This window comes from Pseudomonas sp. TH34 (assembly GCF_016650865.1).
In the GTDB taxonomy this organism is placed as follows: domain Bacteria; phylum Pseudomonadota; class Gammaproteobacteria; order Pseudomonadales; family Pseudomonadaceae; genus Aquipseudomonas; species Aquipseudomonas yamanorum.
Map to the genome: position 1 here is coordinate 342,366 of NZ_JAEKFB010000001.1, position 56,145 is coordinate 398,510.

The 56,145-nt window shown below is 60.6% G+C and carries 60 protein-coding genes (2 of these 60 running past the window's edge); 12 read left to right on the forward strand and 48 right to left on the reverse strand.

Going from position 1 to position 56,145, the window contains the following annotated elements; all coding sequences use genetic code 11:
- Together JFU58_RS01590 and JFU58_RS01595 are read left to right on the forward strand one after the other, a co-directional pair.
- Positions 1-389, forward strand: partial view of a lysophospholipid acyltransferase family protein gene (locus tag JFU58_RS01590; protein ID WP_201139734.1) — the 3' portion only. It extends 367 nt beyond the left edge of the window; only the last 389 of its 756 coding nucleotides appear in the window; its start codon lies beyond the left edge, outside the window; it ends in the stop codon at positions 387-389.
- A 71-nt stretch (positions 390-460) separates the two neighbouring features.
- On the forward strand, positions 461-1,432 hold the full coding sequence (locus JFU58_RS01595; RefSeq protein ID WP_201139735.1) for a magnesium and cobalt transport protein CorA: 972 nt from the start codon (positions 461-463) through the stop codon (positions 1,430-1,432).
- Positions 1,433-1,596: 164 nt separating this feature from the next.
- Here the strand turns inward: JFU58_RS01595 and JFU58_RS01600 are convergent, their stop codons facing one another.
- The 3 genes from JFU58_RS01600 to JFU58_RS01610 form a co-directional block, all read right to left on the reverse strand.
- On the reverse strand, positions 1,597-2,325 hold the full coding sequence (locus tag JFU58_RS01600) for an amidotransferase (protein WP_169385989.1): 729 nt from the start codon (positions 2,323-2,325) through the stop codon (positions 1,597-1,599).
- A gap of 92 nt (positions 2,326-2,417) precedes the next feature.
- A complete protein-coding gene (locus JFU58_RS01605; RefSeq protein WP_201139736.1) occupies positions 2,418-4,565 on the reverse strand; it encodes a 3-hydroxyacyl-CoA dehydrogenase NAD-binding domain-containing protein in 2,148 nt (715 codons plus the stop codon).
- A 16-nt stretch (positions 4,566-4,581) separates the two neighbouring features.
- A complete protein-coding gene (locus JFU58_RS01610) occupies positions 4,582-5,787 on the reverse strand; it encodes an acetyl-CoA C-acetyltransferase (protein WP_201139737.1) in 1,206 nt (401 codons plus the stop codon).
- Positions 5,788-6,468: 681 nt separating this feature from the next.
- On the opposite strand from JFU58_RS01610, the gene JFU58_RS01615 reads away from it, so the two are divergent.
- Positions 6,469-7,272 (forward strand): c-type cytochrome, encoded by an 804-nt coding sequence (locus JFU58_RS01615; protein WP_177025759.1) that lies wholly within the window; start codon positions 6,469-6,471, stop codon positions 7,270-7,272.
- Between the two features lie 66 nt (positions 7,273-7,338).
- Here JFU58_RS01615 and JFU58_RS01620 read toward each other — a convergent pair whose 3' ends face one another.
- The 14 genes from JFU58_RS01620 to JFU58_RS01685 form a co-directional block, all read right to left on the reverse strand.
- Positions 7,339-8,142 (reverse strand): transglutaminase family protein, encoded by an 804-nt coding sequence (locus JFU58_RS01620; protein ID WP_010165966.1) that lies wholly within the window; start codon positions 8,140-8,142, stop codon positions 7,339-7,341.
- On the reverse strand, positions 8,139-9,089 hold the full coding sequence (locus JFU58_RS01625; protein ID WP_063027996.1) for an alpha-E domain-containing protein: 951 nt from the start codon (positions 9,087-9,089) through the stop codon (positions 8,139-8,141). The genes JFU58_RS01620 and JFU58_RS01625 overlap by 4 nt, the downstream gene beginning before the upstream one ends.
- 3 nt (positions 9,090-9,092) lie before the next feature.
- Positions 9,093-10,502 carry a circularly permuted type 2 ATP-grasp protein gene (locus JFU58_RS01630; protein ID WP_017475776.1) on the reverse strand — a complete coding sequence of 470 codons (1,410 nt, stop codon included), beginning with the start codon at positions 10,500-10,502 and terminating at the stop codon, positions 9,093-9,095.
- Positions 10,503-10,938: 436 nt separating this feature from the next.
- A complete protein-coding gene (locus JFU58_RS01635; protein ID WP_003193463.1) occupies positions 10,939-11,280 on the reverse strand; it encodes a ribonuclease E inhibitor RraB in 342 nt (113 codons plus the stop codon).
- A gap of 213 nt (positions 11,281-11,493) precedes the next feature.
- Positions 11,494-11,754: a hypothetical protein gene (locus JFU58_RS01640; RefSeq protein ID WP_017475778.1), complete on the reverse strand. Its 261-nt coding sequence runs from the start codon at positions 11,752-11,754 to the stop codon at positions 11,494-11,496.
- 79 nt (positions 11,755-11,833) lie between these two features.
- On the reverse strand, positions 11,834-12,439 hold the full coding sequence (locus JFU58_RS01645; protein ID WP_063027992.1) for an START domain-containing protein: 606 nt from the start codon (positions 12,437-12,439) through the stop codon (positions 11,834-11,836).
- A 44-nt stretch (positions 12,440-12,483) separates the two neighbouring features.
- Positions 12,484-12,738 carry a YkgJ family cysteine cluster protein gene (locus tag JFU58_RS01650; protein ID WP_026077765.1) on the reverse strand — a complete coding sequence of 85 codons (255 nt, stop codon included), beginning with the start codon at positions 12,736-12,738 and terminating at the stop codon, positions 12,484-12,486.
- A 162-nt stretch (positions 12,739-12,900) separates the two neighbouring features.
- A complete protein-coding gene (locus JFU58_RS01655) occupies positions 12,901-13,401 on the reverse strand; it encodes a translation initiation factor 2 (RefSeq protein ID WP_201139738.1) in 501 nt (166 codons plus the stop codon).
- 104 nt (positions 13,402-13,505) lie between these two features.
- Positions 13,506-14,945 carry an aminotransferase-like domain-containing protein gene (locus JFU58_RS01660; protein ID WP_008434911.1) on the reverse strand — a complete coding sequence of 480 codons (1,440 nt, stop codon included), beginning with the start codon at positions 14,943-14,945 and terminating at the stop codon, positions 13,506-13,508.
- Positions 14,946-15,257: 312 nt separating this feature from the next.
- A complete protein-coding gene (locus tag JFU58_RS01665) occupies positions 15,258-16,070 on the reverse strand; it encodes an OmpA family protein (protein WP_093207362.1) in 813 nt (270 codons plus the stop codon).
- A complete protein-coding gene (locus JFU58_RS01670; RefSeq protein ID WP_063027986.1) occupies positions 16,067-16,429 on the reverse strand; it encodes a DUF4398 domain-containing protein in 363 nt (120 codons plus the stop codon). The genes JFU58_RS01665 and JFU58_RS01670 overlap by 4 nt, the downstream gene beginning before the upstream one ends.
- Positions 16,430-16,438: 9 nt before the next feature.
- Complete coding sequence (locus JFU58_RS01675; protein ID WP_201139739.1) at positions 16,439-17,254, reverse strand: substrate-binding periplasmic protein; 816 nt, start codon at positions 17,252-17,254, stop codon at positions 16,439-16,441.
- Between the two features lie 83 nt (positions 17,255-17,337).
- Positions 17,338-18,267: an electron transfer flavoprotein subunit alpha/FixB family protein gene (locus JFU58_RS01680; protein WP_201139740.1), complete on the reverse strand. Its 930-nt coding sequence runs from the start codon at positions 18,265-18,267 to the stop codon at positions 17,338-17,340.
- 2 nt (positions 18,268-18,269) lie between these two features.
- Positions 18,270-19,019, reverse strand: coding sequence for an electron transfer flavoprotein subunit beta/FixA family protein (locus tag JFU58_RS01685; RefSeq protein ID WP_004371224.1), 750 nt, complete (start codon positions 19,017-19,019; stop codon positions 18,270-18,272).
- A 553-nt stretch (positions 19,020-19,572) separates the two neighbouring features.
- On the opposite strand from JFU58_RS01685, the gene JFU58_RS01690 reads away from it, so the two are divergent.
- Positions 19,573-21,237, forward strand: coding sequence for an electron transfer flavoprotein-ubiquinone oxidoreductase (locus JFU58_RS01690; RefSeq protein WP_063027982.1), 1,665 nt, complete (start codon positions 19,573-19,575; stop codon positions 21,235-21,237).
- A gap of 193 nt (positions 21,238-21,430) precedes the next feature.
- Here JFU58_RS01690 and JFU58_RS01695 read toward each other — a convergent pair whose 3' ends face one another.
- Positions 21,431-22,321, reverse strand: coding sequence for an AraC family transcriptional regulator (locus JFU58_RS01695; RefSeq protein ID WP_004371227.1), 891 nt, complete (start codon positions 22,319-22,321; stop codon positions 21,431-21,433).
- A 181-nt stretch (positions 22,322-22,502) separates the two neighbouring features.
- Between JFU58_RS01695 and JFU58_RS01700 the strand changes: the two genes are divergently transcribed.
- Positions 22,503-23,555 carry an NAD(P)-dependent alcohol dehydrogenase gene (locus JFU58_RS01700; protein ID WP_093210189.1) on the forward strand — a complete coding sequence of 351 codons (1,053 nt, stop codon included), beginning with the start codon at positions 22,503-22,505 and terminating at the stop codon, positions 23,553-23,555.
- 136 nt (positions 23,556-23,691) lie between these two features.
- On the opposite strand, the gene JFU58_RS01705 is transcribed toward JFU58_RS01700, so the two are convergent.
- The 6 genes from JFU58_RS01705 to JFU58_RS01730 form a co-directional block, all read right to left on the reverse strand.
- A complete protein-coding gene (locus tag JFU58_RS01705; RefSeq protein WP_063027980.1) occupies positions 23,692-24,495 on the reverse strand; it encodes an IclR family transcriptional regulator in 804 nt (267 codons plus the stop codon).
- Positions 24,496-24,680: 185 nt separating this feature from the next.
- Entirely contained in the window at positions 24,681-25,646 is a 966-nt protein-coding gene (gene araH / locus JFU58_RS01710; protein WP_026077769.1) for an L-arabinose ABC transporter permease AraH, read from the reverse strand.
- A gap of 18 nt (positions 25,647-25,664) precedes the next feature.
- Positions 25,665-27,173: an L-arabinose ABC transporter ATP-binding protein AraG gene (araG, locus tag JFU58_RS01715; protein WP_093207359.1), complete on the reverse strand. Its 1,509-nt coding sequence runs from the start codon at positions 27,171-27,173 to the stop codon at positions 25,665-25,667.
- Positions 27,170-28,150 (reverse strand): substrate-binding domain-containing protein, encoded by a 981-nt coding sequence (locus JFU58_RS01720; protein WP_063027976.1) that lies wholly within the window; start codon positions 28,148-28,150, stop codon positions 27,170-27,172. The genes araG and JFU58_RS01720 overlap by 4 nt, the downstream gene beginning before the upstream one ends.
- A gap of 31 nt (positions 28,151-28,181) precedes the next feature.
- On the reverse strand, positions 28,182-29,003 hold the full coding sequence (locus tag JFU58_RS01725) for an SDR family oxidoreductase (RefSeq protein WP_063027974.1): 822 nt from the start codon (positions 29,001-29,003) through the stop codon (positions 28,182-28,184).
- 149 nt (positions 29,004-29,152) lie between these two features.
- Entirely contained in the window at positions 29,153-29,632 is a 480-nt protein-coding gene (locus tag JFU58_RS01730; RefSeq protein WP_004371239.1) for a GNAT family N-acetyltransferase, read from the reverse strand.
- 112 nt (positions 29,633-29,744) lie between these two features.
- Here JFU58_RS01730 and JFU58_RS01735 point away from each other — a divergent pair, with 112 nt between their 5' ends.
- The 5 genes from JFU58_RS01735 (at position 29,745) to JFU58_RS01755 (ending at position 32,869) form a co-directional block, all read left to right on the forward strand.
- Entirely contained in the window at positions 29,745-30,404 is a 660-nt protein-coding gene (locus JFU58_RS01735) for an HD domain-containing protein (RefSeq protein ID WP_063027970.1), read from the forward strand.
- A gap of 86 nt (positions 30,405-30,490) precedes the next feature.
- Entirely contained in the window at positions 30,491-31,684 is a 1,194-nt protein-coding gene (locus JFU58_RS01740) for an MFS transporter (RefSeq protein WP_201139741.1), read from the forward strand.
- 85 nt (positions 31,685-31,769) lie between these two features.
- On the forward strand, positions 31,770-32,117 hold the full coding sequence (locus JFU58_RS01745; RefSeq protein ID WP_063027966.1) for a hypothetical protein: 348 nt from the start codon (positions 31,770-31,772) through the stop codon (positions 32,115-32,117).
- A 48-nt stretch (positions 32,118-32,165) separates the two neighbouring features.
- On the forward strand, positions 32,166-32,432 hold the full coding sequence (locus JFU58_RS01750; protein ID WP_017475797.1) for a hypothetical protein: 267 nt from the start codon (positions 32,166-32,168) through the stop codon (positions 32,430-32,432).
- A 56-nt stretch (positions 32,433-32,488) separates the two neighbouring features.
- Complete coding sequence (locus tag JFU58_RS01755; protein ID WP_201139742.1) at positions 32,489-32,869, forward strand: termination factor Rho; 381 nt, start codon at positions 32,489-32,491, stop codon at positions 32,867-32,869.
- 129 nt (positions 32,870-32,998) lie between these two features.
- Here the strand turns inward: JFU58_RS01755 and JFU58_RS01760 are convergent, their stop codons facing one another.
- From JFU58_RS01760 to JFU58_RS01860, 21 genes are all read right to left on the reverse strand, one after another.
- Positions 32,999-33,727 carry a class I SAM-dependent methyltransferase gene (locus JFU58_RS01760; protein ID WP_201139743.1) on the reverse strand — a complete coding sequence of 243 codons (729 nt, stop codon included), beginning with the start codon at positions 33,725-33,727 and terminating at the stop codon, positions 32,999-33,001.
- Positions 33,728-33,765: 38 nt separating this feature from the next.
- Positions 33,766-34,686 (reverse strand): PfkB family carbohydrate kinase, encoded by a 921-nt coding sequence (locus JFU58_RS01765; RefSeq protein WP_201139744.1) that lies wholly within the window; start codon positions 34,684-34,686, stop codon positions 33,766-33,768.
- Positions 34,679-36,145 carry a purine-cytosine permease family protein gene (locus tag JFU58_RS01770; RefSeq protein ID WP_063027958.1) on the reverse strand — a complete coding sequence of 489 codons (1,467 nt, stop codon included), beginning with the start codon at positions 36,143-36,145 and terminating at the stop codon, positions 34,679-34,681. Before JFU58_RS01770 ends, JFU58_RS01765 begins: the two co-directional genes overlap by 8 nt.
- Positions 36,146-36,342: 197 nt before the next feature.
- Entirely contained in the window at positions 36,343-37,344 is a 1,002-nt protein-coding gene (locus JFU58_RS01775; RefSeq protein WP_063027956.1) for an ADP-ribosylglycohydrolase family protein, read from the reverse strand.
- A complete protein-coding gene (locus tag JFU58_RS01780; protein WP_093207336.1) occupies positions 37,341-38,054 on the reverse strand; it encodes a GntR family transcriptional regulator in 714 nt (237 codons plus the stop codon). Before JFU58_RS01780 ends, JFU58_RS01775 begins: the two co-directional genes overlap by 4 nt.
- Positions 38,055-38,124: 70 nt before the next feature.
- Positions 38,125-38,685 (reverse strand): DUF1285 domain-containing protein, encoded by a 561-nt coding sequence (locus JFU58_RS01785; RefSeq protein ID WP_201139745.1) that lies wholly within the window; start codon positions 38,683-38,685, stop codon positions 38,125-38,127.
- Between the two features lie 17 nt (positions 38,686-38,702).
- Complete coding sequence (locus tag JFU58_RS01790; RefSeq protein WP_063027950.1) at positions 38,703-39,308, reverse strand: DUF4823 domain-containing protein; 606 nt, start codon at positions 39,306-39,308, stop codon at positions 38,703-38,705.
- 75 nt (positions 39,309-39,383) lie between these two features.
- Entirely contained in the window at positions 39,384-40,352 is a 969-nt protein-coding gene (locus JFU58_RS01795; RefSeq protein WP_201139746.1) for a GTP 3',8-cyclase MoaA, read from the reverse strand.
- A 139-nt stretch (positions 40,353-40,491) separates the two neighbouring features.
- Positions 40,492-41,145, reverse strand: a complete 654-nt coding sequence (locus tag JFU58_RS01800; protein WP_004371278.1) for a TetR/AcrR family transcriptional regulator — start codon at positions 41,143-41,145, stop codon at positions 40,492-40,494.
- A 437-nt stretch (positions 41,146-41,582) separates the two neighbouring features.
- A complete protein-coding gene (locus JFU58_RS01805; protein WP_201139747.1) occupies positions 41,583-42,368 on the reverse strand; it encodes a TatD family hydrolase in 786 nt (261 codons plus the stop codon).
- A 63-nt stretch (positions 42,369-42,431) separates the two neighbouring features.
- The gene (locus JFU58_RS01810) at positions 42,432-43,421 is read right to left on the reverse strand and encodes a DNA polymerase III subunit delta' (RefSeq protein WP_093207318.1); all 990 of its coding nucleotides are present in this window, start codon (positions 43,419-43,421) and stop codon (positions 42,432-42,434) included.
- Positions 43,414-44,046, reverse strand: a complete 633-nt coding sequence (gene tmk, locus JFU58_RS01815; RefSeq protein WP_177025747.1) for a dTMP kinase — start codon at positions 44,044-44,046, stop codon at positions 43,414-43,416. The genes JFU58_RS01810 and tmk overlap by 8 nt, the downstream gene beginning before the upstream one ends.
- 19 nt (positions 44,047-44,065) lie before the next feature.
- The gene (mltG, locus tag JFU58_RS01820; RefSeq protein WP_201139748.1) at positions 44,066-45,196 is read right to left on the reverse strand and encodes an endolytic transglycosylase MltG; all 1,131 of its coding nucleotides are present in this window, start codon (positions 45,194-45,196) and stop codon (positions 44,066-44,068) included.
- A gap of 1 nt (position 45,197) precedes the next feature.
- Positions 45,198-46,013: an aminodeoxychorismate lyase gene (gene pabC / locus JFU58_RS01825; RefSeq protein ID WP_201139749.1), complete on the reverse strand. Its 816-nt coding sequence runs from the start codon at positions 46,011-46,013 to the stop codon at positions 45,198-45,200.
- A complete protein-coding gene (gene fabF, locus JFU58_RS01830) occupies positions 46,013-47,257 on the reverse strand; it encodes a beta-ketoacyl-ACP synthase II (RefSeq protein WP_201139750.1) in 1,245 nt (414 codons plus the stop codon). Before fabF ends, pabC begins: the two co-directional genes overlap by 1 nt.
- A gap of 110 nt (positions 47,258-47,367) precedes the next feature.
- Complete coding sequence (gene acpP, locus JFU58_RS01835) at positions 47,368-47,604, reverse strand: acyl carrier protein (RefSeq protein ID WP_010165887.1); 237 nt, start codon at positions 47,602-47,604, stop codon at positions 47,368-47,370.
- A gap of 192 nt (positions 47,605-47,796) precedes the next feature.
- On the reverse strand, positions 47,797-48,540 hold the full coding sequence (gene fabG, locus JFU58_RS01840) for a 3-oxoacyl-ACP reductase FabG (RefSeq protein ID WP_063027938.1): 744 nt from the start codon (positions 48,538-48,540) through the stop codon (positions 47,797-47,799).
- 31 nt (positions 48,541-48,571) lie between these two features.
- A complete protein-coding gene (gene fabD, locus JFU58_RS01845; protein ID WP_063027936.1) occupies positions 48,572-49,510 on the reverse strand; it encodes an ACP S-malonyltransferase in 939 nt (312 codons plus the stop codon).
- Between the two features lie 126 nt (positions 49,511-49,636).
- A complete protein-coding gene (gene plsX / locus JFU58_RS01850; protein ID WP_081253091.1) occupies positions 49,637-50,647 on the reverse strand; it encodes a phosphate acyltransferase PlsX in 1,011 nt (336 codons plus the stop codon).
- 4 nt (positions 50,648-50,651) lie between these two features.
- Positions 50,652-50,834: a 50S ribosomal protein L32 gene (gene rpmF, locus JFU58_RS01855; protein ID WP_004371305.1), complete on the reverse strand. Its 183-nt coding sequence runs from the start codon at positions 50,832-50,834 to the stop codon at positions 50,652-50,654.
- 13 nt (positions 50,835-50,847) lie between these two features.
- Positions 50,848-51,375 carry a YceD family protein gene (locus JFU58_RS01860; RefSeq protein WP_017475815.1) on the reverse strand — a complete coding sequence of 176 codons (528 nt, stop codon included), beginning with the start codon at positions 51,373-51,375 and terminating at the stop codon, positions 50,848-50,850.
- Positions 51,376-51,480: 105 nt separating this feature from the next.
- Between JFU58_RS01860 and JFU58_RS01865 the strand changes: the two genes are divergently transcribed.
- Positions 51,481-52,059: a Maf family protein gene (locus tag JFU58_RS01865; protein WP_177025743.1), complete on the forward strand. Its 579-nt coding sequence runs from the start codon at positions 51,481-51,483 to the stop codon at positions 52,057-52,059.
- 129 nt (positions 52,060-52,188) lie between these two features.
- Here the strand turns inward: JFU58_RS01865 and JFU58_RS01870 are convergent, their stop codons facing one another.
- From JFU58_RS01870 to rluC, 3 genes are read right to left on the reverse strand one after another with little or no spacing between them, the layout of a single operon-like run.
- Entirely contained in the window at positions 52,189-53,181 is a 993-nt protein-coding gene (locus tag JFU58_RS01870) for a S49 family peptidase (protein WP_093207304.1), read from the reverse strand.
- Positions 53,182-53,202: 21 nt separating this feature from the next.
- Positions 53,203-53,865: an HAD-IA family hydrolase gene (locus JFU58_RS01875; protein WP_201139751.1), complete on the reverse strand. Its 663-nt coding sequence runs from the start codon at positions 53,863-53,865 to the stop codon at positions 53,203-53,205.
- Entirely contained in the window at positions 53,852-54,811 is a 960-nt protein-coding gene (rluC, locus tag JFU58_RS01880) for a 23S rRNA pseudouridine(955/2504/2580) synthase RluC (RefSeq protein ID WP_093207295.1), read from the reverse strand. The genes JFU58_RS01875 and rluC overlap by 14 nt, the downstream gene beginning before the upstream one ends.
- Before the next feature lie 747 nt (positions 54,812-55,558).
- Here rluC and rne point away from each other — a divergent pair.
- Positions 55,559-56,145: the beginning of a ribonuclease E gene (rne, locus tag JFU58_RS01885; RefSeq protein WP_201139752.1), read on the forward strand. 2,662 nt of this gene lie beyond the right edge of the window; only the first 587 of its 3,249 coding nucleotides appear in the window; its start codon is at positions 55,559-55,561; the stop codon falls past the right edge of the window.

Genomic DNA, 56,145 nt, shown 5'->3' on the forward strand with positions numbered 1-56,145 from the left:
ACAAGGCGCGGCGCTCGATGCTGACCACCACACAAACCTTGCAGCATGCAGACACCTCGATCTGGGTGTTCCCGGAGGGCACGCGCAACTTCGGCGAAACCCTGCTGCCGTTCAAGAAAGGCGCGTTCCAGATGGCGATCGCCGCAGGCGTGCCGATTGTGCAGGTGTGTGTCAGCACTTACGTGAAGCAGATGAAGCTCAACCGCTGGAACAGTGGCGATATTCTGATTCGCTCGCTGCCGCCGATCCCTACGGCGGGGCTGACGATGGATGACATGCCGCTGTTAATGCAGACCTGCCGTGAGCAAATGCGCGATTGCATCGAGGCGATGGATCGCGAGCTGCAAACTGCGCCTGCAATCACTGGTGAACCCCGCCGAATTTGCTGACTCTGATTGGGCAGGGCAGCTAAGCTGCCTGACAGTTGTCATCTGCCATTCAAGAAGAAGCGATCAGCACTATGGGTAGAGTTGTTGCGGCCGCCGTCTATAGCGCCGGAAAGAAAGTCACCGATATCACCCTCGACGAAGGCGCCGCCTGGGCCGCCAAGCCCGACCACTTTGTGTGGATCGGCCTGGAAGAGCCCAGCGCCCTGGAACTGGCCAACCTGCAACGCCAGTTCAACCTGCACGAACTGGCCATCGAAGACGCCCTGGAAAAACATAGCCGCCCCAAGCTTGAAACCTTCGGCGACGCGCTGTTTATCGTGACCTATTCGCCGGTGCGCGATAACGGCAAGCTGGAGTTTATCGAAACCCATATCTTTGCCGGCAGCGGCTACATCATTACCGCCCGCAACGGCCACTCGGCGTCCTACGGCTACGTGCGCCAGCGTTGTGAGGCGCGGCCACTGTTACTGGAGCATGGGGAAGATTTCGTACTCTATGCGCTGCTGGACTTTGTTACCGAGAACTACCAGCCGGTGAGCGAGGCGATTCATGCCGAGGTCGATGACCTGGAACGCAACGTGTTGTGCAACTCCCTGAGTGAAGCGGATATCCAGAAACTCCACGGCCTGCGCCGCGATGTGCTGCGGCTGAAGCGCTACGTGGCGCCGATGGTGGAGATCAGTCAGGAGTTGCAGAAACTGAGCTTCCCGTTTATCGACAAGAACATGCGCCCGTACTTTCGCGATGTGCAGATTCACGTCACGCGGCAGATGGAAGACCTGACCACCCTGCGGGATATCGCCAGCCAGACCATCGAGATTGGGGTGTTGCTGGAAGCGTCGCGCCAGAGCGTGGTGCAACGCAAGTTTGCCGCGTGGGCAGCGATTCTGGCATTCCCGACGGCGGTGGCCGGGATCTACGGGATGAACTTCCAGAACATGCCGGAGCTGCAATGGCACTACGGCTATTTTGCGGTGCTGGGGTTTATTGCGGTGGGGTGTACGAGTTTGTGGGCCAGTTTCAAGCGTTCAGGCTGGCTGTAACAAACCTGCTCAATTTGCTGGAGATCAAACGTGTGGGAGCTGGCTTGCCTGCGATGCAGGCACCTCGGTTTGTCAGTGACACCAAGGTGATGCTATCGCAGGCAAGCCAGCTCCCACATTAATCTGCTTTGCCTTGAAGACCGTACTTCTTGCCCTGGACGGTTTCAGGCAGCTCCTGCTTCGGGTTTGTGCGCCACAAACCGCATCATCCATTCCGCTACGGTCACACCGTGGTGGTCTCGTTCCAAGCTGGCCACACCATTGGTGTAGACCTTTTCTCCCAGGGTTGTCTGAAGAATCTCCAGCAGCTCGCGGGAATAGTCGTGGATAAATTCCGGGTGGCCCTGGAAGCACAGCACCTGGTCTTCGATGTGGTACGCCGCAAACGGGCAGAATTCGCTGGAAGCGATCACTGTGGCGTTTTCCGGCAAGGTGGTGACCTGGTCCTGGTGGCTGATCAACAGCGTCAATTCTTCCACCACCGGGCTCATCCACGGTGCCTTGGCGTTCAGTTTGTAGTCATGGATGCCCATGCCCCAACCCTTGGTCGCCCGCTCGGTCTTGCCGCCCAACAGCAGCGCCAGCAACTGGTGGCCGAAGCAGATGCCGATCAGTTTGTCGCCGCGGGCATGGCGGTCCAGCAGGTAGGTCTTGAGGGTCTGGATCCAGGGATCGGTGCCGAAAGAGTCGGCCTTGCTGCCCGTCACGAGGTACGCGTCGAACACTTCTTCATCCGCCGGGTATTCGCCCTGCACCACGTTATAGATGACGAATTCGGCGGCAATCGGCTGTTTGGAAAACAGGCGCTTGAACATCTGCCCGTACCCTTGGTACTGATCGATCAGCCCAGGACGCAGGATATCGGTTTCCAGGATGCACACGCGTAACGACATAAAAAATACCTGACACGGCGATGGGAATAATGAACACCCCCAGAGCCTGCCTTGAAATACCCTTCCAAGGCAAGCCCGCTCCCACATTTTGATCACCGAAACGCTTCACCCTGTGCGGCTTTCTCCAACAGCAGCGCCGGTGGTGTGAAGCGCTCACCGTATTGCTCGGCCAGGTAACGGGCACGGGCGATGAAGTCGTTCAGGCCGTACTGGTTGATGAATTGCAGCGCCCCGCCACTCCAGGCGGCAAAACCGATACTGAAGATCGAGCCGACGTTGGCATCCGCCGTCGACATCAACACGCCCTCCTCCACACAGCGCACGGTTTCAATGGCCTGGATGAATAGCAAGCGGTCACGTACGTCCTGGGCCGAGATCCGTTGCTCGGGCTTTTCAAAGCGGCTTTTCAGCTCCGGCCACAGGTGTTTCTGCCCGCCCGCCGGGTAATCGTAGAAGCCGCCTCCAGCGGCCTTGCCCGGGCGTTGGTATTCGTTGAGCAACAGGTCGATCACGGCAAATGCCGGATGCTGGGGTAACGGCTTGCCCTCGGCCTGTAGGTCCTTGGCCGTCTGCTGGCGGATATGGCTCATGAGGCTGAGGGAAACTTCGTCAGAGACTGCCAGCGGTCCCACAGGCATGCCGGCCTTGCGTGCCTCGGTCTCGATCATCGGCGCGGCGACCCCTTCGCCGAGCATGGCGATGCCTTCGTTGGTGAAGGTGCCGAACACACGCGAGGTGAAGAAGCCGCGACTGTCGTTGACCACAATCGGGGTTTTCTTGATTTGCAGGACGAAATCGAAACCTCGGGCCAGGGTTTCGTCGCTGGTGTGGGTACCCTTGATGATTTCCACCAGGGGCATTTTGTCCACCGGGCTGAAGAAGTGCAGGCCGATAAACTTGCCCTGGTCGGGCACCGCCGTGGCCAGGCCGCTGATGGGCAAGGTGGAGGTGTTGGAGGCGATGACTGCGTCGGCCCCCACCACGCTCTGCGCAGCGGCCGAGACCTTGGCCTTGAGTTCCCGGTCTTCGAAGACGGCTTCGATGATCAGGTCGCAGCCGGCGAGGTCGGCATCGGATTCGGTAGGAATAATCCGCGCGAGGATGGTTTCCCGCTGCTCAGTGGTCAATTGCCCACGGCCGACCTTCTTGTCGAGCAACGCTGCCGAGTGGGCCTTGCCCTTCTCCGCCGCCGCCAGGTTGACGTCCTTCAGCACCACCTCAACGCCCGCCGAGGCGCTGACATAAGCAATGCCCGCCCCCATCATCCCGGCGCCAAGCACGCCGACCCTGCGTGTCACGTACGGCGCAAAACCCTGGGGTCGCGAGCTGCCGGCGTTGATTTCATTGAGCTGGAACCAAAAGGTGCCAATCATGTTTTTCGCCACTTGCCCGGTAACCAGCTCGGTGAAGTAGCGGGTTTCGATCAGGTGAGCGGTGTCGAAATCCACCTGGGCACCTTCCACGGCGGCGCAGAGGATTTTCTCCGGGGCCGGGAAGCAGCCGTTGGTTTTGGCGCGCAGGATCGATGGCGCAATGGCGAGCATTTGCGCGACCTTAGGATTGGAAGGCGTGCCGCCAGGGATCTGATAACCCTTGATGTCCCAACGCTGTTTCGCCTCGGGGTTGGCCAGAATCCACGCCCGGGACTTGGCCAGCAGCTCGTCACGATCTGCCGCCAGCTCGTCAATCAACCCGGCTTGCAGCGCCTGTTGCGGCGTAATCTTTTTGCCTTCCAGCAAGTAGGGCAAGGCCTTTTCCAGGCCCAGCATCCGCACCATGCGCACCACGCCGCCGCCACCCGGCAGCAGGCCAAGGGTGACTTCCGGCAAGCCAATCTGTACCGACTTGTGGTCCAGCGCCACGCGGTGCTGGCACGCCAGGCAAATCTCCCAACCACCGCCCAGTGCCGCGCCGTTGATGGCGGCCACCACCGGTTTGCCGAGGGTTTCCAGGGTGCGCAGTTGCGCCTTCAGCACCAGCACGCTGTCGTAGAAGTCCTTGGCGTGGGGCTGGTCGACCTTGATCAGTTCATTGAGGTCACCGCCTGCAAAGAAGGTCTTTTTCGCCGAGGTGATGATCACGCCCGCTATCGAATCCTTTTCGGCGTCCAGGCGGGCGACGGTGGCCGCCATGGCCTCGCGGTACACCCCGTTCATGGTGTTGGCGCTCTGGCCGGGCATGTCGATGGTCAGCACCACGATCTGGTCCTGGCCTTTTTCGTAACGAATGGCATCGGTCATGACTGATTCCTTAGGCTCAGAGGCGTTCGATGATGGTGGCGATACCCATGCCGCCGCCGACACACAGGGTGGCCAGGCCATAACGCTGCTGGCGCACCTCCAGTTCGTCGAGCAAGGTGCCGAGAATCGCGCAGCCGGTAGCGCCCAGCGGGTGGCCCATGGCGATGGAGCCGCCGTTGACGTTGACCCGGGCGGCGTCGATGCCCATGTCCTTGATGAACTTGAGCACCACCGACGCAAATGCCTCGTTAACCTCGAACAGGTCGATGTCTTCAACCCGCAGGCCAGCCTTGGCCAGGGCCTTGCGGGTGGCCGGTGCGGGGCCGGTGAGCATGATGGTGGGGTCAGTGCTGGTGACCGCCGTAGCGACGATGCGCGCCCGGGGTTGCAGGCCGAGTTCGCGGCCTTTGGCTTCAGAGCCGATCAGCATCAACGCCGCGCCGTCGACGATCCCGGAACTGTTGCCCGGTGTGTGCACGTGGTTAATACGCTCGACGTGGCTGTAGACCCGCAAGGCCGTGGCATCAAAGCCCATCTGGCCCATCATTTCGAAGCTGGGCTTGAGCTTGCCCAGGCCTTCGAGGGTGGAGTCGGCCCGGATGAACTCGTCCTGACCCAGCAGCACGATGCCATTCTGGTCCTGCACAGCGATCAGCGACTTGTTGAAGGAACCGTCTGATCTGGCCCGCGCTGCTTTCTGCTGTGAGTGCAAGGCAAAGGCATCGACGTCCTGGCGGGTAAAGCCTTCCAGCGTGGCAATCAGGTCGGCACCGATGCCCTGCGGGGTGAAGTGGCTGTGCATATTGGTTTGCGGGTCGAGTACCCAGGCGCCGCCGTCGCTGCCCATGGGCACGCGGGACATGGACTCGACGCCGCCCACCACCACCAGGTCTTCGAAGCCGGAGCGCACTTTCATCGCGCCGAGGTTCACGGCTTCCAGGCCCGAGGCGCAAAACCGGTTGATCTGCACACCGGCGACGCTGACGTCCCAGTCCGCCACCAACGCGGCGGTCTTGGCGATGTCGGCGCCCTGGTCCCCCACCGGCGTGACACATCCCAGGACGATGTCATCCACTTGCCGGGTATCGAGATCGGTGCGCTGTTGCAGCGCGGTCAGCAACCCGGCCACCAGGTTTACCGGCTTGACGCTGTGCAAGGCGCCATCCGCCTTGCCTTTGCCACGGGGCGTGCGTATCGCATCAAAGATCAAAGCTTGGGTCATGACGTCCTCGAATCACTGGGCTACGGATCGTGCCCTTACCTTAGGCGCCGGGGCGGCGGATTCAATGACCGAACCGCTCATTGACCTTGACGCACACGCTCAGACGAACGGTAGGAGGCTACGGGATTTGGCTGATTAATCGTTTTAGCTGTCTAGCCCTAGGGCTGGCGTCTGGCTGGCAATTGGCCTCATGCCTTTTTAATAAGTTTTCTTCAGGTAATGAGATGAAATGGATCTAAGCCATATAGAACGAGGGCTCTAAGGTTGAATCTGTAGGAGAAGTAAAAGGTTGCCGCCGGGTTTTGCTGGGGCACCTGTAAGAACTGTAAGAAAAGAGTCATGTAGCACCGTCATAGTTGAATCGACCGGCACGCATTTGACGCTCAGGAATAACAACAAAAGGCAGTCAGCCATGTTCAAGCATTCGAAAGTACGTCAGGCGGGACTTATTCTTTTCGCCACCACACTGATTCTGATCTTGCCCAATCTAACCAAGGTTATTGGGTGACGTCTAACGCCCCCCCATTCTGCGCAAACACAGCGCCAGGATCGCAGCCTTTGGCAGCACCTTTCGGGATATTGCGTATAGCGATCCCGTCAGGGGCTGCCGTTTTGCGTGCCGGTTTCAGGTAGTTTTGCGGTATCGTGAACCCGCATCGCCACTCAAACACGGGCCCTTCCTTGAAACAGATCATCGTCCTCCTGAGCTTGCTGCTCGCCTTGCCGGCGTCTGCCGCACAGCTGACCATCGAGTTGGATCACACCCGTAAAACCTGGGAAACCGCCGAGCTGCTCAAGCGCTCGGATGCACAGACGGTGCAGATCGTTGATGACGTTTCCTACAAGCGCAACATGACGTATCGCGCGGTACCGTTGGCAGCGCTGTTGCCGGGCATCACGCCGGAAAATCATCTGCAGGCGGTGGCGCTTGACGGCTTTGCCGCAGAACTGACGGCGGCACCGCTGCTATCAAAAAGCGGCGCGCGGGCCTGGTTGGCGGTAGAAGACCCGGCGCACCCATGGCCGCCGCTGGCGGACGGCAAACCCAGTGCCGGGCCGTTTTATCTGGTTTGGACGGACCCGCAGGCCGGGTCTATCAGCCCTGAGCAATGGCCGTTTCAGATCTCCGGCATCAAGCAGTTGAAGACGGTGGCGGAGCGCTTTCCGGCGTTGTTACCGGACCCGAAACTGGCGGCGAATGATCCGGTGAATCAAGGCTTCGCGCTGTTCCAAAAGAACTGCCTGGCGTGTCATCGCCTCAACGGGGCTGGCGATGCGCAGGTGGGGCCGGACTTGAATATTCCCTACAACCCCACTGAATATTTCGCCGGGGATTTCCTCAAGCGCTACATCCGCGACCCGCAAAGCATGCGGCATTGGCCACAGGCGAAGATGCCGGCGTTTGCCACCAGCGTGCTGCCGGATGCGGACCTGGATTTGCTGGTGGGGTACTTGAAGCATATGGCAGGCAGAAAGCAGCCTTAAGGCTCGGGTAAATCTGTGGCGAGGGAGCTTTCCTGCTACACAAAGCTCCCTCTCTCTCCCGGAATCCTACTGCTGCTGCACCGAAATCACCGGTGTCGGTGCCACAAATACCTTGGCATGCATCTGCTCATGCCCTCCCCCACGGCGCATGCCCCGCACCGGGCAGGCGTCCAGGTAATCCAGGCCCACCGCCAGCTTCAGATGCCGCTCCGGCCGCGCCAGTTGATTGGTCACGTCAAAGCTGTACCAGGCGTCATCCAGCCAGGCTTCGGCCCAGGCGTGGCTGGCCAGGTGCTCGCAGTCTTCGCTGTACAAATACCCCGACACGTACCGCGCAGGAATACCCAGGCTACGGGCACAGGCCAGGAAGGCGTGGGTGTGGTCCTGGCACACCCCGGCACGCCCGGCAAACGCCTTGGCCGCACAGGTGTCGACTTCGGTAGAGCCGGGCGAATAGGTCATGTACTGGTTCAGCGCATGCATCAGATCAATCAACGCACTGCGGTCGCGGCGCTGGTGGCAATGCTTTTCGGCAAAGCTGCGCAAGGCATCGTCCGGCTCGGTCAAGCGGGTGCAGCGCAGGAACGGAAATGCCGACTGGCTTTCATGTTCCGCCTCGCGCAATTCATCGATATCCACCTGGCCACGGGCGCCGATGATGATGGCTTCGTGGGGCTCATCCAGGGTCAGCACGTGCAGGATGTTACCGAACGGGTCCAGTTGCGCCCGCACCGGCCGGGGCAGGTCCAGTTGCCAGCTCAGGACGTGCTGACGCTCGCTGTCGTGGGGCGTGAGACGCAGGTACTGGATGCTGGCACGCACCTGGTCTTCGTAGTGGTAGGTGGTTTCGTGGCTGATGGAAAGTCTCATGCCGCCTCCAGGTAGGAACTGTAAATAGCATCGCCCAGCTCGCGCACGAGCGGGATGAAGTCGGTCAGCCAAGCGTGCAGGCCTTCCTCGAGAATTTCGTCGATCGCGGTAAAGCGCAGGCGTGCATCCATTTCAGCCGCCAGGCGCTGGGCCGGGCGACCGTTGATGCCGGGCAGGCTGCCAAGGATCTGGTCGATCTCTTCACTGCACGCCCGCAGCGAACGCGGCACATCGGCGCGGAGCAGCAACAGTTCGGCGACTTGCCGGGCGCCTGGGGCGTCACGGTAGATCTCGGTGTAGGCCTCGAAAGAGGACAAGGCCCTTAATAGCGCACTCCACTGATAGTAGGCGTGGGCGGTGCCATCGGTGACCGCTTCGGCCTGGTCACCGGCCATTTCATAGCGGGCATCCAGCAGGCGCAGGGTGTTGTCAGCGCGTTCGATAAAGGTGCCGAGGCGGATAAAACGAAAAGCGTCGTTACGCATGATGGTGCCGTAGGTGGCGCCACGGAACAGGTGGGAGCGTTCCTTGACCCACTCGCAGAACCGGCTCATGCCATAACGGCTTAGGCCCTGCTGGGCGATGTCGCGAATTTCCAGCCAGGTGGCGTTGATGTTTTCCCACATGTCGGCGGTGATTCGCCCACGTACGGCGTGGGCACTGGCCCGGGCCGCACCGAGGCAGCTGTAGATGCTGGCGGGGTTGGCCGCATCCAGGGCGAAGAAGTGCAGCAAGCGCTCGGCGTGCAGCTCACCGTGACGCTCGCGGTAATCATCGAGGGTGCCGGTGATCAGCAGCGGCATCGCCAGTTCATGCAAGCCATCGCCGCGCCCGTCCTGGGGCATCAGCGACAGCGAATAACTGACGTCGAGCATCCGTGCGAGGTTTTCCGCACGCTCCAGATACCGTGACATCCAATACAAATCCGAGGCAGTTCTACTCAACATATTTCAATCCTCGACCACCCAGGTGTCTTTGGTGCCGCCGCCCTGGGACGAGTTGACCACCAGCGAACCTTCCCGCAGCGCCACGCGGGTCAGGCCGCCGGGCACCACACGGGTTTCCTTGCCTTGCAGCACGAACGGGCGCAGGTCGATGTGGCGTGGGGCGATGCCGTTTTCGACGAAGGTCGGGCACGTCGACAGGCACAGGGTTGGCTGCGCGATATAGGCGTGGGGCTTGGCCTTGATGCGTGCGCGGAAGGCTTCGATTTCCGCCGCCGAGGCGGCCGGGCCGACCAACATGCCGTAGCCACCGGAGCCCTGGGTTTCCTTCACCACCAGCTCCGGAAGGTTGGCCAGCACGTGGGACAGTTCACTGGGATTACGGCACTGGAACGTCGGAACATTCTTCAGGATCGGTTCCTCATCCAGGTAAAAACGGATCATCTCGGTGACGAAGGGGTACACCGACTTGTCATCCGCCACCCCGGTGCCGATGGCATTCGCCAGCACCACATTGCCCGAGCGGTACGCCGCCAGCAGGCCCGGCACGCCGAGCATGGAGTCCGGGTTGAAGGCCAGCGGGTCGAGGAACGCGTCGTCGAGGCGGCGGTAGATCACATCCACCGCCTTGGGGCCGTCAGTGGTGCGCATGAACACGCGGTCATCGCGAACAAACAGGTCGGCACCTTCCACCAATTCCACGCCCATTTCCCGGGCCAGGAATGCATGTTCGAAGAACGCACTGTTGAAACGTCCCGGGGTGAGTACCACCACGCTGGGGTTATCCAGCGGGCTGGAGCTTTTCAGGGTGTCGAGCAACAGATTGGGGTAATGATCGATGGGCGCGATGCGCTGGGCGGCGAACAGTTCGGGGAACAGACGCATCATCATCTTGCGGTCTTCGAGCATATAGCTGACACCGCTGGGGGTGCGCAGGTTGTCCTCGAGGACGTAGTAAGTACCGTCGCCATCGCGTACGAGGTCGACGCCGGAGATGTGGGAATAGATATCGCGGTGCAGGTCCAGGCCCTGCATCGCCAACTGGTATTGCTCGTTGGCCAGCACTTGCTCGGCAGGGATGATCCCGGCCTTGATGATCCGTTGTTCGTGGTACAGGTCGGCGAGAAACATGTTCAGCGCCTTGACCCGCTGGATGCAGCCGCGCTCGACGATCCGCCACTCACTGGCTGGTATGCTGCGGGGAATCGTGTCGAAGGGAATCAGGCGCTCGGTGCCTTGCTCATCGCCATACAGTGTGAAGGTGATACCGGCCCGGTGAAACAGCAAATCGGCCTCACGGCGGCGCTGGGCCAGCAGCTCGGCAGGCGTCTCGGCCAACCAGCGGGCGAACTCACGGTAATGGGGGCGCACCTGCCCTGCCCCGTCGTACATCTCATCGTAATAAGTGCGGATCATGCCGTACTCCTTGTCACCCGGACGCCAGAACCATCGCAAGGCCCGTGCCAGCGGCATAAACACTTAAGTTTCAATCAGTTGGAGATAGGCACAGGTCTCACTGCACCGTCCCGGTGCAGCAAATGCCCGCTGTCATGGGCGGCGCCTCATTGCAATGCAGGCCATGACTATCACCAGCATAGTCAGAGTTGATTTCACCGCGCGGCAAACCCTGCGGATAATCACCTCCATCGGCTGAACAGGACATGTCCTACAGCCTGAACCTTTGCTTGATGGGTAACGTGATACGGCATGTACCGATCGGTTCCCCTTCGCTCCGATCTTCCCTTTGACCACCCTGCTCGGGTGGTTTTTTTTGCGCCGGATTTTTCCCAAGCCAGAAACAAAAACGGCCGACCCAAAGGTCAGCCGATACGCTGTGTTGTTGCTCATGCCGCTACATGGGTAACCCACGCACCTCCTGTTTCACGCCCCATCCCTCAATGATCCCGCCCAAAGGCTCGACCACTGCCTCAAAGTCCTGCTCGAAGTCTCCTATGCCGTCGTAGGTGGCGAACATGATTTTGCTCAGTTCCAGGTACCAGGCGCCGTCATCCCGCGCGCTGACCTGGGCATTCAGGGATTCCCCACGAAACCGACCCGCAGCCCGGCGCGCACGTTCCTCATCCGGGAAAATGGCGTAGAACTCGATGGGGTGGAAACGTGAGAAGTCAAAGCCGCCCTCTTTCATGCGGCGCAACACGTTGGTGCTGATGTCTTCTTGATAGGCTGTGCTCATGAAACGTCCTCCTCACACCGATGGATAGACTTTCCGTGCTTCCCAAGGCCCGCGCTGCAAGGGCGCAGGTGTTACGGCAATGAAGTCGCCGCTGGGAGACAAGCATGTAGCTGACAAGACCAGACCTTAGCGATTCATTCGCTGATCTCCATTGCAGAGTAGCGCGAAGCTTTCAGCTCCACCAGAGTCTGTTTAAGGGTGTACAGGGAATGTTCAGGCGGCGGGGTCGACCTTGAGGTCTTTAATGCTGTTTTGATCTTTCAGGATCTTCACCGTGGGCTCGGCAACACGCCCCTCGAGATCGTTGAGATCCAATTCCTTCAGCACCGGAGACACGCGAGCGCGAACCAGGCGCGCAGCCTCTTCAAGGGTCGGTTTTTGCTCGCATTCGAATTGCTCGACTACCGACTCACCATGATCATCAGTGAAGGAAACGTTCCACTTTGGCATCAGAGCCTCCTCGATAAAACCCATGGGTGGGCTTACATCTATCTGGACCTTGAGGGCTTGGAAATCGTTCCACTCAAGGCAGGAGGCACCTGATCAACTGCAGTTACTTTTCAGCGTGTTCTTTCAGGGCTTTCAAGGTGTTGAACGGTGCGTCCACCACAAACTTGTTGGCTAACCACGACGGCACGCTGCCACCTGGCTCGGTGTGCACCTGATAGGTCACTTCGGTCAGGTTGTCGCCTTTAGGCACCAGCTTCCAGTAACCGTCAACCTGGGCTACGCGCACATAGCCTTTGACTTCGGGCTGGTAGGTCGGCACTTCCAACAGCTTGCGGGTCACGCTGCCGTCGGCGGCCTTGGTGGTGGTGATTTCCAGGATCGAGTCACGGTCGGTGACCGGGAACGGGGCCTTGAACTGGGTGTAGGTCCAGCTCTTGTCACCTTCTTGCTTAAGCAGTTTTTGCGATTTGCATTCGTGGATCCAGGAACAGGCCCCGGCCACGTCTTCCTGCAACGCCTGGATCTTGGCCAGCGGTGCCTTGATGGTGGTCACACCGCGATAAGCCTTGTATTTGGAGCCGGCAATTTCACTCAACGACACTTTGATGCCGTCTTCATCCTTGGCAGTCTGCCAGTCTTCAGCGTGCGCTGCGGCAGCAAACATCACGGTAAAACCGCACAACACAGCAATTCGTTTCAGTGAACCCATGGTCTTATTCCTTATTGTTGAAGTTCAGTACTTTGAACAGCCCACTAAGCCGCGGTCATCTGTTCCCACCAGCCGATCAACTTGATCGCTTCTGCCTGGCTGTTGCCACACACTTCGATATCCGGCTGGAACGAACTGCACACCGCCGGCCGCTCTGGCTGGCCAAACAACTGGCACAGTTGTTCGACCGAAAGATGCAGGCAGCGTTCGCCCGCCGGTTTGCCGGCAGGCATCCCCGGCAACGGAGAACTGATGGATGGGGCAATGCAGCAAGCGCCACAGCCTTCACGGCATTTCATGACGAACAGATCCTCGACAACTCAGTGTTGATGGCCACGTAAGACTACGCGCTTAAACAGACGTTTTAAATTGGCCTAATAGGGGTTTTTCACCGAAAACAAAAGTGACTGGCCAGTCTGCGACAGAAGGTCAGGGGGACGCGTCACTTTCAGTCGTCGGGTTTATTGCTTGAACTGGAAATCCAGCGCAGCGCCTTCTACCTCGCGGCGTTCTTCGTTGCGCAGTTGCAGCTGCATTTCATTGCTGAGCAGGCGCCCGTTGATCTGGAACGCGCTGTTATCGGTGGGTTTCTCGGCAAACATCGGCGGCAGCAGCGGCACATTCTTCGGCTGCGGCATGGTGCCCAGAGGTTGCAGGTGGCGAACCATGTTCGACGGCAGGCTCAAATCCAGTTCCGCAGGCGGCAATTGAGTCTTGGCCACTTCGTGGGCTGATTTGGACTTGCTGGCAATAGGCGCACGCTTTTTAGCCGGTGCTGCTTTCTTGACGGGTGCTTTCTTCGTCACCGGTGTCTTCTTTACCGCAGCGGCTTTCTTCGCCGGTGCCTTCTGCTGGGTGCTGGCAGCAGCGGCTGTTTCACCGGCGGGAGCCGCCAGGACGGCGCCAGCGTTACACAGGCTTAACACGCAGATCAGCAGCGCAGCAGGAAAGGTATAAGTCATATCGCCAGCAGCATTAACGGCAGAAGGCCATATGCTCGCTTGTTGAGGGCGGTATGACAAGCATGGTAATTAGCCAGCTACCCTACGTGTCCCCTTTCCATGCCTCAGAAACCCGCCGCAGTCTCCTGGCACAACTGGCTCGCCAGCATGCCGAGGGTCATCAGCGCGCGCTCCGCCTCACGGTTCCACGGCGTGCCGCAGTTCAGGCGAATACAGTGGTTGAACTGTTCTGTATTACTGAAGATCAGCCCCGGTGCAATGCTGATGCCTTGCTGCAAGGCACGCACGTGCAGTTCCTGGGTATTGACCCGTCCCGGCAAACTGACCCACAGGATAAAACCGCCGGTCGGCCGGGTCATCTGGGTGCCTTCGGGGAAATACTGTTGCACTGCCAGCTGGAACGCGCTGAGGTTCTTGCGATACTCCTGGCGGATATAGCGCAAGTGCCGGTCGTAACCGCCGTTTTCCAGGTACGCCGCCGTGCCCATCTGGGTCACGCTGCACGCCGAATGGGTGCTGAACATTTGCAGGCGCTGGATTTCCTGCTGGTACTTGCCGGCGATCATCCAGCCGATGCGGATGCCCGGTGACAAGGTTTTGGAAAAACTGGAGCAATAGATGACACGGTCCAGGCGGTCGTAGGCTTTGAGCGCCTTGGTGCGACCCAGTTCGAACATCAGTTCGCCGTAGATATCGTCCTCGACCACCTGGATATCGAAATCCGACGCCAAGCGCAGCAACTGTTTCTGCCGCTCTTCGGGCATGGTGCCGCCCAGCGGATTGCTCAGGCGCGTGGTCAGCACCAGGGCCTTGATCGACCATTGGTTGGCCGCCAGTTGCAGGGCCTCCAGGCTCATGCCGGTGGCCGGGTCGCTGGGAATTTCGATGACCTTCAGACCGAGCAAATCCGCCAGTTGCAACAAGCCGTAATAAGTCGGCGATTCGGCGGCGATCAAGTCGCCGGGACGGGTCAGGACCCGTAGCGACATCTGCAATGCGTCGACACACCCGTGGGTGATCACCACTTCGGACGGATCGACCACCACCCCGGCATCCCGCATACGGATCGCCACCTGGCGCCGCAGCGGTTCAAAACCCGGGCTGAACATGTAGCTGAACGCCCGCGGGCTCTGGAATCGCGTGACCTTGGCCAGTTGCTGGTGCAGTGCACGCACCGGCAAGTAGTCGACACTCGGCACGGCAGCCCCCAGCGGGAACACGCCTTCGCGACGGGATTCGACCAACACCTGTTGAATGATGCTGCTGCGGGTGACCAACCCTGGACGCTCGACCCGGGCAATATCCGGCGTAGGCGCGGTGAGCGCCGGCGTCTGGTGCACGTAATACCCGGACTGCGGCCGCGCGCGAATCAACCCCTGGTCTTCCAGGTTCGCGTAGGCCTGCAACACGGTGGCGTGGCTGACATTGAGCTGGGAGCTCATTTTGCGCACCGAAGGCACGCGCTCGCCCGGTTGATAGACACCGCGGCGGATATCCTCAGCCAGTTGCTGGGCGATACGTTGGTAAAGCAACAGATTGGTCATGACGCAGCACTCGATTTCACGGGTATTTTATTTTTGTGTGAAACATACCGGCACAGTTTAGAAGTGTACGGGGACAGTTGCCACAATAGTCGAGCGTGGGCGGCAGTGATAGAAAAAACTGTAAGGGTGGTGAACTGAATGGCGGGCACAAAAAACCCGATCACTGATCGGGCTTTTATGGGAGCTGTCGAGCACCAAGCCAGGCTGCGATGCAGGAACTGAGGTCTCGCAGGTTCACCGAGGCGATACTATCGCAGCCTCGCTGGGGCTCGACAGCTCCTACAGGATCACCTTTGAGCTTGAGTACCTGGTTTAGCGAGCAGCGCCCAGTTGGCCTTTCTCGTCGGAGAACACTATTTCTACCCGACGGTTCTGCGCCCGGCCACGCTCCGAAGCGTTGACGTCAACCGGGTACTGATCGCCGTAGCCTTCGACCTGAATGCGTTTTTCATCGATACCCAGGTCGCTCAGTACATCGGCCACCGCTTGGGCGCGGTCCCGAGACAGTTTGAGGTTTTCCTGCTCGCCACCGGTATTGTCGGTGTAACCCTCGATACGCACCACGCGCTTGGGGTTCAACTGCAGGAACTGTACGACTTTGAGCACCGTGCGGTTGGCCGAGTTTTGCAGCTCTGCCTCGCCAGTGTCGAACAGCACGTCACCCAGCGTCATCACCAGCCCGCGATCAGGCTGGACGGTGGTCAGACTGGAAATCTGCGCCTCAATCCATTTGCCCTGTTGCTGCACGCTGGCCAGCTTGGCTTCACGCAGGGCCAGCTGCAGACGCTGGCGTTCCAGCTCCAGCTTGACCCCACGCTCCTGATTGAGTGCCTGCTCGGTGTGTTCCCGGGCAATCGCGCTGTAGCGCTGGCTCAGGTAGGCGTAATGCGCCACATCGGCGCCGCTGCCCCAGAAGCTGGAGAAACGGTCGGCCCGGGCCAGGGACTCACCCGCACGTATCACGTCTTTGGGCGCGATACGCAGCACATTCGAGTCTTCCTTGACCTTCTGAAAGTCACTGCTCGCCTGTTGCAAGGCGAGGTTACTGTCGGGATGGGTCGCACAACCACCGAGGGCACTGCCCAGCAACACCACACAGCTCAACCCACGAATCAACGGGCTCATTGGGCGTCTCCCAACTGCAACTGCTTGCGCAGGCGGGTGATACGGGTGTTGAGCACGTTCAGTTGCTCCTGGCTTTTGCGGGTCAGCACCCGCGCTTCCGCCAGGCGGGCGTCCAGCTCGGCTTCTTCAGCCTGCATGCGGGCGTCCTTGTAGGATTCATCGGCCATGTCGGCCTTGGCCTGGGTGAACTTGTCTTCAGCCAGCTTCAGCTCCGGCGAGTCATCGGCGACGGCGCCCACGGCGTTGGCTTGCTCCAGGGCTTGCTGGGTCAGGCGCATTTGTTCATTCGGCGCAGGATCGGCTGCACATCCCGCCAGAGCTACAACGGCGAGGGCCGCGAAAAAAGGTCGAATAGTCACTGAAAATCCCTACTTTGTTGGGGTGCCGACGGGTTGCTGCAACTGCGCTTTCCAGCGCTCGAGATTGCGCTGCAGCGCGGTTTCCGCCAGACCGGACGCGGGCAATTCTGTCATCTTTTTGGCGAGCTGTCCGCGCAACCACGGATCGTTGCAGGCGGAGTTGTGGGAAATCGCCAGGTAGAGTCCCGGCTGGTCGATGGGTATTTCCCGCGCCACCAGGTCGTTGCTCATGCCCAGGGTCTGGGCCATGGCCATGCCGGAATAACGTCCGGCGAGTACGTAGTCCACTTCCCCCAGCAGCAGCTTCTGAAACGCCGGGGTCAAGGTGGGCAGGCGTTGCAGGGTCAGTTGCTCACCGGCGAAGGTTTCAAAGTCACGGCTCAGGCGCGCCCTTTCCGACACCGCGCCCTTGTGGCCATGCAGGTCGCTGGGCTGGTTGTAGGCCAGGGCCGAATCCCTGCGGGTCCAGACCAGGTAATCGGTTTGCACCAATGCCGGGTGGATGTAATCGAGGGCATCCAGAGCGTCGAGGGTCAACGGCGCATCGGCGAGGATGTCCATGCGCCCGCTGCGCACTTCGTCCAGAGCCACGGAGCGCTTGCCGCCGTACAGCAGGTCGATTTTCACCCCGAGGTCCTTGGCCACTTGCTGCAACATGTCGGCGGTGGCGCCGATCAAGTGCGTGGGGTCCTGGGGATCACGCCACAGATAAGGCGGTGCGTCCGGGCTGCCGGTGATCACCAGGCGATCACATTTGCCAGCCGCCAACGACACCGTCGGCAGCAGCGACAGGGCCAGCAGTACAGTCCAGGGACGCAATTCCATGGCAGGGTTCTCCCATTCAAAAATTACCGGGCAAAAAAAAGCCCGGTCAAAAGACCGGGCTCTTTATAAGTGAAGCGACTGGATTAGACCAGCTTCTCCAACTCGGGTACGGCTTCGAACAAGTCTGCCACCAGGCCGTAATCAGCCACCTGGAAGATCGGCGCTTCTTCGTCCTTGTTGATCGCAACGATCACCTTGGAGTCTTTCATACCGGCCAAATGCTGGATCGCGCCGGAGATACCGACGGCGATGTACAGCTGTGGCGCAACGATTTTGCCGGTCTGACCGACCTGCATGTCGTTCGGTACAAAACCTGCGTCGACGGCAGCGCGGGAAGCGCCGACCGCAGCGCCCAGCTTGTCAGCCAGGGCGTACAGGTGCTTGAAGTTGTCGCCGTTCTGCATGCCGCGACCGCCGGAAACCACGATCTTGGCAGCGGTCAGTTCCGGACGATCGGACTTGGCCAGCTCTTCGCCTACGAAGCTGGAAGTGCCAGCGTCGTGAGCAGCAGCCACAGCTTCAATCGCAGCCGATCCACCTTCAGCAGCAACCGGGTCGAAACCGGTGGCACGCACGGTGATGACTTTTACCGAGGCAGTGGACTGCACGGTAGCGATGGCGTTACCGGCATAGATCGGACGCTTGAAGGTGTCGGCGCTTTCAACCGAAACGATCTCGGAGATCTGGTCAACGTCCAGCTGCGCAGCAACGCGCGGCAGGATGTTTTTGCCGTTGGAGGTAGCGGCAGCCAGGATGTGGCTGTAGCCAGCGCCCAGCTCTGCTACCAGCGGGGCAACGTTTTCCGGCAACTGGTGAGCGTAGGCCGCGTTGTCGGCGACCAGTACTTTGCTCACGCCAGCGATTTTTGCAGCGGCTTCAGCCACGGCGCCAACGTTTTGGCCGGCGACCAGCACGTGGATATCACCACCGATTTTGGCGGCGGCGGCAACAGTGTTCAGGGTGGCCGGGGCCACAACCTTGTTGTCGTGTTCTGCGATTACCAAGATAGTCATGGTTAGATTACCTTCGCTTCGTTTTTCAGTTTCTCGACCAGTTCAGCCACCGACTTGACCTTGATGCCCGCGCTGCGTGCAGCCGGCGCTTCGACTTTTACGGTCTTGTTGGTGGAGGCGGTGGAAACGCCCAAAGCATCCGGAGTCAGCACTTCGAGAGGCTTCTTCTTGGCTTTCATGATGTTTGGCAGGGACGCGTAGCGCGGCTCGTTCAAACGCAGGTCGGTGGTGACGATGGCTGGCAGTTTCAGGGAAACTGTTTGCGCGCCGCCATCGATTTCGCGGGTCACGGCAACCTTGTCGCCGCTCACTTCGACTTTCGAGGCGAAGGTGCCCTGGCCGTAACCGGTCAGTGCAGCCAGCATCTGGCCAGTCTGGTTGTTGTCGCTGTCGATGGCTTGTTTGCCGAGGATCACCAGTGATGGCTGTTCCTTGTCGACAACAGCTTTCAACAACTTGGCAACGGCCAGGGAAGTCAGCTCTTCAGCGGATTCGACGAGGATGGCGCGATCGGCACCCAGCGCCAGGGCGGTACGCAGCTGCTCTTGAGCAGTGGTCGGACCGATGGAAACGACGACGATTTCAGTCGCAACGCCTTTCTCTTTCAGGCGTACGGCTTCTTCCACGGCGATTTCGCAGAAAGGGTTCATCGACATCTTGACGTTAGCGAGGTCGACGCCGGAATTGTCCGCCTTGACGCGAACTTTCACGTTGTAATCGACAACGCGTTTGACAGCTACAAGAACCTTCATGGATTCCTCGTTACTCTCCGGTGAAAAGAAAGTCGCCTAGGCGAACCTGGCGGTTGATGCTCATCGGCACACAAGGGCACCTCCAAAAACACCGGCGATCGTCGGCGGGGGACCTTGCTCACGGGAGTGATGACCGTTCGTCAGCGGTGACTGAGAGGTCATTCATTATCGTGGCGTGTAAACTGCGCGCCATCGTGGCTCGCGCGTCACCCTTATTTGCCTTCAGCCTGTCTTTCGAGGTGGCCTTGAAACCCACAGTCTGCCTACGGGATGCGCAAAACCGACCGTATATTGACCGGAACGCCTATTCCGGTCAATACGGCAAAATGGTCAGTTATAAGCCGCGTTGCTTTGATTTACCTAGCTTGCGGGCAATTCAAACAAACGTTTGTATTGGACGCTGAGAGTGGTGTAGATATAATGCGCCACCTAGAGAGAAAGGTGGGTCGTCCCCTGCCCCTTGCATGAGATTTATGCAGGCATTGCCGGACGAATTACCGAACCTCCACCCATTAGAAAAAAAAGCCGTTGAGCCTTGAGTAGGAGATAGCCTGTGGAACGCGAATACATGGAATTCGACGTGGTCATCGTCGGCGCTGGCCCGGCAGGCCTGTCTGCCGCCTGCCGATTGAAGCAGAAGGCCGCCGAAGCCGGTAAGGAAATCAGCGTCTGCGTGGTCGAAAAAGGCTCCGAAGTCGGCGCTCACATCCTGTCCGGTGCCGTGTTTGAACCCCGTGCCCTGAACGAATTGTTCCCGGACTGGAAAGAACTCGGCGCACCGCTCAACACCCCTGTTGTGCGTGATGACATCTATGTACTGCGCTCCAGCGAAGCGGCCACCAAGGTGCCTGACTTCTTTGTGCCCAAGACCATGCACAACGAAGGCAATTACATTATCTCCCTGGGCAACCTGTGCCGCTGGCTCGCCCAGCAGGCCGAGAACCTGGGCGTGGAAGTCTACCCAGGCTTCGCCGCCCAGGAAGCACTGTTCGACGAAAACGGCGTGGTGCGTGGGATCATCACCGGTGACCTCGGCGTCGACCGTGAAGGCCATCCAAAAGAAGGCGTCTACACCCCGGGCATGGAGCTGCGTGGCAAGTACACGCTGTTCGCCGAAGGTTGCCGTGGGCACATCGGCAAGCAGCTGATCCAGCGCTTCAACCTGGACAGCGACGCTGACGCCCAGCACTACGGCATCGGCCTGAAAGAAATCTGGGAAATCGACCCGGCCAAGCATCAACCAGGCCTGGTAGTCCACACCGCCGGTTGGCCGTTGGACATCATGAGCGCCGAGAACACCGGTGGTTCGTTCCTCTATCATCTGGAAAACAACCAGGTGGTCGTGGGCTTGATCGTCGACCTGTCCTACAGCAACACCTTCCTGTCGCCGTTCGACGAGTTCCAGCGCCTCAAGCATCACCCGGTGCTGGCCCAGTACCTGGAAGGCGGCAAGCGCATCAGCTACGGCGCCCGTGCCATCTGCAAAGGCGGCCTGAACTCGCTGCCGAAAATGGTGTTCAAGGGCGGCGCGCTGATCGGTTGCGACCTGGGCACCCTGAACTTCGCCAAGATCAAAGGCAGCCACACCGCCATGAAGTCCGGCATGCTCGCGGCTGACGCCGTGGCCGACCGCCTGTTCGCCGAATCCGAAGGCGGCGACGAACTGACCGCTTACGTCGACAGCTTCAAGAACAGCTGGCTCTACGAAGAACTGTTCGCCAGCCGCAACTTCGGCCCGGCGATGCACAAGTTCGGCCCGATCCTCGGTGCCGGCTTCAACTGGTTCGACCAGAATATCCTCGGCGGCAAAATGCCGTTCACCCTGCACGACACCAAGCCGGACTACGCCTGCCTCAAACTGGCCAAGGACAGCAAGAAAATCGATTACCCGAAACCCGACGGCAAGCTGAGCTTCGATAAGCTGAGCTCGGTGTTCATCTCCGGTACCAACCACGAAGAAGAACAGCCGTGCCACCTGAAGCTGAAAGACCCGAGCATCCCGATCGGCACCAACCTGCCGCTCTACGATGAGCCGGCGCAGCGCTACTGCCCGGCCGGCGTGTATGAAGTGATCACCAAGGAAGACGGCGAGAAGCGCTTCCAGATCAACGCCCAGAACTGCGTGCACTGCAAGACCTGTGACATCAAGGACCCTTCGCAGAACATTACCTGGGTGACACCGGAAGGTGCGGGTGGGCCGACTTACCCGAATATGTAAGGCATTGGCTTGAAAAACGAGGCCCCCGAATGGGGGCCTTTTTTGTGGCCCGGAAAAAGCCCCATCGACTCGGTCAAATGTGGGAGCTGGCTTGCCTGCGATAGCAGTGGGTCAGCAATATATCTGTGGCTGACACACCGCTATCGCAGGCGAGCCAGCTCCCACATTTTTGACCGCGTTGTGCCTGGGAGAGTTATGCCGCTCGCTCATCCCCAGGGCTGCGCTCGAAGTAGCGCTTGTATTCCCGGCTGAACTGCGACGTGCTCTGGTACCCCACGCTATGGGCCGCCTGCGCCACACCCATCCCCTCCACCAACAGCAACTGCTGCGCCTTGAGCAACCGCAACCGCTTGAGGTACTGCACCGGCGACAACAGCGTGCAACGCTTGAAGTGTTCGTGGAACGTCGACGCACTCATGTGCGCATAACCCGCCAGCGTCTCGATATTCAGCGGCTCGGCGTAATGGGCATGCAGGTGATTCAACGAGGTCGCCACCCGGGAAAACTGCCCCTGCTGCTCCACCAGTGCCCGCAGCACATCCGCCTGTGGCCCGCGCAATGCGGTGAACAATAATTCCCGCACCCGCGCCGGGCCCATGATGCGGCTCTCCAGCGGATCGTGCAGGCATTGCAACAGCCGTTCGACGCAGCCACGCATGGCGTCATCCAGTACCACCGAACTCATGGACTCCAACGTCTGCGCCGCCGGCGGTGGCCCGGACTGGATACCCATCGCCATCACCAACTCACCCAGCACCACCCGGTCAATGCCCACCGTCACCCCCAACAGCGGCGCATTGGGCATGGCAAAGGTCTCGCATTCGAACGGCACCGGCATCGCCTGGATCAGGTAATGCCCGGCGCCGTATTCCAGGGTACGCGGGCCCAGGTAGGCGACCTTGCTGCCCTGGGCAACGATCATCAGGCTCGGTTCGTAAATCTGCGGGCCCCGCGCCACATCGCAACTGGCGCGCAACACCTGCACGCCCGGCAGGTTCGTGGGGGAGAAGCCATCACGGGGCGTCAGTGGTTCGATCAGGGCAACCAACGCGGCATTGGCGTCGACATGGCGGGTCAACAACATGGCAAAAACTTCGCGGAAAAGGGGATGAGACCATCATCGCAGGTCTGGCGCCACAGTGATCCAATCCAGGGGCACTCCCGGAGGAATAGGCATGAGACTCGGAGCAATCGCCATGGCCGCCCCAAGCCTCGGCGCGGAGAATGCGCCACCTCACCTGTCACTGCACCTGCGAGGTTTCTCCATGTACACCGCCATCGGTTATGCCGCTCAATCGGCCACCACTCCCCTCGCCCCCATGTCCTTCGAACGCCGTAGCCCACGCGCCGATGACGTGGCGATCGAAATTCTCTTCTGCGGCGTCTGCCACTCCGACATTCACCAGGCACGCAACGAATGGGGCATTGCCGTGTACCCGCTGATGCCGGGCCACGAGATCGTCGGCAAAGTCACCGCCGTCGGCGCCAGCGTCACTGCGCATAAAGTCGGCGACCTGGTGGGTGTTGGCTGCATGGTCGACTCCTGCCGTCACTGCGACGCCTGCCACGCCGACCTCGAGCAATACTGCCTCGAAGGCCCGACCATGACCTACGCCACCCCGGACCGGGTCGACGGCAGCAACACCATGGGCGGCTACTCCGACAGCATCGTGGTCAGCGAACACTTCGTAGTGAAGATCCCGGCCAAGCTCGACCTGGCCAGCGCCGCGCCGATCCTCTGCGCCGGCATCACCACCTACTCACCACTCAAGCACTACGGTGTGAAGGCTGGCGACAAGGTTGGGGTTCTGGGCATGGGCGGATTGGGCCATATGGGCATCAAGTTCGCCAAGGCCATGGGCGCGGAAGTGACATTGTTCACCCGCTCCGCGAGCAAGGCTGAAGAAGGCCGTCGCCAGGGTGCCGATCACGTGATCGTGTCCACCGATGCTGAACAGATGAAAGCCGCTGCCGGGCACTTCGATTTCCTGCTGGACACCATCCCGGTGCAGCACGACTTGAACCCCTACCTCGACGTGCTGCGCTTTGACGGCGTGCACATCCTGGTGGGCCTGATCGAGCCAGTCGACCCGCCCGTCAACGCTGCCAAGCTGGTGCTGGGCCGCAAGGTGCTGGCCGGTTCGTTGATCGGTGGGATTGCCGAAACCCAGGAAGTCCTGGATTTCTGCGCCGAGCACGGCATCACCTGCGACATCGAAATGCTCGACATCCGCCAGATCAACGAAGCCTACACCCGCATGATTGCCGGTGATGTGAAATACCGCTTCGTGATCGACATGGCGACCTTGAAGGTCTGATGATCGTTCCCACGCTCTGCGTGGGAACGCATGCTGTGACGCTCTGCGTCAACGTTGCGCAGGGCTTAAGTCCTGCTGGACGCGGAGCGTCCGAAGCGGCATTCCCACGCGGGAGCGTGGGAACGATCAGGCCTGATCAGGCCTTCGCACCCAACTCCGCTGACAGCCGCGCTGCGACCTGTTTGATCACAGGGATCAGCTCGGCCATTTTCTCCAGCGGCATGTAGGGCACGGTACTGGCGATGCTGATGCCGGCGACGATTCGCCGGCTGGCATCGCGCACCGGTGCCGCGACACAACGGATCGACGGTTCGTTGTCTTCCAGATCAAACGCATAACCGCCCGCCACGTATTCCTGCATGCGCTGTTCAAACTGCGCCCAGGATTGCTCGGGGTGCTGCGGCCACTGCAAGTTTTTCCCGCCCGTGGGCAGGCTGACCTGATACAGGCGCTGCCACTCTTCCACCGTGTCATCCAGCAACAACGCCTTGCCGATCCCGGTGCGCGCCAGCGGCATGCGATGGCCGACGCGCGAGCGCATTTCCGGGCCGTTGCGACCAGGGTTCTTGTGCAGGTACAGCACGTCGTCGTATTCGCGGATTGCCAGATGGATGGTGTCGCCAGTCAGCGCCGACAACTCGTCCAGGTATGGAACCGCCAGGCTTACCAGCGGCAATTCCTCGCGCGCCTGAAACCCCAACTCGATCAACTTGGGCCCCAGAAGATAGCCGACTTGCGGCACCACACGCAGGTACCGCTCTTCCACCAGGCAACTGGCCAGGCGGTGAGTGGTACTGCGGGTGGTGCCGATGCGCTTGGCAATCTCCTTGAGATCCCGCGCGCCGGCGGCCACTGCCTGCACCACGCCCAATCCGCGAAGCAGGGTCTGGGTGCCGGTGGGGGCGGCGTCTTTGACGGGAATGTGGGCGTTTTCCTGCATATCGGGCCTATTGGGAAGTACGAAAACGGCGAGCATTATGGCAAATGCGGACCAGCAAAACAGAGGAGATCAAAATGTGGGAGCGGGCTTGCTCGCGAATGCGGTTTTCCAGTGAGTGCATAGGCTGACTGACACACCGCTTTCGCGAGCAAGCCCGCTCCCACATTGGTCTTGTGGCGCCCTTTTTATCGTTGCTTCATCCTGTCGATGATCACCGCCAACAACAGGATCGAGCCGCGAATCACGTATTGGTAGAAGGTGTCGATGTTCTTCAGGTTCATCGCGTTCTCGATGATCGCCAGAATCAGCACCCCGGCAATCACATGCCGGATCATCCCGATCCCGCCGCTCAGCGACACCCCGCCCAGCACGCACGCCGAGATCACCGTCAACTCGAACCCCTGGCCAATCATCGGTTGCCCCGAGGTCATCCGCGACGCCAGGATCACCCCGGCCAAGGCGCCGATCACGCCGTGCACCGCAAAGATGATGATCTTGGTGCGGTCGACATTTACCCCGGCCAACAGCGCCGCTTCCTGGTTGCCACCGATGGCCATGGTGTTGCGCCCGTAGGTGGTGTAGTTCAGCAGCCAGCCAAAAAACACAAAGCACAGCACGGTGATGATGATCGGTACCGGCACGCCAAACAGCTGGCCGTTACCAAAGACGAAGAAGTTTTCGTCCATCACGCCCACCGCCTTGCCGTTGGAAAAGATATACGCCAGCCCGCGCACGATCTGCATCGTCGCCAGCGTCGTGATCAACGCGTTGATCCGCAGCTTGGCGATCACGATACCGTTGATCAGCCCCACCACCAGGCCCATGGCCAAAGCCGCCGACACGCCGAAGAACACGCTGTCGGTGTCGCGAATCACGATCCCCGCCACCACGCCCGAACAGGCGATCACCGAGCCCACCGACAAGTCGAAGTGCCCCGACGCCAGGCAAAACAGCATGGTGCAGGCCGCAATGCCCACGGTGGAAATCGCCAGTCCCAGGCCGCGCATGTTCAGCGGCGAGAGGAAGTTGTCGATGAAAATGGCACTGAGCACAAAGATGCTCAAAGCCGCCAGCAGCATGACCCAATCATCAAGAAACTTGCGCTGGTTGAACCCCGGCCAGAAGCTTCTTGCGGTTTTTACCTGTGACATACCCACCCCTCGTATTCTTCAGTCCCGCGTACGCGGAAGAGCCAGTTGCAGCAGCCGTGCTTCGTCCGCTTGATCGCGGGTCAATTCGCCGGTCAGGGCGCCTTCGCTCATCACCAGGATGCGGTCGGAGATGCCCATCACTTCCATCAGGTCGCTGGACACCACGATCACCGCAATGCCACTGGCCGCCAGGTTGTGGATGATCTGGTAGATCTCCGACTTGGCACCGATATCAATGCCGCGCGTCGGCTCGTCCAGCAACAACACTTTCATCGGCATCGACAGCCAGCGACCGAGAATCGCCTTCTGCTGATTGCCCCCCGACAGGAACAAAATCGGTTGGTCGGCAGACGGCGTGCGCACGTTCAACGCGCTGATCTGCCGCTGGGCGTTGGTGCGTTCCCAACCGCCCTGGATCAGCCAGCCGAAGCGCGCATGGTCGCGGCGCGCACTGATGTTGATGTTCTCCGCAACACTGGCGCGGGGCACGATGCCTTCCTTCTTGCGGTCCTCGGGGCAGAGCAACACGCCCGCCGCAATCGCATCCCGCGGCGTCTTGAACGTCTGCGCCTGGCCATGCAACAACAGTGCACCCTGGGTACTGCGGGACAGCCCGGCGAGCAGGCGCAACAACTCTGTGCGCCCTGCCCCGACCAGGCCAAACAGCCCAAGAATCTCGCCCTTGCTTACCTGCAGACTCACCGGTTCCTGTAACCCAGGCCCGAGCAACCCTTCGACTCGCAGCGCTTCACCGGAGTGCTCACGCGGCCTGTAGTCGTAGATGTCCTGGATATCCCGCCCGACCATGCAGTTGACCAACTGGTCGACGTTCAACTGCGCCATGTCCTCGAAGGTGCGCACGAAGCGCCCGTCCTTGAACACCGTCACCGCATCGCAAATCCGGAACACTTCTTCCATGCGGTGCGACACGTAGAGGATCACCCGGCCTTCATCCCGCAGCCGGGCGATGATCACCATCAGCCGCTCGATCTCGCGGGCCGAGAGGCTGCTGGTGGGCTCATCGAACGCAATCACATGGGCATTGCGCGACATCGCCTTGGCGATTTCCACCAGTTGCCGCTGGCCGAGGGACAGGCTGCCCAGGCGCATGTTCGGATCGATTTCATCCGCCAGGCCCTTGAGCAATTCCCGCGCCTTGCGCACCATCGCCCCGCGATTGACCACGCCAAAGCGCGACGGCATATGCCCCAGCAGCAGGTTCTCGGCGACGGTCATTTCCGGCACCAGTTGCAGCTCCTGGTGAATCACCGCGATGCCGCTGGCGATGCTGTCGGCCGCCGACTTGAAACTCACGCTGCGTTCGCCCAACTGCAAACTGCCGCTGTTGGGCGGATAAAAACCGCCGAGGATTTTCAGCAAGGTCGACTTGCCCGCGCCGTTCTCGCCCATCAGCGCATGCACCGAATGGGGCCGCGCTTCAAAGCTGATCTGCGCCAGGGCCTTCACCCCGGGAAACTCCTTGCCGATGCCGTTGAAGCGCAGGCTCTCTGCGGCGGCGCTGTTCATTTCCACAGACCGATCTTGCTCAACTCTTCCTTGAAGTTGGCGCGGGTGATCAGGGTCACGTTATCCAGGGCGGTGAACTTGGCCGGCTCGGTGCCTTTGGTCACCCACTCGAACATCGCGGTAGCGGTTTTATAGCCGGACGCATCGGGGCTGAGCAGCATCGAGCCGTAGAAACCGGTGTCGGATTTTTTCAGTTCTTCGATGGCGTCGGTGCCGTTGATGCCCACGCCGATCACATTCGGCGCCTTGAAGCCGGCGCTTTCGGTGGCGCGTACGCCGCCCAGTACAGTGCTGTCGTTCATGCCGCCAATCAGCAGGTTTTTCGCGCCGCTGGGCAGTTTCACCAGGGCCGAGTTGGTGGAGTCCATGGCGCCCGGCACGTCGAGGGTTTTCTGCGCGGTGAACAGAATGTGGTCAACCGGCAGGCCGGCGGCCTTGAGGCCTTCTACCGAACCGTCGGTGCGTTTCTTGCCGGTTTCCAGCTCGTCAAACGTATTGATGACGGCGTAGGTGTCCTTCCAGTCCCAGTTGCGATGCTTGGCTTCGGTGGCCATGGCTTCGCCTTGTTTCTGGCCGATCTTGTAGGCGTCCAGGCCAACGTAAGGCACGTCTTCCATGGGCTTGCCCTTGGCGTCGACGAAGCGGTCGTCCACCGCCAGCACTTTCAGGTTATTGAGCTTGGCCTTGGCCATGATCGCCGGGCCGAGGGACACGTCCGGCGGGCAGATGACGAAGCCCTTGGCGCCGTTGGCAGCGAGGGTATCGATGGCGGATAGGGTTTTCTCGCCATCGGGCACGGCGATCTTGATCACGGTGAAACCATGGTCCTTGCCGGCTTTTTCAGCGAAGGCCCATTCGGTCTGGAACCAAGGCTCTTCCGCCTGCTTGACCAGAAAGCCGATCTTTACTTCTTCGGCAGAGGCCAGGCCGCTGAGTGCCATTGTGAGTGCAAGGGTGCCTAGTGTCTTCTTGAGCATGAACCACCTCTTCTTGTTATTTGGAAACCTGTTAATCGTGGTACATCACCGACCGCCCGCCATCGATCATCAGGCAGGTGGCATTGATAAAGGGCGCCTCATCGGTCGCAAGAAACAGTGCCGTCATCGCCACTTCAATCGGCTGGCCGATGCGCTTGGGCGGGTGCAGGTCAAAGGCGCGCTGACGCTCGGCGTGGGGGTCGGCAAAGCCGTTCCAGTAATCGACGTTGAGTTGGGTTTCGATATAGCCCGGCGCGATGGCATTTACACGGATGCCCTTGGGTGCGTATTCGATGCCCAGTGCGCGGGTCAGCCCCAGCAGGCCGTGCTTGGCCACCGGGTACGGGAAGCAACCGGGAATGATGTGGCTGGAATGGGTGGAGGCGATATTGATGATGTTGCCGATGCCCTGCTCGATCATGTGCGGCAATACGGTGCGGCAGCCGTACCAGGCGCCGTCGAGGTCGATGGCGAAACAGCGGCGCCAGTCTTCGTCGGTCATTTCCAGCGGGTCGCGGAACACGTTGACGCCGGCGCAGTTGACCAGCACATCCACGCGGCCAAAGCGTTCGATGGCCACGTCCACCAGGGCGCGCCATTGATCCTTGGAAGTGATGTCGACGGCTTGCGCGTAGATCTGGGCGCCGCGCGCTCGCCAGTGAGCCGCGACCTTCTCGACCTTCTCACCCTGGATATCACCGATCACCAGGCGCGCCTGCTGGGCCTGGAAGCACGCGACGATGGCCTCGCCTATGCCTTGGGCAGCACCGGTGATGACCACGACTTTGTTCTTCAGTCGCTCGCCGTAAGTCGGCTCGGGCACCGGAGGTAAGGACAACGGTTGTGCCTGCATCGCTTCACCTGTTTTGTTTTTGGTAGTGAGTGCTGATGCGCAAGACTATAAACCCAGAAACCAAAACATCTCAATATATAAATTATCATCCCATATAGTGAGCAAACGTATAAAAAAACCGGCTGTGATAGCCGGCTCTTTATGGGCCTTCAACCTTGGGCGAAATCCCTCAAGGCATCGCCTTCCATGCGGTAGCGCACCCACTCTTCCTGTGGCTGGGCGCCGATGGATTTGTAGAACGCAATGGCCGGCTCGTTCCAGTCCAGCACGCTCCACTCGAAACGCCCACAGCCATTGTCGCAGGCGATTTTCGCCAGATGGCGCAGCAACTTCTTGCCCGCCCCGCCGCCGCGTTGCTCGGGGTTGATGTACAGGTCTTCGAGGTACAGGCAGTTGCTGCCGAGCCAGGTGGAGTAACTGAAAAAGAACACCGCAAAGCCGATCGGCAAACCGTCCCGCAGGCAGATCAGGCCGTGGGCGGTGGCGCCTTCGCTGAACAGGCTGCGCTCGATGTCCACCACGCTGGCGATCACTTCGTGCCGGGCTTTTTCGTAGTCGGCCAGCTCGGTGATGAAGGTCAGGATCTGCGCAGCATCGCTGGGCACGGCGGGGCGAATCTCGATGGTCATGGGCAGGCCTTGTCAGGGAAAGAGAGCACACATACTAAGGCGCTTTAATGACCGATTGCAGTGCAATTTCATTCGCGGCTAACCTGCAGGCTATCGACCTTTGAGAATCCCCATGCCCTTCACGCCCTTGACCGACCTCGCCGCGACGTTATTGCCTCACGCCCTTGAGCCTTCGGAAGACGGCGCCCATGACCTGTCCCATTTGCAACGGGTGTGGCACAACGTGCGGTCGATCCAGGCAGAGGAAGGTGGCGATCTGGAGGTGCTGCTGGCGGCGGTGCTGCTCCATGACTGCGTCGCGGTGGAGAAGAATTCGCCGTTGCGGTCCAAGGCCTCAACATTGGCGGCGGACAAGGCCGGGGAGATTTTGCAGGGGTTGGCGTGGCAGCCCGAGACGATCACAGCGGTGACGCATGCCATCGAGACCCACAGCTTTTCGGCGGGCCTGACGCCGGTAACGCTTGAAGCAAAGATTATGCAGGATGCCGACCGCTTGGATTCCCTGGGCATGATCGGCGTGGCCCGCACGTTTTACATCGCAGGGCGCATGGGCAGCGGGCTGTACGACCCGGCGGACCCAACGGCACAGCGCCGTGAGTACGACGACAAGCGCTTTTGCCTCGACCATTTCCAGACCAAGCTGCTGCATCTGGCGGGCGGATTTCAGACGCCGACGGGGCAACGCATGGCCCTGGCGCGCCATGAGCGGCTGAAGGGATTCATGGACCTGTTCATCGAAGAAATCGGCACACCATACTCCGCTGCGGGCTAACCCAAGCACCGCGAACCACAGAACAATCCCGCGCGCCGTGCATGGTAAAAAGTTGGGCATAAATCCAACAGACGCAAGGCTTCTCCATGCACGCCTCACCTGCGGTTGGTGGAAAACTGTTCGCTCTTTTCTACCTCGCCAGCTACCTGCTTTCCTTGTCCTATGGCTCGACATTCTTGCTGTCGCTGCTGATCCATTCACGCGGCGGCAACGAACACGACGCCGGCAGCGTGATCTCCATGGCAATGCTCAGCACCTTTGTGGCGGTGCTGGTTTCCGGGCATCTGGCGGACCTGCTGGGAGCCGCCAGGTCGATTGCCCTGCTCGGCGTATTGCTGGTGGTGGCATGCCTGGGCTTTGCGCTGACACCGGGATTTGGCGAGGGCTTGATGTTCTTTGGCTTGTCGTTGGGATTGGGCTGGGGCGTGTTCTATACGCTGGGGCCGATCATCGTGGCGATGCTGGTGGAACCGGCGCAGCGGGCCAAATATTTCGCCTTGCTGTCGGGCAGCATGATGACCGGAATCGGCTCCGGGCCGCTGCTGGGGCGGGCGGCAAGTGCGCTGGATTTTTCGTTGACGGCGGCATTTTTTATTGCGGCGCTGGCGAGCCTTACGGGCGTGGTGATTTTCTGGCGTCTGGGTCGCGCCCTCAGTCAGCACGCTGCGCCGGCGTCGAAGATTTCCTGGTCGGCCACGCGCCAGGTGCTGTCATCGAAAGCGCTGTTCGCGATCATCATGGTGGGCCTCGGCGGTTGCGTGTTTGGCGGGTTGTCGAGTTTCCAGACCAGCTACGCGGCGCTGCACGGGCTGGACTATTCGCTGTTCTTCCTAGGCTTCATGAGTGCGGCGATTACCAGCCGCCTGCTGATCGCCGGCATCGTGGTCAAGCGTGATCCGTATTGGGCGGCGTGTGTGCTGTCGGGGTTGATGCTGGTGTCGATTTTCCTGTTCGGCTTCAGGGTCAGCGGCAATTACAGCTACCTGCTGGCAGCCGTCACCCTGGGCGTCGGTTATGGCCTGACGTATTCGGTGATCAATGGTTTGGCCGCCAACGAGGCACCCGCTGGCACCACCTCCCAGGCGTTGCTGTTGTTCAGCCTGGCGTACTTTATCGGAGTGTTCGGTTTCCCGCTGCTGGCGGGCAAGGTCATCGTCGAATACGGCATGCCGACCCTGTTGATGAGTGTGCTGGCCGTGGCGTTGCTCAACTGGCTGATCACAATCGTGCGGCTGATCTGGCGCCGAATCGCGTCACACAAAATCTTACAAGCGACGTAAGACCGTTCGTCGGTATCGAGGCACGAATCGCAAACAGGGGCGGACCAATATCAGGTAAGGACATTAATCATATGGAGACACCATCATGACGACTTCCAAATTTGCCGCCCTCGCCCTCACCGGTTTGCTGTCTGCGGTTTCGCTGAGCAGCTTTGCCGCCTCCACAGGTTCCAGCACCGGCCCGACCGACCCTGTCGGCAGCCCGCCCAACCCGGCCACTCAAGAGTCGAAGGACTCGATGGGCACCGGCATGGACACCAACGGCGGCGCCATCATCGACAACAGCAGAGACCCACGCACCCAGGGCGACGACACCAATCGCAACAGCGGTGCGGTGCCTAACGGCAAAATGGGCCCTGGCGCCACTTCACCTTCGATCAATAAAGGCGATGACTCCAACATCCCTGGTGCGCCAAAACAGCCAGCGCCTTAATCCGCGAGAAAGACGAACACCCAACCATTTCCCAGTGAAGAGGTATGCATGAACGTCGATCACAACCTTGAAAAAGAAGTCCTCACCCGTCTGCTCCACGCTCATCCCAGTGGGTTGGGCAAGGAAGTGCTGGACAACTACCGAGGTGAAAAAGTGGTGGCCAGCGCCTTGGCCACCTTGCAGGACCGCGGGTGGATCAAGGAAGGCCATGTGACCTGCAACGATGCCGGGGAACACGCGCTGAACCTGCCGATCAAGCTCACCGCGTCCGGCGTGGAAGCGGCTCGCAAGCTGGAAAGCGAAGCGGGCCAGTAACGCACTTTGTCTGGCCTGGCCCTTCGCGAAGGGCCAGAACCAGGAGGAGTATCGCAATGCCTCGTGGAAGCAAAGCCAAATACACCACCGAACAGAAGCGCAAGGCCGCTCATATCGAAGCGAGTTATGAGCACCAGGGCTTGTCGAAAGAAGAAGCCGAGGCCCGGGCCTGGGCCACCGTCAACAAGCAGTCTGGCGGCGGCGAAAAGGCCGGCGGTTCAGGCCAGCACAAGGCCCCGGCGAAGAAGTCCCAGGACCGGCATGAGTCGGCCAAGCGGGCTGCGGCCAGTCGTGAAGGGCATCCGCGTAACAGCAGGGTTTCGCTGAGTACACAGACCAAGGAAAGCTTGCTGAAGGAAGCGCGCGCCAAGGACATTTCCGGGCGCTCGACGATGCGTAAAGATGAGTTGATTGAGGCGCTGAAAAAGGCCGGTTAAAGCGGATTAAAATGTGGGAGCGGGCTTGCTCGCGAAGGCGGTGTATCAGTGCCAGATTCATTGGCTGACCCACCGCCTTCGCGAGCAAGCCCGCTCCCACATTTTTTGATCGGGTTTGCAGCCAAGGAATCAGCGGTGGGCGGCCACCAGTAGCATCATTGGGCGCTCAAGCTCTTCTGCCAGTGCGGGGCGGACCTTCAGATCCGCTTCGCTCGGGCCCCACTCGTCGACATGAGTCAGGGTGAACCCTGCCTGGATCAACAGCGTCAGCAACGTGCCTACCGTGCGATGCTGCTTGATCACGCCATCCGCCAACCAGTTGGTTACCCGTGGTCCTTCCAACTGATAGCCGTCCACCGGCCAGCTCTTGCGCCCTTGCTCATCAATCAGCCAGCCCGGTTGCCGAGGCGCCATGAAGATCGGGTGCTCGATGGAAAATACCAACCGGCCACCTGGCACCAACGCTTGATGGATGCGCGCGAACAGGCCTTTCAGATCGACGATGTAATGAAACGCCAATGAGCTGTAGGCCAGGTCGAAAGCGACATCCGGAAGGTCGAGTTTTTCCAGGTCGGCGATGCCGTAAGTAATCGCCGAAGAGGACGTCATCTCCTTTGCTCGCGCCAGCATCTTTTGCGAGACATCCAGCCCCAGCACCTGTTCGGCGCCCTGCTCCTGGGCCCAGCGACTGAACCAGCCGTAGCCGCAACCCAGGTCCACCACTTTCAACCCTGGCATCGGCGGTAGCATGGCTTGCAACGCCGGCCACTCCGGAGCGCCGGCGAGGCCTTCTACCGAGCGGCCCATCTTGCTGTAGCCCTCGAAGAAAACCTCGGTGTCGTAGATGTTCTGGGTCATGACGCTGCTCCGTGCTGAATGGCGACTATTCTGCCGAATCAGCCCGCACTCAACAACGCGTCCACTTCAGCAGTGCCCGGTGACGTGGCCGGGCCCCAGCGCGTGACGGCCAATGCCGCCGCCGCATTCGCGCGACGGGCCGCAACCGCCGGCGCCAGGCCATTGGCCAGGCCGGCGATAAACACCCCGGCGTGAGCATCGCCGGCACCGTTGCTGTCCACCGCCTTGACCTTGAATCCCGGCACATGTTCGGCCTGGCCATTACGGCTGACCCAACAGCCATTCGGCCCATCGCGCACCACCAGCAAGGTGTCGGCGGACAGGTGGTCGTTGAGCTTGAGCAATGCGCCCGCAAGGTCGCTGGCGCCGGTGAAGGCCAGTGCTTCCGGACCGTTGCTGGTCCAGATGTCGATACGCGGCAACAGGGCGACCATCAAGGCCGAGTCCGGTGCCTTCACCAGCGGGCCCGGATCGAACACCACGGTGATCTCCCGCGGCAACGCCAGCAGCCAATCGAGCAACGCCCGGGCCTTGCCCTCCAGGAGCAGGCTGTAGCCGCTGACGTACACATAGTCGTCGGCGTGGGGCACTGCGCTGGCCAGGTCTTGCGCCAGCAGGTCACCTTCGGCGCCGATATGGGAGATGAAAGTACGCTCGGTAGTGGCTTCGGTCAGGGACACACACAGGCCGGTGTCTTTGTCGTCGCTGGCAGCCAGGGCCATTTCAATGCCTTCGGCTTGCATGGCCGCACGTGCCAGATCACCGAAGCGGCCGTTGCCGTGACGGCCCAGATACACGACCGGTAACCCGTTGCGTCGGGCGGCGGCCATCACGTTGAAGCCGCCGCCGGCTTCGAAGCTGGCGGAGTTGGCCAATACATCGCCGCCGGTGGCGGGCAACGTGTCGAGGGACATGACCAGGTCGACGATGACCTGGCCGCTGTGCAGCAATCTAGACATTAGCGCTCTCTACCAAAGCCGGACGACGATCAGCCGCGCCACCCAGTACCGCATAAATCCCGCCGGCCACCAGGAAGGTGACGATCCAACCCAGGCCGTTATGGCCCAGCCACGAATCGGACAGCGGCCCGGCGAACCAGATGTTCTCGGCCGTCGTGCCGATGGTGGTGAAGCTGAAACCCAGCACAATCGCAATCGCCCAGGCGCCAAATGCACGCCATTCAACCCCGCCGCGATACCAGTAGGCACTGCTTGGCGTCACGTCCAGCAGGTCTTTGGGGCTGTAGTAATGGCGATGGATCAGGTCGACCACAAAGATCCCGACCCAGGCGGTGATTGGCACCGCCAGCAACGAGATGAAGGTGATGAACGGACCATAGAAACTGTCGGCGATCAGCATGAAGTAGATCGACCCGGCGAAGATCGCGACGATGTCGACGATCACCGCGTGCACGCGCTTGACCTTCAAGCCGAGGGTCAAGGTGGTGAGGCCAGCCGAGTACACCGACAGGTTGTTGGACAGCAGCAGCCCGCCAAACGCGGTGATCAGGTATGGCACGGCCATCCAGGTCGGCAGCATGTCGCGGATCGCGATGATCGGGTCAGTGGCCGACGCCAGGTCGTTATTGCCCACCGACAGCAGGCCGCCGAGGGTGATCAACAGCACCAGCGGAATCCCCGCACCGAAGGCGGCAGACGCTACCAGGCGCACGGCCTTGACGCTGCGGTGCTGGTAGCGCGACATGTCGGCACCGGCGTTGGCCCAGCCGATGCCGGTACCGGCCGCCATGGTGCCGATGCCGATGATCATCGCGCTCAACGGCGCTGGCGTGGCGTTGAACACCGCGCTCCAGTCGATGGTGGCGCAGAGGAAACCGCCCACCAGGATATTCAGTGCGCCGAACACGTAGGTGGCCCACTTCTGGATCACCAGCAAGGTGGCGTGGCCCAGGCCCGATACGGCGAGGGTCAGCAGCACGAAGATGCCAATGAACAGCAGGGTCAGTACCGGCGCGCTTTTGGCGGCAACCGGCGAGTTGAACAGGATCGAGCACAACGACAGCAGCACGAATGCCGCCGTGGTGGTGTTGACGGTTTCCCAGCCCAGGCGCGACATCAGCGACACCAGGGTCGGGCCGATATTGCCGCGTACGCCGAAGATCGCCCGGGACAGGGTCAAGCTCGGGGCACGGCCACGACGGCCGGCGATGGAGATGATGCCCACTACCGCAAACGAGCCGGCGGCGCCGAGGATTGCGACGATGATCGCCTGCCAGATCGCCAGGCCCCGAAACGCCACAAGGGTCGCGCCCAACGGCAAGCCGAGGATGCTGATGTTGGCCGCAAACCAGACCCAGAACAGTTGCAGCGGATGGCCGTTGCACTCGCCTTCCGGGACCGGCTCGATGCCGCGTGTTTCCAATTGCCCGGCGCTTTGGCCGGAAGAGGACGTACTCATGGTGGGGTGCTCCTGATGCCTGTTTTTTTGTGGTTGTGGCAGGTTGGCAAGTTGAATCTGTGTTCCGGTCGTCCTGACTCGGCGCGATCAATGTGGGAGCTGGCTTGCCTGCGATAGCGAAGTGTCAGCCGATGATGCATTCACTGATCGACCGCTATCGCAGGCAAGCCAGCTCCCACATTTTTGATCTGCGGTGCTCAGCGCAGATCGAGCAGGCCTTGGACCAAGGGTTCCAGTTCCAGGCCGTTAACCTGCTTGACCTGCTCAATCATCGCCTCAGGCCAGCACTGCATCCCCAGGCACGCACCGAGCATTGCGCCGAGAATCGCGGCGATGGTGTCGGTGTCGCCGCCAAGGCTGGCGGCCATGCACAGGGCTTCGAAGGCATTCACTTCACCCACCGCGACTTGCTGTGCGAGGGCAAACGACACCACCACCGATTCCTGGGACGCCACCGAGGTGCCGATCAATTCGTAGAGCAGGTCGGTAAACAGCGCCTTGTCGCCGCTGTCGACGCTCAAGGTGCGCGCCCAACTGATGCGGGTGGCGATGCGCCCACCGGCAATCCAGTGGCCATGGTTTTCCGCCTGCTGGGCGATCTGGGTGCCGATGTTCAGCGCTTCGCCCAGGTCGACACCGTTGATCCCGGCGGAAACTACCGCGGCCACGGCTGCGGCGCTGGAGATGCCCAGGTTGGTGTTGTGTGTGACCTGGCACGCCTGGATCACCGCCTGGATAAACTGCGCAGGGTCATTGACGTCCGCCGCGATGCCCACCGGGGTGATGCGCATGGCGGCGCCATTGGTAGTGCCGTAGCGCCCGGATTCTTCCGGGGTATGGCCCGCCAGGATCATGTCGATCGCCCGTTTGGTGGACGGGCCCAGCAAATCCTGGGATCCCTTGGCGCGCATCACCGCTTCCCAGTCGATCAGGCGCTGGGCCAGTTCGGTGGGTTCAATCTTGCCTTGGCCGTCTACCAGCAACTGGCCGACGAGAATCGCCTGTTCGGTGTCATCGGTGATCGACCCCTTGGGCATGTTCGGTGCGATCGGCTGATCGGCGTCGGCATCTTCCAGGGCGGTGATCGCGCCGAAACGCGCCTTGACCTGCTCGCGGCTCAGGGACTGGGTGGGCATGCCCAACGCATCGCCCAGGGCCAGGCCATAGAAGGCGCCGAGGGCGCGGGTGGTGGCGGTCATGTCGGTGTTCCAAATTGAAGGTGCAGGCGGAAGTGCAGAGGGTCGAGCAGGCTTTCGACGGATTCCATGAACCGGTCCTGCCGGTCGTACGTGGTGCGCAGGGCCTTGAGGAACACCGTGCCCACCGGCCGCCCCAGCAATTGGGCGTCTTCTTCGTTCAACGGCTCGGCACCGATCCATTGGCTGCCGGTGGCGCCGACGTAGCCGTAGGCTGCCAGGGTGATGGTCAGGGAGTTATCGATCAGGCCGACTTGCGGCAGGCTCTCGAGACCACCGGAGGCCGGCATCAGCGAGCGCTCCAGGGACACGAGCGTGCCGTCGGCGGCGCGACGGCGGCGATCGAGGGCGATGAATTGGTCACTGCCGTGACTGCTGAGCAGGTCCGGGCGGGTAACTGCTTCCAGGCGCAGGATTTCGGAGGTGACCACGGCGCCGGTGTCGGCGAGGGCCTGGGCCCAGCCGCTGCGCTGGTCGAGCACCATACCGTCGAAAGTGACGATGGAGCCCACACCGCTCTGAGTGGCGATGTAGCTGCGGCGCTTGAGTTCGGCCAGGGCTTCACGCAGGGTGCCGCGGCTGACGGAAAACTCTTCGGCCAACTGATGCTCGCCTGGCAGCAGGACACCGTCAGCCATCACTCCACCCTCGATACGGCGGATCAGCTCGTCGACGACGCGTTTTTTCTTATCAAATCGGACATGTCTAATCATGTACAAATTGATAACCGAAAGCGCCCGGCTACAGCAAGAGAATTATTTCAGAGGAAGGGAGAAATCAGCCTCAGGGCTCCAGGCCGATGGGGAAAAATACCCCGCCGCTCCAGACGCCAAGCCAGTTCTTACCGTTGATCGGACGGGTCACCGCCAACTCCACCAACTGATAGAACGCATTGCGATGGACCAGGGCTTCGAGGTTGGTGCGCACCCGCAGGTATGGCGAGGGTTCCTGGGTTTCCGGGTCGATCACCACCCGCAGCGGATGCTCGATACCGGCCTCGACCTGCTCATCCACGTTGGTGGTAAAGCGCAGGACCTGGCTTCCGCCCTGCCCTTCGACTTCCAGGGTCACGGCGACGAAGGGCGCGTCATCGACCTTGATCCCGACCTTTTCCACCGGGGTGATCAGGAAGTAATCATCGCCATCGCGGCGGATGATGTTGGAGAACAGCTTGACCATTGGCTTGCGGCCAATCGGCGTGCCCATATAGAACCAGGTGCCATCGCGGGCAATGCGCATGTCGATATCGCCGCAAAAATCCGGGTTCCACAGATGCACCGGTGCGGGCCCCTTGCCCTTGGGCAATTGCGCCAACAGGTCATTGGCCTTGGCCGAATCGCTCATGCTGTACTCCTTGTGTCTTACTGATCGCTCATGCCCAACAGGCTGCGCGCGTAGTGCGCCAGGGGCTTGCCGATCAGATCATCAGGCTTGTTGTCGTGGAACGTCAGTAAACCGCCACGGCTGTGAATCCGCACAGTATCAATCAAATACTGGGTGCTGGTCTCAATCAACATGACCTGAATGGTGCCGGTGTCGATACCCAGGCGATCCACCGCCTCCTGGTCAGACCATTCATCGGCGTTGCCGATCCGGTCATCCGCCTGGGCAAAGCGGCAGTACAGCAGGTAATGCGCACCGGCCGCGCGTGCTTCAGACATTGCCTGTTCCAGGCCTTCGGGTTTGCGGGCGCGGCGGACCATCGGGAAGTATTCGACAAAGCCGTTGAAGGCTTCCTCGGCCACCACGTTAGGCCGTGGATAGGCGCTGCCCGGCGGGGTGAAGGCGCCCTGGGCGATGAAAACGAAGGAGTCCGGCTGTATGCGGACCGAATTGACGCGGCGAGTATCGCTGTGGTCCAGCAGCCCGGCGTCGCTCATCTGATAGCGCGTGCCTTCGGCCATATCACTGACGGTCATGCAGCCACCCAGCGCGAGTGACGCCAGCACCAAAACCAGACTACGCATCCTAATTCTCCAAAGGCCGGTGACGGAAAACCGGCGAATGGGCACGAGATGCAGATTTTGCGCCAGCTTGCGGGACTAGCCGCCGATGATCTTCATGATGGTGGCGCCGCCGGAGAATGCCACTTCCTGCTTGTCGCCCAAGGCCTTGACCAGCAAGCGCTGCAAGGCCGGCAGAGCCTGGTGGCGGGGTTTGTCCAGCAGGTCGCCGACGTAGTGGCGGTTGCTCGACGACAGGCAGCCATGCAGCCAGCCGGTGGACGACAGGCGCAAACGCGAGCAGGTCCGGCAGAACGGCACACTTTCATTGGCGATGACACCGAAGAAGCCTTTGCCGGGCACTTCGTAACGCACGGCAGTGGCGTCCACCGGAGCGTTGGCTTGCAGGTATTCGTGTTGTTCGCCGATCAGGCTGAGCAATTGCTGGAGGCTGACGAATTGCTGCAGGAACGCGTTGGAGTCGGTGGCCAAGTGGCCCATGCGCATCAATTCGATAAAGCGCAGCTCGTAGCCACGCTCCAGGCAGTAGTCGAGCAGCGGCATCACCTGATCAAGGTTCTGGCCGCGCAATGGCACCATGTTGACCTTGATCTTGATTCCGGCGGCGCTGGCCTGGTCCATGCCATCAAGCACAGTCGCCAGGTCGCCACCGCGAGCGATGCTGCGGAAGGCGTCGGCGTCCAGGGTATCGAGGGAGACGTTGATCCGGCGAATGCCTGCCTTCACCAGCAGCGGCAGTTTGCGCCCCAGCAGTTGGCCGTTGGTGGTCAGGCTGATGTCACTGAGGCCCATCTGCCCCACTGCGCCCATGAAGGCTTCCAGCTTGGGACTGACCAACGGTTCACCACCGGTAATGCGCAGGCGTTCAATGCCAGCAGCCTCGATCAGGTACTCGACGCCACGAGCCATTGCCTCGGCCGACAGTTCGTCCTGCGCAGCCACCAGCCGCTTGCCGTTGGGCACGCAGTAGGTACAGGCGTAATTGCAGGCTGAGGTCAGGCTGATCCGCAAATTGCGGAATCGCCTGCCTTGACGATCAACGATCATGGATCACTCCGGCAGAGGATAATTCGGGCACGCCAAAACCTGACTGAAAAATCAAGTTTTAGCAAGGTCCTTGCCTGAGTATATTCCTGGGTTACTGCGCTGGGCAGGAAATCATATCGCCATCACGCTGGCGAATGATTCAAGTGGCCGGCGTTTCAGCGTTCGGCAAATCGGTGCTGTGCTTGCGCTTGTTGCCCATGCGCACGCCGATGTCCATCAGGAATTGGAAGAAGCCTTCCTGGTCTTCCAGCACATTGCTCCAGAATGGCGAGTGGTACAGCGCCACGGCGCCGTGCACCAACGCCCAGGCAGCGCAGTAGTGGAAATACGGCGGCACGTCTTCAAGCTTGCCTTCGCTGATGCGGCCCTTGATCAGCAGGGTCAGGCGCTCGAAGTTCGAGGCGCGGATCTTGTGCAACTCCTCGACCATTTCCGGCACCTGATGGCCTTTCACCACTTTCTCTTCCAGGCGATCAAACAGGCGGTAGCGCTGCGGGTCACGCATGCGGAACTCAAAGTAGGCGCGGGACAGCGCTTCCTTGTCCTTGTCGACATCGGCCGAGTGCAGCAGCTCGTTCAGGTCGCGCTCGTAGTCGAGCATCAGGCGCAGGTAGATCTCGGCCTTGGACTTGAAGTGCTTGTAGATGGTGCCTTTGCCGATACCCACGGCATCCGCAATCATCTCGACGGTGACGCTGTCTTCACCCTGGTCGAGGAACAGCTTGAGTGCGGTGTCGAGAATTTCCTGCTCGCGGCGGCGAAACTCACGGACCTTGCGGGGTTCTTTGTGCATAAGAAAAAGGTCTGCAGAGATGGATATTGGGAGGGTGGCGTGCCCCAAGCGGTGCTTGTCGGAACGTTTTACCCGGTGCGCGGGATTATCCCGACTGAACGGTCGTTGGGCAACGCCTATATGAACAACCTTTGCACTTAACTTACAGCACGCCAACGAATCAGCCGATTTGAGTCAGAAATAAAACGGGGGATTGCCACCTGTGCATCGCACCCCATGAGAACTCAACCGAAGCGCGCGTATTCCAAATCTGTTTAAAAAACGATCAGATGCGGCTGGACTGAATCGGATACTGATCAATACTTGAAATGTCGGCGTGGCATCTCCCCCAAGTGACGCGTCGACCTGGGTACCGACGGACTGCGTGCCCTTGTTTTACTCCTAATGGTCTTAGCCCGGATTCACCCCCCAGAACCCGGGTTTTTTTTGCCTGCGATTTAGTGGCCGACGTGGGCCAGCGGGAACAGACGCTTGAAGTTCTCGGTGGTCTGTTCGGCGAAGCGCTCGTAGGATTCGCCCCGCAGCATCGCCAGGTAATCCGCCACATCACGTACGTATTCCGGCAGGTTGGGTTTGCCGCGATGAGGAATTGGCGCCAGGTACGGCGAATCGGTTTCCACCAGCAGGCGGTCTGCCGGTACCTGGCGCGCGACATCCCGCAGGGCGTCGGCGTTGCGGAAGGTCACGATGCCCGACAAGGAAATGTAGAAGCCGAGGTCGAGGGCGGCCTTGGCCATGTCCCAGTCTTCCGTGAAGCAATGCAGCACACCGGCCTGGGGCAGCGCGGCCTCGCGCAGCAGGGTCAGGGTGTCGGCACGGGCGCCACGGGTGTGGACGATCACGGGTTTGCCAGTCTGCTGGGAGGCTTGCAGGTGCAGACGGAACGACGCCTGCTGCAACTCGGCGGCTTCCGGTTCGTAGTGGTAATCCAGGCCGGTCTCGCCGATGGCCACCACGCGTGGGTGATTGAGTTCGCCGAGCAGCCAGTCGAGGGCCGGGGCTTCGCCAGGCTTCAGGTCCAGCGGGTGAATGCCCACCGAGCAATCGACGTCGGCATAACGATCGGCCAGGGCTTTGACGTCGGCGGCGTTTTCCGCACTGACGCCGATGCACAGGAAGTGCCCTACCCCGCGCTGGCGCGCGGCTTCGAGAGCGGCGTCAAGGGAGCCGTCGTGCTGGGCCAGGTCGAGGCGATCAAGGTGGCAATGGGAATCTACGAGCATAGGGATCTACAACTTGAGTCACGGAAAGTGTCTGGCCAACGATACACCCGTCGGCCGTTGAAATTAACGGCGGCCGAGCAAGCCGACCCATTGCACCAGCAAGGCCTCAAGCAACAGCACGCGGTTGAGGTTGGCCTTGCCCAGGACCTTCTGGCGCTGGGCGAGGATCCAGTCCTGAATGTTCAAGACCTTGTCCTGGGCACTCTTCTGCGCGAGGTATTGCACCACCTTGCGCATGTCCGCCAGGCCCAGGCCGTTTTCGTCCTGGGTCAGCTGGTAGCGCAGGATCAGGCTCGACCAGTCGCAGAACCAGTCGAACAACAGCAACAAGGGAATGTCTTTCCATGCGCTTTCGGCCAGTTGCGTTGCAGACAGTTCCTGCTTGAGCAACTTCTTCACGCCATCCACCACCAACGCACGCTGTTCACGTACGCCTTGGGCCTGGAGTTTGACCGCCGCCAGGGGCGAGCCGGCCGCCAGGGTCAGCAACTCGACGCGCTCGGCCTCGCCACACTCCGGCAGTGCCTGGGCCAGCCATTGCAGGCTCATGGCTTCGCTCGGCAACGGGCAGGCCTGTTGCACACAGCGGCTGCGGATGGTCGGCAGCAGGCGGCTGGACTGGTGGCTCACCAGCAGTAGCACGGTATCGCCGGACGGTTCTTCCAGGCTCTTGAGCAAGGCGTTGGCCGCGTTGATGTTCATCGATTCCACTGGCTCGATCAGCACCACTTTGCGCCCGCCCATCTGCGCGGTCTGCACCACGAAGCTGACCAGATCACGCACCTGGTCGACCTTGATCGCCTTATCGGCTTCTTCAGGCTCCAGCAGGTAGTTATCCGGATGGCTGCCAGCCTTGAGCAGCATGCAGGATTTACATTCTCCGCACGCCTCAAGGCCGTTGGGCCGCTGGCACAACAAGCTGGCCATCAGCCGCTCGGCCAGGGCGCGCTTGCCGATGCCCACCGGGCCGTGGAGCAAGTAGGCGTGGGCGTGCTGGGCACGGCCAGCCAGTTGCTGCCAGAGGCTGTCCTGCCACGGATAGGTTTCAGCCACGGACACGCTCCACAAGCTTCGGCAACAGGGCGTCGATGCACTGCTGAACCTGAGTCAGCGGTTGCGCGGCGTCCAGCAGGTAATAACGGGCGGGGTCGGCTTCGGCTCGCTTGAGAAACTCGCTGCGCACAGCTTCAAAAAACACTCGGGTTTCCAGTTCGAAACGATCGAGGCGACCCCGGGCGGTGGCGCGGGCCATGCCGACTTCCACCGGAAGGTCGAACACCAGGGTCAGGTCGGGCCGCAAATCGCCCTGGACGAAGGTTTCCAGCGTCGCAATGCGCTCAAGGGACAAGCCACGACCGCCGCCCTGATAGGCATAGGTGGAATCGGTAAACCGGTCACAAATCACCACCGCGCCACGGGCCAGCGCCGGGCGAATGACTTCGGCCAGGTGCTGGGCGCGGGCAGCAAACACCAGCAGCAGCTCGGTGTCGGGGTTCATCTGTTCGTCGCCCGGGGTCAGCAGCACTTCACGAATGCGCTCGGCCAGCGGCGTGCCGCCGGGCTCGCGGGTCAGCAGCACCTCGATACCTTCGGCGCGCAGGCGCTCGGCCAGGTATTCGCGGTTGGTGCTTTTGCCGGCGCCTTCCGGGCCTTCCAGGGTAATAAACAAGCCAGTCACAGGCAGTCCTTAGTCAGAGTCATTGCGAGCTTTGCGGCGCGGTGTCATCGGGTGCAGGAGTCGGCTCGGCGGGCGTATCAACCGGTGCGTCTTCAGGTTTCGCCGCCGATGCGGGCGCGGGCGCCGGGCTGGAACGGTAATCGGCACGACGCTTCATCTGAAACTCGCGCACCGCCGCGTTATGGGCATCCAGGTTATCCGAGAAGATATGGCTGCCGTCGCCACGAGCGACAAAATACAGGCTGCTACCGGCCACCGGGTTCAGCGCGGCATGAATCGCCTCACGTCCGACCATGGCAATCGGCGTCGGCGGCAGGCCGGCGATCACATAGGTGTTGTAGGGCGTGGCTTCCTTGAGGTGCGCACGGGTCAGCTTGCCCGTGTAGCGCTCGCCGAGGCCGTAGATCACCGTCGGGTCGGTTTGCAGCAGCATGCCGATCTGCATGCGTCGCACGAACACTCCGGCGATCTGGCCGCGCTCTTCCGGCACGCCGGTTTCTTTCTCGACCAGCGAGGCCATGATCAGCGCTTGATAGGGTTCGGTGTACGGCGCATCGGCGGCGCGTTTGCTCCACTCCTGGGCGAGGACATCGTCCAGACGGTTGTAGGATTTTTTCAGCAGTTCGACGTCGCTCATGCCACGTACGAAGCGGTAGGTGTCGGGGAAAAAGCGGCCTTCAGGGAAGACACCAGGGTGGCCGAGTTTTTCCATCACCTCACTGTCACTCAGGCCAGACAGGGTTTGCTCGATCTTTTCATGCTTGGCCAGGGCGGCGCGTACCTGGCGGAAGTTCCAGCCTTCCACCAGCGTGATGCTGTACTGCACCACTTCGCCACGCTGCCACAAACCGATCAGGCCCTCGGCGGTGAGGCCCGGGGTCATGCGGTATTCGCCGCTGTGCAGCGGCTGGCCGTCGAGGTTGAAGCGCCAGTAGAGACGCAACCAGAACGCATCCTTGAGCACGCCGTCGTTTTCCAGACGATTGAAGGTGCCGGTGGGCGTCGCGCCGGCCGGTACGTCCAGCAATTGCTCCTGGGTCAGATTCAGCGGCTGCTCAAGGGCCGAGTTCAGCTTCCAGGCCGAAGCGCCCAGCAGCAAACCCGCCAGGACCAGACCGATCTCCAGCAACAATACAAATTTACGTCTCAAATCAAATATCCAATAGTGCGCGAACAATGCCCTGCAGTTTACGGGTGAGCGGCCCAACCGACCAGCTCATCGCAGCACATCCGCGCACCGGCCAAATGCCATATACGCTGTTGCACACAAAGACTTCGTCGGCCCGGTGCAGCTGTTCAAGGCTGATATCGGCCACGCTCGTCGGAATGCCCAACACCTGCGCCTGGGCCAACACCTCGGCCCGCATGACGCCGGCGACGCCGCAGCGCTTCAGATCAGCGGTCAGCAACACGCCGTCACACACCAGGAACAGGTTGCTGAACACGCCTTCGATGACTCGACCGGACATATCCAGCATCAAACCTTCAGCGTGATCGGCATCCTGCCACTCGGCGCGGGCGAATACCTGTTCCAGGCGATTGAGGTGCTTGAGGCCGGCAAGCAAAGGTTGCTCGGACAAACGGGTGGTACACGCAAACAGGCGAATGCCTGACGCTGCATGTTCCGGGGGATAAGTGGCAGGTGGACTGCCTTGCAGAATGCGTCGCGGGGGAGCGCCGACGCTGATGCCGTAACCGCGCTGGCTGTCGCCACGGGTCAGGATCAATTTGAGTACACCCTCGCCCAAGGCGGCGGCATAGGCCAGCAATTCGCTGCGGATCAACGGCTGATCCGCAACAATCGCCAACCGCCTGCAGCCCTCATCGAGGCGCTGCAGGTGGCGGTCGAGCAACACAGGCTGCCCGGCCTTGACGGCAATGGTCTCGAACAGGCCATCACCGTACGCCAGGCCACGGTCTTTCAGGGGCACTGCGCCCGCCGGCTGACCGTCAACCCAGCTTTCCATCACTCGGCGAACCGGCGGAACACCAGGGAACCGTTGGTACCACCAAAGCCGAAGGAGTTGGACAACACCACGTCGATCGGCATCTTCTGCGCCTCATTAGGCACGAAGTTCAGGTCGCAGCCCTCATCCGGCTCATCGAGGTTGATGGTCGGCGGAGCGACCTGATCCTTGATGGCCAGCACACTGAAGATCGCCTCGACCGCGCCCGCCGCACCCAACAGGTGGCCGGTCATGGACTTGGTGGAGCTGACCGCCAGCTTGTAGGCGTGCTCGCCGAACACCGACTTGATGGCCTCGGCTTCCGCCAGGTCGCCCGTCGGGGTCGAAGTGCCGTGGGCGTTGATGTACTGCACCTGGTCAGCGTTGACCTTGGCATCACGCAACGCATTGGTGATGCAGCGGGCAGCACCCGCACCGTCAGACGGCGGCGAGGTCATGTGGTACGCATCACCGCTCATGCCGAAGCCAATCAGCTCGGCGTAGATGGTGGCGCCACGGGCCTTCGCGTGCTCCAGCTCTTCGAGCACCAGCGCACCGGCGCCGTCGGCCAGTACAAAGCCGTCACGGCCCTTGTCCCAGGGACGGCTGGCGCGGGTCGGTTCGTCATTGCGGGTCGACAGTGCACGGGACGCGCCGAAGCCCCCCATGCCCAGGCCGCAGGCGGCCATTTCGGCGCCGCCAGCGATCATCACGTCGGCTTCGTCGTAGGCGATATTGCGCGCCGCCATGCCGATGCAGTGAGTGCCCGTGGTGCACGCCGTAGAGATGGCGTAGTTAGGCCCCTGGGCACCCAAGTGGATGGACAGGAAACCGGAAATCATGTTGATGATCGAGCCAGGCACGAAGAACGGTGAAATTCGACGGGGGCCAGACTCGTGCAACGTGCGGCTGGTTTCTTCGATATTGGTCAGACCGCCAATACCCGAACCCATGGCCACGCCGATGCGCTCACGGTTGGCGTCGGTGACTTCCAGGCCGGCATTACGCACCGCCTGAAAACCGGCTGCCAGGCCGTATTGAATGAACAGGTCGAGTTTGCGGGACTCTTTGACCGAGAGATATTCCTCGACATTGAAGTCCTTTACCGAGCCGCCAAAACGGGTGGAATAGGCAGAAAGGTCCGTGTGTTCGATCAGACCAATACCACTGCGGCCAGCCAGAATGCCCTGCCAACTGCTCGGCACATCTGTACCCAGTGGCGACAACATACCCATACCGGTGACTACGACGCGTCTACGCGACACAGCACTCTCCTTTTTCTAATGACGACACTTTGCATCAGGCTTAAAGGAAAAAACCGCACGCCATAGGGCAGTGCGGTTTTTCCATCACAGCAAGCGACGATTACAAACTATTACGCCTGGTGGCTAGTAACGTAGTCGATGGCAGCTTGAACGGTAGTGATTTTTTCAGCTTCTTCGTCCGGGATTTCGGTCTCGAATTCCTCTTCCAGAGCCATCACCAGCTCAACGGTGTCAAGGGAGTCGGCACCCAGGTCTTCAACGAAGGAAGCAGTGTTGGTCACTTCTTCTTCTTTAACGCCCAGTTGCTCAGCAACGATTTTCTTGACGCGCTCTTCGATGGTGCTCATACCGTGTTTTCACTCCTAATGGACAAATTCAGGCAGCTGGCCAGTGGGTAAGTGTATAGAAAGGCTTTTCAGCTTTTCAACTGAAAGCTTCACCCTCGTACCCTATTAGCCATCTGCCTATAAATAGATTGCAGCTTTATAACGGATTTTAGACAGCTCGTATGACATTTTTTTGAAGCGATCCGTCACAATTTAACTCATGTACATCCCGCCGTTAACCGGGATTGTAGCCCCAGTCACGTATGCCGCACCGTCGGATGCCAGGAAAGTGACCACATTCGCGATCTCTTGAGCCTGGCCCAGACGACCCAGCGGAATCTGCGTCAGCAACGCTTCACGCTGCGCTTCAGGCAATTCGCGGGTCATATCGGTATCGATGAACCCTGGGGCCACCGAATTGACCGTAATCGACCGCGAGCCCACTTCACGCGCCAGTGCACGGCTGAAACCTTCCAGACCGGCCTTGGCCGCTGCGTAGTTTACTTGGCCTGCGTTGCCCATGGCACCCACTACGGAGCCAATATTGATAATTCGGCCCCAACGAGCCTTGGTCATACCGCGCAAAACACCCTTGGACAGGCGAAACAGACTGTTCAGGTTGGTATCAACGACGTCATGCCACTCGTCGTCTTTCATGCGCATCATCAGGTTATCGCGGGTGATACCAGCATTGTTCACCAGAATAGCCGGTGCACCGAATTTCGCCGTGATTTCCGCCAGGACGGCAGCCACGGACTCATCGCTGGTCACGTTCAGTTCAAGACCGGTGCCCTGAACGCCGTGTTCCTTCAGCGTCGCAGCAATACGCTCGGCGCCGGCGGCGGAGGTTGCGGTACCGATGACCACAGCGCCCAGACGGCCCAGCTCCAGGGCGATCGCCTGGCCAATGCCACGGCTAGCGCCGGTGACCAGTGCAACTTTACCTTGCAGACTCATGCAGGCTTCTCCTAGGTTCGGAAATTAAAGGTCAGGCCAGGGCTGCGCGAGCAGCAGCAAAGGCATCCGGGGTATTGAGGTTGGAAGTCGACACGCCTTCGGCGCAACGCTTGTTCAGGCCAGCCAGGACTTTGCCCGGGCCGCACTCGACCAATTGAGTGGCGCCGTTGGCGGCCAGGGTCTGCACCGATTCAACCCAGCGAACCGGCTTGTACAGCTGTTCCAGCAGGTCGCGCTTGAGGGTTTCCAGGTCAGGCGCAACCGCAGCACTGACGTTCTGTACCAGCGGAATCTGAGGCGCCTGCCAGTTGATCGCAGCGATCGACTCGGCAAAACGCTCGGCAGCCGGGCGCATCAGCTCGCAGTGGGACGGCACGCTGACCGGCAGCGGCAATGCACGCTTGGCGCCACGGGCCTTGCAGCCTTCGATGGCGCGTTCTACTGCGGCCTTGGCACCGGCGATCACCACCTGGCCAGGAGAATTGAAGTTCACGGCGCTGACCACGTCGCCCTGGGCCGCTTCGGCGCAGGCGGCAATCACGTCAGCATCTTCCAGGCCGAGAATGGCAGCCATGCCGCCCTGCCCCGCCGGTACCGCTTCCTGCATTAACTGGCCACGACGCTCGACCAGCTTGACCGCTTCACCGAGGGTCAGGCTGCCAGCGGCCACCAGGGCGCTGTATTCGCCCAGGCTATGACCGGCAACGTAAGCCGGGCGCGCACCACCTTCAGCCAGCCACAAGCGCCACAGGGCGATGGAGGCGGTCAGGATGGCCGGCTGGGTCTTGTCGGTTTGGTTGAGCAGCGCTTCCGGCCCTTGTTGGGTCAGTGCCCACAGGTCGTAACCCAAGGCATCGGAAGCTTCCTTGAAAGTTTCCAGGACCAGCGGATGTTCCGCGCCCAGCTCGGCCAACATGCCGAGGGACTGCGAACCCTGCCCTGGAAAGACGAATGCGAGGGATGTAGACATGTAACAAGCCCCTAATGATCTGGTCGTCGGAAATTGGCGCCCCACAGGTGGGAGCGCAAGAAACTGACAGATTGGATGGTCAATTGAACTGGCCGGTCACATTTAAGCATTTCCGGCCCGATTCGCCTAAGGCAACAGATCCTCAAGGCGGCCATGCAAGCGTTGCGGCAGGTTTTCCTGGATCTCGATCAAGGCGCGCTGGATAGCACTTTGAAAACCCTGCACCCCCGCCGAGCCGTGACTTTTCACCACGATGCCCTGCAATCCCAGGAAACTCGCGCCATTGTGCCGCGCCGGTGCCAGGTCCGCCTGCAGGCGCCGCATCAAGGGCAGCGCCAGGGCGCCCACCACGCGTGACGCAAGGTTGCGCTTGAACAAGGCCTCGATGCGCGCAGCTATCATCGTCGCCAGGCCTTCGCTGGACTTGAGCAGGATATTGCCGACAAACCCGTCGCACACCACCACGTCCGCTTCGCCCCGGTACAAACCGTCACCTTCGATAAACCCGATGTAGTTCAAGCCTCGCGCGCTTTGCAACAGCGTCGCCGCCAACTTGACCTGCTGATTACCCTTAATGTCTTCGGTGCCGATATTCAGCAATGCCACCCGAGGCCGGGCCACGCCCAGGGCTTCGGCCGCCACCGAGCCCATCAACGCAAAGTGCAGCAGATGCTCGGCACTGCAATCGACGTTCGCCCCCAGGTCCAGCAACTGGCAATAACCTTGCTGGGTCGGGATCGCCGCGACCATCGCTGGCCGATCAATGCCCGGCAGGGTTTTCAGCACATGCCGGGACAACGCCATCAACGCTCCAGTATTGCCGGCACTGACACAGGCCTGAGCCTTGCCGTCGCGCACCAGCTCCAGGGCCACCCGCATCGAAGAATCAGGCTTGCCACGCAAAGCCTGTGCAGGCTTTTCATCCATGGTGATGGTTTCGCTGGCCGGCGTAATAGTCAGGCGCGCGCGATCCACCGCCGGATGGCTGGCAATCAGTTCTTCAAGTAAGGAGGGTTGACCGACGAGGGTCAGGTGCAGCGAGGGCGTGGCAGACAGGCAAGCAATACAGGCCTGAACAATGCTGCGGGGACCGAAGTCCCCGCCCATTGCGTCAATCGCGATGACTTGAGCAGACAAGTGATTACTCGTCAGCGCCCTTGTCGATCACTTTACGGCCACGGTATACGCCTTCTGGCGATACGTGGTGACGCAGGTGAACTTCACCGGTGGTTTTTTCTACAGACAGAGTGCTCGCCGTCAGGGCGTCGTGGGAACGACGCATGTCACGGGCAGAGCGGGATTTTTTGTTCTGCTGAACAGCCATAATTGATTAACTCCTAAACGTTTGGGTCACGCTTTAACTGCGCCAATACACTGAACGGGTTGGACCGCGTTACCTCGTCCTCGCTCGGTTCGGGCTCATCGAGACCCGCCGGCTGCTGGCATTCTTCCGGATGATGAGCAGGCACAATGGGCAAGGCGAGCAAAAGCTCCTCCTCGATCAGTGACTGCAGATCCAAAGGATCTTCGCCCAGTTCCAGCACGTCATAACCTTTCGGCAACGACTGGGTATTCGCACCCTCTTTCACCACAGCATAACTGCATTCGCTGTGGATCGGCAGGGTGACCAGCTCAAGACAACGCTGGCAAACCATTTTGACTTCGGTGTCGATAAAGCTGTGGATTACCACAGACTTACGTTCATCTCGTTCAAAAACGAATTTAGCCTGCACCGTACCGACAGTGTCGGAAAGCGGGTCGCAGAGTCTCTCCAAATCGGCCAGCAGCACTTCACCTTGAAGGGTAGTGCCACGATCAGCCAATTTGCGCGGGTCAACGTGAGGTGGAATCGGGTCATTCAACATAGGCGCAGCATTATAGGGATGCACCCAGCCATGTCAAAGGAAATTCAGCCCTGTCCGTCTCCGGGCCTCCCCGCTAGAATCCGCGACTGCCTTGAGGAGACGCCCATGCTGCCTTTATTACTCGCTTCCAGCTCGGTTTATCGCCGGGAATTGTTGAACCGCCTGCACTTGCCGTTCATCTGCAGCTCGCCGGATATCGACGAAAGCCACCGCCCGGACGAGTCCGCCGTGGCACTGGTGAAGCGCCTCGCCGAAGAAAAGGCCCGCGCCCTCGCCGGCAGTCATCCAGGGCATCTGATTATCGGCTCGGACCAGGTTGCCACCCTCGACGGCCAGATCATCGGCAAGCCCCACACCTTTGAGAAGGCCCGCGAGCAACTGCTGGCGGCCAGTGGCAAGCGCGTCAGCTTCCTCACCGGCCTGGCCGTGCTGAACAGCACCACCGGCCACTGCCAGGTCGACTGCATCCCCTTCACCGTGCACATGCGCACGCTGGACACGGCGCGCATCGAACGCTACCTGCGCATCGAGCAGCCCTACGACTGCGCTGGCAGCTTCAAGGCCGAAGGGTTGGGGGTGAGCCTGTTTCAAAGCACCGAGGGGCCGGACGCAACCAGCCTGGTCGGCCTGCCACTGATCCGACTGGTGGACATGCTACTGGCCGAAGGCGTGCAGATTCCCTGAGAACACCACAAACAAATGTGGGAGCTGGCTTGCCTGCGATGCAGACACCTCGGTACATCAGTTGCACCGAGGTGATGCTATCGCAGGCAAGCCAGCTCCCACACGTTGAACCATGTAACGCTCAAGATCTCAGCGCAGGGTTGGCCCCTGGAAGCCCATCCACATCGCCAACTGCTCAGCCACACTGGCGCCGAGCTTCTTCGAGAAGCGGTCAAACGGCGATTCCTGAACGGTGAAATCCACCAGTTCTTTCTCGCCAATCACATCCCGCGCAACAGAACTGGCACTGCCCAGTCCGTCGATCAAGCCCAGTGGCAGTGCTTGCTCACCGGACCAGACCAGGCCGGAAAACAACTCCGGATGCTCTTTATCCTTGAGCCGGTCACCGCGCCCTTGCTTGACGCTGGCAATAAACTGCCGATGAGTGGTATCGAGCACGCCCTGCCAGAACTGGGTCTCATCAGCCTTTTGCGGCTGGAATGGATCCAGGAACGACTTGTGCTCGCCAGACGTGTAGGTACGCCGCTCAACCCCGAGCTTCTCCATCGTGCCGACAAAGCCGTAACCGGCCGCCGTCACACCAATGGAACCCACCAGGCTGGCCTTGTCGGCATAGATCTGGTCGGCAGCGCTGGCGATGTAATAGGCACCCGAGGCACCCAGATCGGAAATCACCGCGTACAGTTTGATGTCCGGGTGCAAGGCGCGCAGGCGGCGAATCTCGTCATACACATAACCCGATTGCACCGGACTGCCGCCCGGGCTGTTGATGCGCAGAATCACAGCCTTGACCTTGGTATCTTCGAAGGCGGCCCGCAGGCTGCTGACGATATTGTCGGCACTGGCGGACTCCTTGTCGGCAATCACCCCACGCACTTCGATCAATGCCGTGTAATTACCGCTTCGGGTGGCGCTCTTCTCCATGTCCATCAGCGGACTGAACAGCGCCAGCATGCCCAGCAGATAAATAAAGGTCAGGAGCTTGAAAAAGATCCCCCAACGCCGGGACCGACGCTGCTCCTGGACACTGGCCAGCAGGGTCTTCTCCAGCAACTTCCAACTTCTGTCATCGCCATTGTTATCGGCATTGGCCTTTTCAGGCGCCTTCCACTCATCGGTCATGCCATCCACCCCAGCAAAGACTTAATGGGCCCGGCTGAGCCAGGCCTGCAGTTCAGAAAAACGGTCAATCGTCAGTCTCGGCTCGTACGCTTGCAACGCCTCGGCAGACTGGGCGCCGTAGCTGACCGCCACAGAGTCCATGCCAGCATTGCGCGCCATCATCAGGTCGAACGACGCATCACCCACCATCAACGCCTGCCGAGGCGACACGCCACATCGAGCGAGGATCTGTTCGAGCATCAGAGGGTGAGGCTTGCTGGCGGTTTCATCCGCCGCACGGGTGGCGTCGAAATAATTTTCCCAACCGTGGACTTTGAGCACCCGGTCCAGGCCGCGACGGGCCTTGCCGGTCGCCACCGCGAGGTGATAGCCGTCGGCACGAAACGCTTCCATGGTCTGTGCCACTCCCTCAAACAGCGGCGATGGCTGGGCATCGAGCGCCATGTAGTGATCGGCGTAGTGCTGACGAAACGCTATCAACTCGTCATCGCCAATCTCCGGATACAGGGTACGGATCGCTTCCGGCAGGCCCAGGCCGATAATGCCCTTGACCGCCAGGTCGTCGCACAACGCGTAGCCGGCTCGGGTCGACGCGGCGTGCATCGACTCGACAATCCGACCAATGGAGTTACACAGCGTGCCATCCCAATCAAAGATCAGCAGTTTGTAGTCAAGGTGCGACACTCAGGCGCTCCACGGTCTTGGCCCACATCTCGTCGACAGGCGCTTGCAGCTTCAATTCGCCGCCATCCGGCAGCGGCACCGTCAGCATGTAGGCGTGCAGGAACAGGCGTTTGCCGCCCAGATCGCGAATTTCCTTGGAGAAATCCTCGTCGCCGTATTTGGTATCGCCGGCGATGCAGTGGCCCGCATGCAGGGTATGCACACGAATCTGGTGGGTACGGCCAGTCACAGGCTTGGCCTCGACCATGGTGGCAAAGTCACCAAAGCGACGCAGCACCTTGAACAGGGTCAGCGCCTCCTTGCCCTCCTCGTCCACTTCGACCATGCGCTCGCCGGAGCGCAGGTTGCTCTTCTGCAACGGCGCGCGGACGCTCTTGATCGAGGTTGCCCAGTTGCCACGCACCAGGGCCATGTAGCGCTTGTCCACGCCATCACCGCGCAGGGCGGCATGCAGGTGACGCAACATGCTGCGTTTTTTGGCAATCATCAGCAGGCCGGAGGTATCACGGTCCAGACGGTGGACCAGTTCCAGCTCCTTGGTATCCGGGCGCAACTGACGAAAGGCTTCAATCACCCCGTAGTTCAGGCCGCTGCCGCCGTGGACGGCGATGCCGCAAGGCTTGTTGATCACGATCAGCTTGTTGTCTTCGAAGACAATCGACGCTTCGAGGCGCTGCAACAGGCCTTGAGCCAGAGGGACCGGTTCGTCCCGCTCAGGCACCCGCACCGGCGGCACACGGACGATATCGCCCGCCTGCAGCTTGTACTCGGGCTTGATCCGACCCTTGTTCACGCGCACTTCGCCTTTACGCAAAATGCGGTAAATCAAGGTCTTGGGCACGCCTTTGAGCCTGGCAAGAAGAAAGTTGTCGATGCGTTGGCCGGCATATTCCGGCGAGACCTCGAGCAGCTGGACGCTGGGGGTCTGGGGGGCGGTAGTCGTCATGGCGGCGATGATAACAATTTTTTATGGAATTGAAGCACTTAATCATTGCTGCTATAGTCGCGAACGCCGCCAAAAGCGGCCTGGACAGAGGACTAGCGGCAAACTGCCGGCCCTGACCATCGCAATTCATCAGGACGCGAGGCCGTCCTACGGGGCTTTCGCCACCTTGGAAGGCTCGAGATTGTAACAAGCGCAGGTGACATGAGGCCTGAAGCGAGTGCAAAAAGCAGAGTGATTACTCGCCTTTTGCGCCGATATTTACGGCCAGTTCACAAAGTGCAGTCAGTCTTGAGCCAGACCACGGCGAATGCTTCGGAAACAACGCCTGTTACGAGCTGAGTGAGAGCACAGTCGCCCACACCCGGTCTTGTTTAGCCATGAGCGTGTTCTCCCCATTGGAGAACACGGTAAATGCCAACCCGCTGCGGATTCTGCGCGCGGCAGCACCCGAATTATCAGGGATACGTGTAGGGTGGAGATGCACAACCGTCGGACTGTGTAGCACTAGGCTTATATTTAGACGCTTCATCTCGTCCACAGTCGCCGGTTGATTCCTCCTCCTGACTGAGTGCTTAAGTCACCACAGCAAGCAGGAAGCGTACGTCGCGATACCGCCCATTTTGGCGGGTATTGCTGGACACTGGAGTGGCCAACCACTCTTGACGCACCTGACACCGACCGTGAGAAGTCGTGTGTGCCGAACGCCGTTTCCGGCAGCCCGGAAACCGACGGTACAACATGAAAAGAATGCTGATTAACGCAACTCAACCCGAAGAGTTGCGTGTTGCACTGGTAGACGGCCAACGCCTCTACGACCTGGACATCGAGTCCGGTGCACGCGAGCAAAAGAAGGCCAACATCTATAAAGGCCGGATTACTCGTATCGAACCAAGCCTTGAGGCTGCCTTTGTCGATTTCGGCTCCGAGCGCCATGGCTTCCTGCCCCTCAAAGAAATCTCCCGCGAATACTTCAAGAAAGCCCCAGAAGGCCGCGTGAACATCAAGGACGTCCTGAGCGAAGGCCAGGAAGTCATCGTTCAGGTGGAAAAAGAAGAACGTGGCAACAAGGGCGCCGCCCTGACCACCTTCATCAGCCTGGCTGGCCGCTACCTGGTCCTGATGCCGAACAACCCACGTGCCGGCGGTATTTCCCGTCGCATCGAAGGCGAAGAGCGCAACGAACTGCGTGAAGCGCTGAACGGCCTGATCGCTCCGGCCGACATGGGCCTGATCGTGCGCACTGCCGGCCTGGGCCGCAGCAGCGAAGAAATGCAGTGGGACCTCGATTACCTGCTGCAACTCTGGACCGCCATCAAAGAAGCGTCCCTGGATCG

Coding starts and splice junctions, on each gene's coding strand:
- JFU58_RS01595 (WP_201139735.1), top strand. CDS start 461: ATGGGTAGAGTTGTTGCGGCCGCCGTCTATAGCGCCGGAAAGAAAGTC.
- JFU58_RS01600 (WP_169385989.1), bottom strand. CDS start 2,325: ATGTCGTTACGCGTGTGCATCCTGGAAACCGATATCCTGCGTCCTGGG.
- JFU58_RS01605 (WP_201139736.1), bottom strand. CDS start 4,565: ATGACCGATGCCATTCGTTACGAAAAAGGCCAGGACCAGATCGTGGTG.
- JFU58_RS01610 (WP_201139737.1), bottom strand. CDS start 5,787: ATGACCCAAGCTTTGATCTTTGATGCGATACGCACGCCCCGTGGCAAA.
- JFU58_RS01620 (WP_010165966.1), bottom strand. CDS start 8,142: ATGAGACTTTCCATCAGCCACGAAACCACCTACCACTACGAAGACCAG.
- JFU58_RS01625 (WP_063027996.1), bottom strand. CDS start 9,089: ATGTTGAGTAGAACTGCCTCGGATTTGTATTGGATGTCACGGTATCTG.
- JFU58_RS01630 (WP_017475776.1), bottom strand. CDS start 10,502: ATGATCCGCACTTATTACGATGAGATGTACGACGGGGCAGGGCAGGTG.
- JFU58_RS01635 (WP_003193463.1), bottom strand. CDS start 11,280: ATGAGCACAGCCTATCAAGAAGACATCAGCACCAACGTGTTGCGCCGC.
- JFU58_RS01640 (WP_017475778.1), bottom strand. CDS start 11,754: ATGGGTTTTATCGAGGAGGCTCTGATGCCAAAGTGGAACGTTTCCTTC.
- JFU58_RS01645 (WP_063027992.1), bottom strand. CDS start 12,439: ATGGGTTCACTGAAACGAATTGCTGTGTTGTGCGGTTTTACCGTGATG.
- JFU58_RS01650 (WP_026077765.1), bottom strand. CDS start 12,738: ATGAAATGCCGTGAAGGCTGTGGCGCTTGCTGCATTGCCCCATCCATC.
- JFU58_RS01655 (WP_201139738.1), bottom strand. CDS start 13,401: ATGACTTATACCTTTCCTGCTGCGCTGCTGATCTGCGTGTTAAGCCTG.
- JFU58_RS01660 (WP_008434911.1), bottom strand. CDS start 14,945: ATGACCAATCTGTTGCTTTACCAACGTATCGCCCAGCAACTGGCTGAG.
- JFU58_RS01665 (WP_093207362.1), bottom strand. CDS start 16,070: ATGAGCCCGTTGATTCGTGGGTTGAGCTGTGTGGTGTTGCTGGGCAGT.
- JFU58_RS01675 (WP_201139739.1), bottom strand. CDS start 17,254: ATGGAATTGCGTCCCTGGACTGTACTGCTGGCCCTGTCGCTGCTGCCG.
- JFU58_RS01680 (WP_201139740.1), bottom strand. CDS start 18,267: ATGACTATCTTGGTAATCGCAGAACACGACAACAAGGTTGTGGCCCCG.
- JFU58_RS01685 (WP_004371224.1), bottom strand. CDS start 19,019: ATGAAGGTTCTTGTAGCTGTCAAACGCGTTGTCGATTACAACGTGAAA.
- JFU58_RS01695 (WP_004371227.1), bottom strand. CDS start 22,321: ATGTTGTTGACCCGCCATGTCGACGCCAATGCCGCGTTGGTTGCCCTG.
- JFU58_RS01700 (WP_093210189.1), top strand. CDS start 22,503: ATGTACACCGCCATCGGTTATGCCGCTCAATCGGCCACCACTCCCCTC.
- JFU58_RS01705 (WP_063027980.1), bottom strand. CDS start 24,495: ATGCAGGAAAACGCCCACATTCCCGTCAAAGACGCCGCCCCCACCGGC.
- araH (WP_026077769.1), bottom strand. CDS start 25,646: ATGTCACAGGTAAAAACCGCAAGAAGCTTCTGGCCGGGGTTCAACCAG.
- araG (WP_093207359.1), bottom strand. CDS start 27,173: ATGAACAGCGCCGCCGCAGAGAGCCTGCGCTTCAACGGCATCGGCAAG.
- JFU58_RS01720 (WP_063027976.1), bottom strand. CDS start 28,150: ATGCTCAAGAAGACACTAGGCACCCTTGCACTCACAATGGCACTCAGC.
- JFU58_RS01725 (WP_063027974.1), bottom strand. CDS start 29,003: ATGCAGGCACAACCGTTGTCCTTACCTCCGGTGCCCGAGCCGACTTAC.
- JFU58_RS01730 (WP_004371239.1), bottom strand. CDS start 29,632: ATGACCATCGAGATTCGCCCCGCCGTGCCCAGCGATGCTGCGCAGATC.
- JFU58_RS01735 (WP_063027970.1), top strand. CDS start 29,745: ATGCCCTTCACGCCCTTGACCGACCTCGCCGCGACGTTATTGCCTCAC.
- JFU58_RS01740 (WP_201139741.1), top strand. CDS start 30,491: ATGCACGCCTCACCTGCGGTTGGTGGAAAACTGTTCGCTCTTTTCTAC.
- JFU58_RS01745 (WP_063027966.1), top strand. CDS start 31,770: ATGACGACTTCCAAATTTGCCGCCCTCGCCCTCACCGGTTTGCTGTCT.
- JFU58_RS01750 (WP_017475797.1), top strand. CDS start 32,166: ATGAACGTCGATCACAACCTTGAAAAAGAAGTCCTCACCCGTCTGCTC.
- JFU58_RS01755 (WP_201139742.1), top strand. CDS start 32,489: ATGCCTCGTGGAAGCAAAGCCAAATACACCACCGAACAGAAGCGCAAG.
- JFU58_RS01760 (WP_201139743.1), bottom strand. CDS start 33,727: ATGACCCAGAACATCTACGACACCGAGGTTTTCTTCGAGGGCTACAGC.
- JFU58_RS01765 (WP_201139744.1), bottom strand. CDS start 34,686: ATGTCTAGATTGCTGCACAGCGGCCAGGTCATCGTCGACCTGGTCATG.
- JFU58_RS01770 (WP_063027958.1), bottom strand. CDS start 36,145: ATGAGTACGTCCTCTTCCGGCCAAAGCGCCGGGCAATTGGAAACACGC.
- JFU58_RS01775 (WP_063027956.1), bottom strand. CDS start 37,344: ATGACCGCCACCACCCGCGCCCTCGGCGCCTTCTATGGCCTGGCCCTG.
- JFU58_RS01780 (WP_093207336.1), bottom strand. CDS start 38,054: ATGATTAGACATGTCCGATTTGATAAGAAAAAACGCGTCGTCGACGAG.
- JFU58_RS01785 (WP_201139745.1), bottom strand. CDS start 38,685: ATGAGCGATTCGGCCAAGGCCAATGACCTGTTGGCGCAATTGCCCAAG.
- JFU58_RS01790 (WP_063027950.1), bottom strand. CDS start 39,308: ATGCGTAGTCTGGTTTTGGTGCTGGCGTCACTCGCGCTGGGTGGCTGC.
- JFU58_RS01795 (WP_201139746.1), bottom strand. CDS start 40,352: ATGATCGTTGATCGTCAAGGCAGGCGATTCCGCAATTTGCGGATCAGC.
- JFU58_RS01800 (WP_004371278.1), bottom strand. CDS start 41,145: ATGCACAAAGAACCCCGCAAGGTCCGTGAGTTTCGCCGCCGCGAGCAG.
- JFU58_RS01805 (WP_201139747.1), bottom strand. CDS start 42,368: ATGCTCGTAGATTCCCATTGCCACCTTGATCGCCTCGACCTGGCCCAG.
- pabC (WP_201139749.1), bottom strand. CDS start 46,013: ATGGAAAGCTGGGTTGACGGTCAGCCGGCGGGCGCAGTGCCCCTGAAA.
- acpP (WP_010165887.1), bottom strand. CDS start 47,604: ATGAGCACCATCGAAGAGCGCGTCAAGAAAATCGTTGCTGAGCAACTG.
- fabG (WP_063027938.1), bottom strand. CDS start 48,540: ATGAGTCTGCAAGGTAAAGTTGCACTGGTCACCGGCGCTAGCCGTGGC.
- fabD (WP_063027936.1), bottom strand. CDS start 49,510: ATGTCTACATCCCTCGCATTCGTCTTTCCAGGGCAGGGTTCGCAGTCC.
- rpmF (WP_004371305.1), bottom strand. CDS start 50,834: ATGGCTGTTCAGCAGAACAAAAAATCCCGCTCTGCCCGTGACATGCGT.
- JFU58_RS01860 (WP_017475815.1), bottom strand. CDS start 51,375: ATGTTGAATGACCCGATTCCACCTCACGTTGACCCGCGCAAATTGGCT.
- JFU58_RS01865 (WP_177025743.1), top strand. CDS start 51,481: ATGCTGCCTTTATTACTCGCTTCCAGCTCGGTTTATCGCCGGGAATTG.
- JFU58_RS01870 (WP_093207304.1), bottom strand. CDS start 53,181: ATGACCGATGAGTGGAAGGCGCCTGAAAAGGCCAATGCCGATAACAAT.
- rluC (WP_093207295.1), bottom strand. CDS start 54,811: ATGACGACTACCGCCCCCCAGACCCCCAGCGTCCAGCTGCTCGAGGTC.